The following is a 55,915-nucleotide window of genomic DNA, read 5'->3' as shown; positions in this document are numbered from 1 at the left end:
GGGTGCACCTCCCCGGGGCGGGGGCCCGGCACGGGGTGCGCCGGGGTGACGGCCACCAGGTCCGCGGTCTGGGCGGACTTCGCGTCCGGGACCGCGCGGAAGGCCCGCGTCCCCGGTTCCGCCTGCGGGAAGTCGGCCGTCACGAGCGTCACCAGCGGGCGGGGCATGGGGCGGCGCCCCTCCGAGTACGCCATCTCCACCTCCCGCACCGTGCCGCTGAACGCCTCGCCCGACAGCCGCCGCGCCGCCATCACCAGCGGATCGTCGAGCGCCTCCTGCGCGTACAGGCGGGCCTGGGCCGTCTCCCGCCCGGCGAGCTTCTGCGCCGCCGTCACCGCGTCGTCCCGCCGGGGCTGCGGCGGCTCCCCCGCGCGCAGCCGGTCGCGGTGGCCGGTGAAGGACCAGCGGTCCCGCTTCCACCGCTCCGCGACGTGCGCGCCCTCGGGAAGCGCCCGCAGCAGGTCCACACCGCGCCAGACGTCCTCCCACGTCGGCCGCAGCTGCGAGGCGACCAGCCGGCGCACGTCCGCCTCCGCGACCCGCATCGGGCCCGTCGCGCCCGCGGCGCGCGCCGCGTCGTAGCGCTCCAGGGCGGGCGCGAGGACGCGGTTGTCGAACACCGGGTCCGTCGCGGGGCCCGCGGGCGGGCTGAACAGCAGGCCGTCCGCGCCCCGCCCGGTCTGCGCGCGGGCCGCCGCGGCCGGGCCGTCCAGCCCCTCGGGCGGGTCGATCCAGCCGAGCAGCGCGCCCAGGTGCTGGTCCTCCATCGCGCTCTGGCCCGTTGCCCAGTGCCGGGTGAGCAGATCCGTCATCGCGACGAGCAGCGCGCTGCCGGGCGTACGGGCCCGCTCCGCGTAATGCGTCAGCCACCGCCCCAGCAGCGGCACCGGGACCGGCACCGGGTGCGGGGCGTCGGCGTCCTCGACGGTGCGCAGATAGCGGGTCGAGCGGCCCATCAGCCGCACGTACTCCAGGGCCGCGCCGTTCGGCACGATCACCTGCGGGGCGTCCGCGCACACCTCGGTCTCTTCCCGGTTGCGCGTCGCCGGCTCCGTCTCGACGTCGTCCGCGTACGCGTCCACCACCGGCAGGACCGCGGCGGCGAGCCCCGCGAAGAACGCGAACCGCTGCTCGCGGTCGAGCGGCTGCGGGACGACCAGGAGCGTCGGCTCGGCGCGGTCGGTGCCCACCATGGCGCCCAGCGGTGCGCCCGCCTCGCCGGCGGTCGTGAGCGGGACGAGGACGATGGGGCTTTGCGACAGGTGGCGGTGTCGTGCCGTTGCGGCGGGGACCGCCCGGCCACATCCCGCGGCTTCCGCCCGCGCCAGCACATTCATGAGGCTCACGCGGCCTCCCCGCGCCGGGGCTGCCACCTGCGGTGGGAGCGTGCCTGCGGGTGCGCGGGGGCTTGCCGCGCAGTTCCCCGCGCGGTCGCGTGTCCACTCTCCCCCGGTGGGGGCTGGTCGCGGGTGACACCGCACGAGGCAGGACGGGGCGCGGCGCAGCACAGCGTGCTCATGACGCCGCCTCGGTGAGGGCCTCCGCGCGGAGGGTGGCGGCGCGGCGGAGGGCGCGGACGGCGGGGTCGTCCGTGGGGGTGTCCGGCGGGGCGAGGGCGGCGGCGCGGACGGCCTCCAGCGTGGTGAGGGCTCCGAGGTCGGCGCGCAGGGCGCGGCCCAGCGCCTCGACGGAGTCCGCCGCGCGGGCCCGCTCCCGGCAGTGGAAGGCCAGTTCGCAACTGGACAGGCACTCGGGGGCGTACGCGGCGGGCACGGCTTCGACGGAGGCGGCGAGGTCGGGGCGGGGCGCGGCGGGGTCGAAGGTCGTGCCCTCGGGGAGCAGCGCCGCGATCTCCTCGATGCGGGTGAGGCGGGTCAGCTGCCGCCGGGTGACGGCGAGCTGCTTGCGGACGTCGACGCTGTCCGCGGTGGGGAGGTTGGAGAAGTCCTTGGGGCAGACGAGCAGGACGTCGCTGCGCGTGCGGCCGGGTTCGACCGCGTCGAGCGCGAGGACGTACACCGCGGCCTGCCGCGCGGCGGCGCCGACCTTCATCGCGTCGGCGGCGCCGTCCAGGATGGGGAAGGACTTGATCTCGACGACGGTCCAGACGCCGTCCGGGGCGACGGCCACCGCGTCGGGCTCCAGGAAGACCGTGGAGCCGGCGACGTCGAGGGCGAGCAGCGGGTGGTCCAGCAGCGTCCAGCGGCCGCGCGGGGCCTCGGCGAGGGCGATCCGGGTGCGGGCGGTGCGGCCCTCGGGTCCTGCCGCGGCGAGGTCGGGGACCTCCGCGCGTTCCCCGTCGGCGCCCAGCAGCCGCAGCAGTTCGGCGCAGCCGTCGGCCTTGACGCGGGCCTCGAAGGCGTGGCCGCGGGAGAAGGCGAAGCGGGACTGGCCGAAGCGGGCGGGCGCGCCCAGCGCTTCGGCGACGGCCCCCTTGTCGACCCCCGCGGCGTCCAGCAGGGAGCGGCGGCGGCAGCCGGGGTTGGCGGCGAGGGCGGCGAGCGCCCGCGCGTCGAGCGGCCGGGCGGCGGTGTCGGGGCCGCGCAGCACGGCCAGCCGCTCCCGCAGTGTGTGGTGCGTAGTGCTCACCCGCGCAAGTGTGGCACCCGGCTACGACAACCGGCCCCCGGCTCCGCCCGTCGCGCGGGTCGCGACACCGGCCGAACGCCCCGGCCACGGACGACCGCAGCCCGCCGAACGCCCCGGCCACGGACGACCGCAGCCCGCCGACGAGGTGGAACACGGCGCGGGGCCCGCCGGACGGTGTCGTCCGGCGGGCCCCGCGGCACGCTCTTCCTACGCTCTGCTGGGCTCGCTGCGCCCCTGCGCCTGCGTGCCGTCCGGATCGGCGGCCGGGTCCGGAATCGGACCCGGATCCGGATCCGGGTCGGCGGCTGCTTCCGCGGGCTCGGCCGGCGGCTGCGCGGGGGTGGCCGGGCGCGGGGCCGGGACCTTCGCCGACGCGGCGGGCTCGGCGGTGGCAGCCACAGGGGCGGGGGCCGCGGCCGCCGCCGGGCGGAGCTTCGCGTGGTAGTGGTCGAGCACCCGCAGCGCGGGCCTGGAGAGCAGGAAGCCGACGCCCATCGTGGCGACGCCTGCGGCCGCGTCCATGAGGTAGTGGTTGGCGGTGCCCATGACGACCATCGCGGTGGTCAGCGGGTAGAGCACGCCGAGGACGCGGACGAAGGTGTTGCGGCCGTAGCGGAAGAGCATGATGCCGCACCACAGCGACCAGCCGACGTGCAGGCTGGGCATGGCGGCGTACTCGTTGGTGAGGTGCCCGAGGCCGCGCGGGGCGCTCGCGTCGGTGCCCCACCAGCCGTAGCTGCCGTACTGGGCCATGGTGTCCATGAAGCCGTGCGCCCCGGGCAGCAGCCGGGGCGGCGCGGTGGGCATGGTCGTGAAGCCGACCAGGCCGATGAGCGTGGAGATCATCAGCCAGGTGCGGGCCTGCCGGTAGTGGGTGGGGCGGCGCAGCCAGAGCCAGACCAGGATCGTCGGGGTGACGATGTAGTGCATCGACGCGTACATGAAGTCCGCGGGGACGCCCAGGAAGGCGTGGTGCGTGAAGAGCCGGTTGAACCAGCGCTCGGGGTCGAGGTGGGTCAGCTGTTCGAAGTGCAGGATGTCCGCACCGTGCTCGACAGCGTCGTCCACGTCACCGCGCACCAGCAGACGCGCGCCGGAGTACAGCGCGTAGACCACGGCAATCAACGGCAGCTCGGTCCACCAGCGCAGCCTGCCGCGGTAGGCGGCAGCTCGCGGCGCGGCGGCGGTGATCGTCATTGCGGGCGTCTCTCCAGGTTCTCCGAAGGCCGCGGGCTGCGGTCATGGACTTGTGACGTACCCTCTACCGTACGACGTACGGTAAACCGTACGCACACCGCCCCGGCAAAAGCGATGAAACCCCGAGTTTATGCGGCGTTCAGCGCTCGTACGGTGTTCAACCACCCAGCGCGGGGGGTAAGCATGCACCGCGGAGGACGCGGTGAGGACGCTCCGGGTTGCCCTCCCCGCCCCGCGTGATCGCGAAGGACGTGAAACAGACAAGCCGATGTCCACCACCCAGCCGGTCCGCCCCCCACGGCGCCGTGCCCCACGCAACTCGCTCAACCCCGACCGTATCCTCGATGCCGCGCTGACCCTGCTGGACCGCGACGGCGCCGAGGCCTTCACCATGCGCGGCCTCGCCCAGCAGCTCGGTGTCGGCACGATGGCCGTCTACTCGCACTTCCGGGGCAAGGACGAGATCAGTGACGCCGTGGCCCAGCGGCTGCTGGACACGATAGAGCTTCCGCAGGGGCGTTCCGGCGATCCGCGCAGTGAATTGCGCGAGGTGTGCCTCGGGGTATATCGGCTGTTCACCGATCATCCGTCCGCGCTGGAACTGCTGGCCGGACGGCCGCTGCGCGGGGACGACGCGATCGGCCTGATCGACCGGATGCTCGCGCTGCTGCAGCAGGCCGGGCTCGGCCACGAGGACGCGGCCCACGCGCACGTGGCGCTCATGCAGTACACGGTCGGCTCCGCGCTGTGGAACACCCGGCGCTCGCGCGCACTGGGCAAGGAGGGCGTACGCGAGCGGGTGCTGTCCACGATCGCGGCGCTGGACCCGGACGCCTACCCGGCGCTGGTGGCCCTCGGGCCGGAGCTGCTGTGCGACCGCAACGAGGGCACCGCGCAGTACGAGTACGGGCTCGACGGCCTGCTCTGCGGCCTGCTCCCGCGCGCCCGGCGGGCCTGACCCCGTACCGGGGCGGTCCGGCCCCGCGGCCCCCGGCGGGCGCGCCGCGCGCGTCTGAGCGATGATGGGATTTTCCGTTCTTCGCACGACACGAGAGGCCGCACCGCATGGCTGCGCGCATCCTTCTGGTCCGCCACGGCCAGACGGAATGGTCCCTGTCCGGCCGCCACACCGGGCGTACCGACATCCCGCTGACCGACGAGGGGCGCCGCACCGCGCGGCTGCTCGGCGAGCGGCTCGCGGGCGCGCCCTGGCACGGCCTGCCCGGCACCGAGGTACGCACCAGCCCGCTGGTGCGGGCGTCCGAGACGTGCGAGCTGGCGGGCTTCGGCGACGAGGCCAAGGAGTGGGACGCGCTCCTGGAGTGGCACTACGGCGACTACGAGGGCCTCAAGCCCGCCGAGATCCAGGCGCTGCGCCCGGGGTGGCTCATCTGGCGCGACGGCGTGCCGAACGGCGAGTCGCCCGACGACGTGGCCGCGCGTGTGGACGAGGTGATCGACCGGGTCCGCTCCGGCCACCACGACGTGCTGGTCTTCGCGCACGGCCATGTGCTGCGGATGCTGGGCGCGCGCTGGCTCGGCCTGCCGCCGTCCTTCGGCGCCTCCCTGCGGCTGGAGCCGGCGTCGCTGTCGGTGCTGGGCTGGGCCTACGGGCAGCCGGCCGTCGAACGCTGGAACGACACCGGCCACTTGGGCTGAGAGCGCGCGGCCCCGGCGGATCGGTCCGGGCTGCCGGGGGAACAGCGGCGGGACCGGGTAGCGTTCACAGGGCGGCGCAGCCGCGACCGACGGTCCGTATCCGATGGAGGCTTGATCATGGCAACCACCCGCACCGCTACCACCCAGTGGCAGGGCCCGCTGATGGGCGGCGCAGGCACCGTCTCGCTCGACTCGTCGGGCGTCGGCAAGTACGAGGTCTCCTGGCCCTCGCGCGCCGAGGCGGCCAACGGCAAGACCAGCCCCGAGGAGCTGATCGCCGCGGCCCACTCCTCCTGCTACTCGATGGCGCTCTCGCACGGCCTGGCCGGTGCGGGCACCCCGCCGGAGAGCGTGGAGACGCAGGCGAACGTCACCTTCCAGCCCGGTGAGGGCATCACCGGCATCGTGCTGAAGGTGCAGGCCCGCGTGCCCGGTCTGTCCGCCGAGGACTTCGCGGCCGCCGCGCAGAACGCCAAGGAGAACTGCCCGGTCAGCAAGGCGCTCGCGGGTGTGAACATCACCCTTGAGGCGGAACTGCTCGGCTGAGCGGTGCACTTCAGCGGCGGGTGACGCGTATCGTCCAGTCGCCCGCCGCGTCGCGCCGCTGCACCCGGAAGGTCACGCCGGACGCCTTGTCGGTGTACGCCTGGCCCGCGGTGAAGGGCGCGTCGTTGAGGGAGTTGAAGGCGCCGCTGCTGAAGTCGCAGGCGGAGGTGCCGGGATGGCCGTCGAGGACGGTGACCGGGCCCTTGCCGGAGTCGACGTCGGTGCGTACGCGGTAGGCGAGTATCCCCTGCCGGCAGGCGTCGTTGTCGTCGCCGACCGCGGCCCGCGCCTCCAGCACGAGGACCCGGGTCGGGCCGTACGGGACGACGACGGCCTTGCGCCCGCCGGGCACTTCCACGGGGCTGAGCGTGTACGTGTCCGCGCCGCGCGCGGTGACGCAGGAGATCTGCCGGTCGGTGAGCCAGCCGAGCCGCCACTTGTGCCAGGCGAAGAGGTCGCCCTGCAGGCCCCAGTCCAGGGACATGGTGTCCCACTGCCCGGCGAGCCGGTCGGTGCGCGGGAAGTCGTCGGCGGAGTAGAGGTCGGGCAGTCCGAAGGCGTGGCCGTTCTCGTGGCTGAGGACGCGTGAGCCGGACTGGTCGTGACCGTATATCAGCGAGACCTTGTTCAGCTGGGCGCCGTCGTCGGTGGTCGCCACCGAGGCGCCGGTCCAGGTGACCGACAGCACCGCCTCGTCGGCGGGCGGGCCCGCGTTGGGTGTGACCAGGACGTTGACCAGGTCGTAGCCGCGGAAATCTATGCTCTTGTCGGCGGCCTTGAGCAGGTCGCGCATCATCGCGGTGTGCGCGTCCCACCCGTAGCCGCGGCCTATCCCGTACGCGCTGAAAGGCCGCGGCATGCGTATCCAGCGCAGCACCGGGGTGGACTCGTAGTCGAGCCGGCCGTACGAGGCGGTGGCGTACCACTGCCTGACCGCCGGGAAGAACTCGGCGTAGCGCTCGGCCGCGCTGTACGGGGCGTGCGCGTCGGGGAAGTCGATCAGCAGGGTCAGGGCGCGCACGGTGCCGGTGGACGGGGCGAACTCCGCGTCCGGGCCGCGGGCCGTGGAGTCCGGGAAGCCCTCGGACATCGCCACGCCGGGCACGGCCCGCAGAGCGCACGGCCGGGCGGCGGGCGGGGAGGCGGGCAGCGCGGGCGGGCCGCCGCCGGCCGACACCGAACTCCCGACGGCGAGCATCCCCGCGGCCCCCAGCGCCGCGAGCCGCACCCCGCGGCGCAGCCCCCGCACGGCGGCCCCCCGCCCTCCGCCGGAGGGGCCGGGGCCGCCGGGGAGGCCCGGGAGGCCGGGGGCGTCAGGCATCGCGGGCGGCCTCCCCGGCGCCGGTCGCACGCTGGGTGACCCTGACCGCCCAGTCGCCGTCCGGCTCGCGGCCGGTGACGGTCACCCGGACGCTGCCGTCGGGCAGCGCCCAGGACTCCCCCACCCCGAGCGGCGCGTCGGCCAGCGGCGGGTAGACGGAGGTGGCCGCGCACGCCGAGCTGCCCGGGTGGCCGTCGACCACGGTGACCGGCCCGTCGCCGGACTCGCGGTCCGCGCGCACCCGGTAGAGCAGCACGCCGGTGCGGCACGCGTCCGCGTCGTTTCCGGTACGCGTCCGGGCCTCGACCGCGAGCACGCTGTCCGGGCCGGTGCGCAGCACCAGCAGCCTGGTGCCGCCGCCGGGCGACTCGTCGGGGGCGAGGTCGTAGTAGGACGTGCCGGGGCCGGCGACGCAGCCGACCTGGCCGGGGCGCAGCCAGCCGAGCTTCCACTTGTGCCAGGCGAAGGGCTCGGGGGCCAGTCCGAACTGGCTGCCCATCAGGTCCCAGTCGCCCACCTGGGTGTCCCAGTCGGCGGTGCTGCCGGCCGGCGGGCGGTCGTAGAGGTCGGGCAGGTCGAAGACGTGGCCGGTCTCGTGGGCGAGCACGTTGCGGTCGGGCGGGTGGCGCTCGAAGACGGTCACCAGCCGGGCGAGCGGGTTGCCGTCGAGGGTCACGGGGCGGGCGAGGTTGACGACCTTGGTGGCGTCGGAGTCCACGCCGGGCGCGTCCGGGTCGGCGACGAGGTAGACGACGTCGTAGCCGCGGAAGTCGACCGCCGGGTCGGCGACGGTCAGCGCGTCGCGCAGGTAGGCCGTGCGGTCGGCGGCGCGCCAGTCGCGGTTGATGCGGTACGCGGTGGCCGAGCGCGGCATCGTCAGCCAGCGGTCCTCGGTGTGCAGGTGCAGCCGGAAGCGCCCGCCGGAGGCCGCGGACCAGAACCGCGCGGTCGCCGGGTAGTGGTCGGCGGCGACCTGCGCCGGGGTGAGCGCGGGCGGGGAGTCGGGGAAGGACAGGAAGACCATGAGCGCGTTCACGTCCCCCTGCGCCCGGGGGTAGCCCGCGGGCGGGGTGCCCGCCTGGACGGGGCCCGCCGCATCCACCAGGCCCTCGGAGTGGTGGGCCGCGGTGCGCGGCAGCAGGCACGCGGCCACGGGCGCGGCGTGCGCGGCGGGTCCGGTGCCGAGCGTCCAGGCGACGATCGCGCCCAGCACGCACGACCCGGCGGCCAGCGCACGCGCCCCGCGCGGGCGCCCCGGCGCGTCCGCCGCGGCACGCGCGGAGCGGACGACGCCGCCGCCCGGCGTGTCGCCTGCCGGAATGCCTGACCGCCGCACATGGACCTCCGGGGAGGGTTCGTGGGCCCGTTCGGGACACCTCGTCCACTCTGCGCGGTTTTGCGGTGACATGCGGCGTTCGGCTGCGCCGGCCGGGTGGCGCACGGGGCCGCGCACGGGCCTCCGGAGCCGAACACCCGCACGGCGGGCGGCATTACGTTCCGTGACGCTGACGGGGAATCGGTCAGGACCGTCACCGATTCGAGCAGAAACGGTCGGTGCGCCGGAGCGCGTGCGGAGAATCACCACGGCGACGCTGGATCGCCCGCTCCGCCAGCCCATATGATCGCGTGCGAGACGAGCGCGACACGGGGAGCAGGCCATGGGCGGACCCGCGGGCGGCCCCGGCGTCGACCCCGACAGCACAGCACAGGTCATCACACAGAGTCACACGTCTGCCCCACGCCCACGCGGCACCGCAGCTCGCGACGAGGCCGAGCTGCGCGACTACCGGGCCGCCTTCGCCGTGGCGAGGGCCGCGATGGCGCTGGTCTCCCCCGAGGGCGACGTGCTCGCCGCCAACCCGGCGCTCGCCACCCTGCTGGGCGCCGCACCCGAGCGCCTGGCCGCCGTCGGCGCGGGCCCGCTGCTCGGCCTGGCGGGCGACCCGCACGCCCGGGCCGCCTTCCACGACGTGCTGACCGGCCGCCGCGACAAACTGCGCTGCACCCGCCGCATCACCCGGCAGGACGACGGGGGCGCGCTGCTCGCCGAGATCACGCTGTCGCGCACCGGCGCCCGCCCGCTGCTGCTGACCGTCGAGGACATCGGCGAACGGGACGCGCTGCGCGAGCAGTTGCGGCATCTGCGGATGCACGACCCGGTCACCAAACTGCCCAACCGGGCACTGTTCTTCGAACGCCTCACCGACGCGTGCGACAGCGCGGCGGGCCGCGGCGCGGGACGTATCGGCCTGTGCTACCTGGACCTCGACGGCTTCAAGGCCGTCAACGACACCCTCGGCCACCGGGTCGGCGACGAGCTGCTCGCCGCCGTCGCCCGCCGGCTCCAGGCCTGCGCCGAGCCCGGCGGGCACCTCGTGGCCCGGCTCGGGGGCGACGAGTTCGCGCTGCTGGTGCGCGACTCCACCGGCACCGGGCAGGCGACCGCGCTCGCCGAATCCGTTCTCACCGCCCTCCAGCAGCCCTTCGACATCGCCGGGCAGCGGCTCGCGGTGTCCGCGAGCATCGGCGTCGTCGAACGCGAGGCGCCCGGCAGCTCCGCCACCGGGCTCATGCAGGCCGCCGACACCACGCTGTACTGGGCCAAGGCCGACGGCAAGGCCCGCTGGACGCTCTTCGACCCCGAGCGCAACGAACACCGGATGACCCGCCAGGCGCTCAGCCGCACCCTGCGGCAGGCCGTCGAGCGCGGCGAGTTCGTGCTCGACTACCAGCCGCTGATCGCCCTCGACACCGGCGAACTGCGCGGTGTCGAGGCACTGGTGCGGTGGGAGCACCCGCACTTCGGGCGGCTGTCGCCGAACCGCTTCATCGGCCTGGCCGAGGAGGACGGCTCGATCGTCCAGCTCGGCCGCTGGGTGCTCGCCGAGGGCTGCCGGCAGGCGCGCGCCTGGCAGCTCGCCCACCCCGACGCCCCGCCCGCGGTCAGCGTCAACGTGGCGGTGCGCCAGATGTGGGACTCCGACCTGGTCGCCGACGTCGCCGCGATCCTCGACGAGACCGGCCTGCCGCCGCGGCTGCTCCAGCTGGAGCTGACCGAGTCCGCGCTCATGGGCTCCGCCGGGCGCCCGCTCCAGGCGTTGCACGCGCTCCACGAGATGGGCGTGCGCATCGTCATCGACGACTTCGGCACGGGCTACTCCAACCTCGCCTACCTCAGCCGGCTGCCCGTCTCCGCCCTCAAGCTCGACGGTTCCTTCGTGCAGGGCTTCCGCTCCGCCGAGCACCCCAACCCCGCGGACGAGACGATCGTCGAGGCCCTCGTCCAGCTCGCCCACCGCCTCGGCCTGACGGTGACGGCGGAGTGCGTGGAGAACGCGGAGCAGGCGGAGCGGCTCCGCCGTATCGGCTGCGACACGGGTCAGGGGTGGCACTACTCCCGGCCTGTCGCGCCGGACGCGATCGCTCGGCTCATCCGCTAGCGGGGGCCGCTGCTGCGCAGGGCGGCAACCATCTGGGGCGCGTGGGGGTACCTCCCAGGCGAAGCTCTGGGGGAGAACTGCGCGACCGGCCACGACGGCGGGAAGGTCGCGCGCCGCCGCGAGTGGCACCCCCGTGCGCCGCCGGGCACCCCGAAGGGGCCCGCATCCTCGGGGGGAGGGAGGACGCGGGCCCCGGGGTGGGGCCGACCGATTTCCGGCCGGCCCCCGGAGGGATCAGCAGGAACCGAGGTCCTGCCAGACTCCCCATTCACCGGTCGTACCGGGCTCCTCGTTGGTGGTCCACCACTTGGCCTGCCACTTGTGGCTCTTCCACGAGACCTGGTTGCCGCCGACGTAGACGGCCGAGGCCGACCAGGAGGGCAGGGTGCAGGTGCCGCCCGGCGGAGTGGTCGGGGGCGTGGTCGGAGGAGTGGTGGGCGGCGTCGTCGGCGGGGTCGTCGGCGGCGTCGTGGGCGGAGTGGTCGGCGGGGTCGTCGGGGACGAGCAGCCCGAGGCCGAGCCCTTCGTGGCCGCCACGATCTTGTTGAAGAGGGTGGCCGCCGGGTCCAGGTCGAGCAGCGAGTACATCATCGAGCCGGCGAGCCCGTGGCAGTGCGCGTAGTCCGCCTTGGCCTGGATGGCCTGGGCGCCGAGGCCGGTCCAGAACTCGTTGCCGTTGTAGAACCAGTTGGACTGCGTGGCCGGGTCGTAGAAGGTGTCGGCGGGGTTGTCGACGACGCCGGTCAGCTCCTTGTAGTACGCGGTGCCCGCGACCTGGCTGATGCCGCGCGCCTGGGACGGCCCGGAGGCCGACGAGTAGAGGCCGTGGTTGCTGCCCGCGCTCACGCCGGTCCACCCGCGGTAGTACGTCGGGTAGCCCATGGTGATCTTGTTCGCGGGGAAGCCGCCGGGGATGCCGTACGCCGAGTTGCCGCTCGTCCAGGCCGTGATGGCGTGGTCGACGCTGTACTTCTCGGTGCCCGGGGCGACCGCGGTGGAGGGGTCGCTCGGCGACTGGTACAGCGGGTCCTGGAAGTTGGTGGGCCCGGTGGCGTCCCAGGCGCCGTGCATGTCGTACGTCATGATGTTCGCGTAGTCGAGATACTGGCCGATCTTGTCGGTCTCGATGTTCGCGATCTTGTCCTGGCCGGACGGCATCGCCGCGGTCAGCAGCATCTTCTTGCCGCCGTTGGCCGCGCCGTAGGCGTCCAGCTCGGTGCGGAACTCCTGGGCCAGCTTGGTGAAGTTGGCCTTGTCGTTCGGGCTGTAGTGGTTGCCGACGTGACCGTTGGGCGAGCCCGGGTACTCCCAGTCCAGGTCGAAGCCGTCGAAGATGTTCGCGGCCGCGCCGGTGCCGCCGTAGCCGCCCTGCACGGGGAGGTTGCCCTTGATGAACATGTCGATGCAGGAGCTGACCAGCTTCTTGCGGCTGGCGTCGGTCGCGGCGGCGTCCGAGAAGTACTTGGAGTAGGTCCAGCCGCCCAGCGAGATGACGATCTTCAGGTTCGGGTACTTCGCCTTGAGCTTCTTCAGCTGGTTGAAGTTGCCGACCAGCGGCTGGTTCCAGGTGTCGGCGACACCGTCGACGCTGATGTCCGACCCGAAGGACTTCTGGTAGTCGGCGAAGGCGTCGCCCGCGCCGTCACCGGCGTTGGGGTTGCTCTCGTTCGTGGAGTCGGACGCCTTCGTGGCCTCGAAACAGGTGAGGTTCGTCGGGTCGATGTTCTCGAACGAGTAGTTGAGGATGTCGAGCTTGCCGGCGATGCCCTCGGTGTCGAGGTTCTTGGGGTAGAAGGCGTTGCCGTAGATGCTCCACTGGTCGTAGTAGGCGATGTTGACACCGCCACTCGACGCTGCCGCCGCCGCGGCGGGCTGGGCCGCCGTCGAGGACGACTCCGCCTGGGCGGTGCCGAGTCCGCCGACGAGCGCGGTGAGCGCGCCGAGGGCGAGCGCGGCGCTCGTGGCCGCGGCCACGAACGCTCTCTTCCTGGACTGCACAAGAACCTCCGGGGGGAGAGGGAGGAACAACAGGGGGCTGCGGGGTATGGATAGTCCCCTGATCAAGTGCACGTCAATGGTCTGAACCAAAGCCAGGACTAGACCAATTTCCGGCCCGGCGCGGCCCGTTGTCAGTTCACGACATGAGCAAAGCCGCTCGTCAACCGGGTGACGAGCGGCTTTGACCCTGCGTGATGTTCAGCCCCGCGGTCGGTTCGGCGTTGGACCACCGGGTCGCGAGTTACCGGCAATTAACTCGCGGAGACGTCCTTGGGGAACCCGTACGCGTCCGCGATGAGGTCGTACGAACGCAGCCGGACGTCCGGTGTGTGCGCGTTCGCGGTGATCACCAGCTCGTCCGCACCGGTCCGCGCGACCAGCTCGTCGAGCCCGGTGCGCACCGTCTGCGGGTCGCCGTGGATGACGTTGCCGGTCCAGGACGACAGGAACTCCTCCTCCGCGGGGCTGAACGGATACGCCGCCGCCTCCTCCGGCGTCGGAGTCAGCCCCGGCCGGCCCATCCGGAGCCGCAGCATCCCCAGCGCGCCCGCCATCACCTGGCGGCGGGCCTCCTCCGGGTCCTCGGTCGCCAGCGCCGACACCCCGATCGAGGCGTACGGGCGGTCCAGCACCTCCGAGGGCCGGAAGGACTCGCGGTAGAGCGCGAGCGCCGGGATGGTGTTGTGCGCGGAGAAGTGGTGCGCGAAGGAGAACGGCAGCCCCAGCGCCCCGGCCAGCTGGGCGCTGAACCCGGACGAGCCCAGCAGCCAGATGCTCGGCCGGTCCGGCGACTGCACCCCGCCCTCCGCGCTGCCCTGCACCGGGCCGGGCACCGCGTGGATCCGGGAGAAGCGGTGACCGGGCGGGAAGTCGTCGTCCAGGAACCGGGTCAGCTCGGCGAGCTGCTGCGGGAAGTCGTCCGCACCCTCGTGCAGGCCCTCGGTACGGCGCAGCGCCGCCGCCGTCGCCCCGTCCGTGCCGGGCGCGCGGCCCAGGCCCAGGTCGATCCGCCCGGGGGCGAGCGCCTCCAGGGTGCCGAACTGCTCCGCGATCACCAGCGGCGCGTGGTTGGGCAGCATCACCCCGCCCGAGCCCAGCCGCAGCGTGCGGGTGTGGGCCGCCAGGTGGGCCAGGATGACCGCGGGCGAGGAACTGGCCACACCCGGCATCGAGTGGTGCTCGGCCACCCACATCCGGTGGTAGCCGCGCGTCTCCGCGGTCCTGGCGATCTCCACGCTGGTGCGCAGCGCGTCGCCCGCCGTGAGCCCGGCCCCGACCCCCAGGAGGTCCAGCACCGACAGCGGTACGGGCGCGCTGCCGCGGACCACCCCGCGGATCCCGTGCCCGGCGGGGCGCCGCTCCCGCTGCCCGCCACCACCCGTACGGCCGTCCGTCCCGCCGTTCCTACCGCCGTCCGTTCGGGCCTGCTCGTCACCCACGGCCGATGCCTCCTCGTTGCTCCTGCGTGCCGCTCGTGGCACTCGGCCCGCGCGCGCCGGGCGCGCGGAATGCTCCGGAAAAGGACAACCGGAGCGACCGCGGGGTTGTTCCCGGCCGGAAATCGCTGCATCCGGAAATCGGGCAATGCCGTCGGCATATGCCAGACAGGCCCCTTCCTGCATATACGGCCGCGGTCACGGGAAGAACGCGCCAACCTCCTCTTCCCATAACGGCTTTGGGGCTATCGTGGAAACCGGTCGGACTGCCGGCTCCACCCACATCCGGGCACGAGCCGTGACCAGCAGCGACGACCGGGACGCAAACGGTCACACCTGCAGGGGGCTACCGTGGCGCTTGAGCACCGACAGACCGCGCCGGTCTACGCGGTCCAGCACGCCTTGCGCGTACTGGAAGCCGTCGACTCGCACCGGCACGGCGTCACCGCCGACCAGCTCGCCAAGGAGATCGGGGTACCCGTCGCGTACCTCGGCCAGCTCCTCGCCATGCTGCGACGCGAGCGTTATCTCGGATTCCTGCCCGGCGGCGGCTACGTCGTCGGCGAGTCCCTGGTGCTGCTCGGCGCGGCCAACCACGACGACGCCCTCGCCGAAAAACTCCAGGCCATTCTCGTCGAGCTGCGCGACGAGGTCGGAGCGGCGGTCTATTTCAGCCGTTACGACGACGGCGAGGTCAACATCATCGACTTCGCGGCCGGTCCCGACGCCCCCAAGGTCAACGAGTGGGTCGACTTCCGCTCGGCCGCCCACGCCAGCGCCGTCGGCAAGTGCCTGCTCGCCCAGCTCGACCACAACGGGCGGCTGGAGCACCTCTCCCGGCACCGCCCCGCCCGCCTCACCTCCCGCACCGAGATCGACGACCGCGCCCTGCTCACCAAACTGGAGCGGCAGCCCGCGAGCGTCCCGACACTCGACCTCCAGGAGTACGCGGTCGGCACGGTGTGCGCGGCGATCCCGGTCACCATAGGCAAGACGGTGGCGTGCCTGGCCCTGTCGATGCCGCTCGCCAAGGCCCACCGGCTGCGCCCCGCCGTCGACACCCTCAACGAGCGGGCCGCGCCCGTCCTGCTCTCCATGAGCATCTGAGCCGCGCCCGCGGGTCCCCCGGAAGAGTGGTCATCGGCACCCCTCCGGAGGACGTATAGTTGTCCTCGTTGCGCCGCTAGCTCAGTTGGTTAGAGCAGCTGACTCTTAATCAGCGGGTCCGGGGTTCGAGTCCCTGGCGGCGCACCACCGAGGCCCGTACGCACTGCGTACGGGCCTCTTTCTCGTACCCGGCTCAGGCCCAGTGGGCGGGACGGCCCAGGCCGTCCGGAAGGCGGGTCGCCGCGTCACCGGCCGCCCCGCCGAGCTGGGTGGCGGTCACGAACAGCGCGCCGCGCAGATCCGCCGCCCGCAGATCCGCGCCCCGCACGTCCGCGCCGATCAGATCCGCGGACCGCAGGTCCGCACCCCGCAGATCCGCGCCCACCAGCAGGGCCCCGCGCAATTCCGCGCCACGCAGATCGGCGCGGCGCAGCCTCGCCCCCGCGAGGTCGGCGCCGCCCAGCGCGCGGGCCCGCGGAAAACGCGCGCGGGCCAGCGCGGAGGCCTCCCGCAGCACCGGCACGACCCGGGCCCGCTCGGCGGCGACGTCCAGCGCGAGCAGCTCGTCCGCGCCGCCCAGGCTCAGCGCCTCGACCCGCTCCGCCGCCGCCGCGGCCGCCGGGTGCAGCCTCTCGGCCGCGGGCAGCGCCCGCACATCCGCGAGGTAGCGCAGCAGCTCGTGCAGCTGCCGCACGACCGGCAGCACCGCGAACATCGCCCGGCCCCCGTCTGCCGCGTCGCGCCAGCCGCGCCCGCCGAAGGTGTGCCGGGAGATCTTCTGGCCCGCACCGAAGCAGTCGTACGCGGTGCAGCCCGCGTAGCCGCGGTCGCGCAGCCGGTCGTGGATGCCGCACCTGTGCGAGCCGTCGAGGTGTTCGCACGCCTCGCCGGGTGCCTTGTCCCGCGGGAAGTCCGCGGAGCGCGTGAAGGCGAGGGCGACGCAGCACAGCCCGAAGCACTTCGCGCAATCCGCTTGCAGCGCGCTCACCGTCTTGGGCTCCTTCCGTCGACCCCGGCCCCTATGGTGCCGCACCCCAGCCCCCCCGGCCTGCCCCGTCCCTCCCCGTGGGACCTTACGGCCGGTGGATGGTTGCTCGCGCAGTTCTCCCCCAGAGCTTCGCCTGGGGGTACCCCCACGCGCCCCTGGGTGATTGCCACTTGCGGTGGCACACCCCCTTCCGGCCGGTGGGGGCTGAGCGCGCAGTTCCTCGCGCCCCTAAAAACGCTCGCCCTCGTGCGCGAGGGGCCGCCCCCGCAGGGGCTCGCGCTTGCGGCGCGGGGCGACACACCAGGGGCGCGTGGGGGTACCCCCAGGCGAAGCTCTGGGGGAGAACTGCGCGGCCAGCCACAACGCACGGAAGATCGCGCGTGCCACCGCAAGGGGCAGCCCGGGGCGCTCCCCCGGTTACGCGCCCGGCAGGGCGCTGGGCTTCAGCGGCGTGTAGAGCCACGTCGTGAAGAAGGTGCCGAGGTCGCGGCCGGAGAGCCGCTCCGCGAGGGCGCGGAATTCGGCGATCGTCCCGTTGCCGTAGCGGTGCTGCGCGGGCCACGCGCGCAGGAGCGCGCGGAACGCGGGGTCGCCGATCGTCGTGCGGAGGGCCTGGATCGCGACGGCGCCGCGGTCGTACACCGCGTCGTCGAACTGCTTGTCCGGCCCCGGGTCGCCCGGCTTCACCGTCCAGAAGGGGTCGTCGGCCGGGTAGGAGTCGTACGTCTGGCGGGCGGCCTGCTGGGTCGTGGGGCCGCCCTGGTGCTCGGCCCACAGCCAGCTGCCGTACGTGGCGAAGCCCTCGTTGAGCCAGATGTCGGACCACCGCTCCAGCGAGACGTCGTCGCCCCACCACTGGTGGGACAGCTCGTGCGCGACCGTGCCGTTGCCGTCGGCGGTGGCGAAGACGGAGGGGCTGTAGAAGACGCGGGTCTGCGCTTCGAGGGAGAAGTGCGAGGGGACGTCGGGGACGTAGCCGCCGGCCGCGTCGAAGGGGTAGGGCCCGAACCAGGTGCTGAGGAAGTCGATGATGTCGGCGGTCTGCTCGACGCCCTTGCGGGCGTTCGCCGCGGTGGTGGCGGGCAGCGCGGTGCTGTACGCGTTGATGACGGGGACGCCGGTGCGGGTGCGGCTGTGGGTGATGTCGAAGTGGCCGACGGCGAGCGTGGCGAGGTAGGTGGCCTGGGGGGCGTCCTGCCGCCAGTGGTAGCCGGTCCAGCCGCCCGCGGTGTGCTGGGAGACGAGCAGGCCGTTGCTGATGGCCTGCTCGCCCTCGGGGACGCGCACGGTCACGTCGTAGGTGGCCTTGTCCAGCGGGTGGTCGTTGCTGGGGAACCACCACCAGGCCGATTCGGGTTCGTTGGCGGCGACCCCGCCGTCGGCGGTGCGCTGCCAGGACGTGAAGCCGTAGCGCTGCACGCCGGAGGGCACGCCGGTGTACGTGACGGTGACGGTGAAGGGGCGGCCGCGCGGCAGGGTGCGGTCGGGGGTGACGACGAGTTCCTGCTCGCCGCTGGTCGCGAAGTGCGCGGGGCGGCCGTCGACGGTGACCTTGCCGACGGTGAGGGCGAAGTCGAGGTCGAAGGAGGTGAGGCCCTGCGTGGCGGTGGCGCGGATGGTGGCGGTGCCGGACAGGGTGTCGGTCGCGGGCTGGTAGCGCAGGTCGAGGTCGTAGTGGGAGACGTCGTAGCCGCCGTTTCCGTACGTGGGGTAGTACGGGTCGCCGATGCCGGGGGCGCCGGGTCCGGCGGACGCGGCGGACGCGGGGATCACCAGCAGGTAGCCGAGTACGGCGGCGGTGGCGGTCGCGAGCAGACTCTTTCGCACCGAGTGTCCTCCCGTGCGGGACGTGATGGGCTGACAGGGACACGTCGACCGTAGGGAGCCGACCCCGCTCCCAGCCACCCCATCGCCCCCATCTGTCGCAGAAACTTCACCCGGCGCAACACATGACGGCCCGTCGGACCCGGATGGCATGCCGTCACCCACGCGGGCCGGGAACCCCGCCGCCGTCCGGGCCGTTCCGGGAGGGAGCGGTGTCGATCACCCGGGCGCAACGCGGGCGTCACGGGTACGGGCGGATAGGTTCACCATGTGAAGATTGTCTGGTTGAGGAAGGCCCTCCTGCGGGTGGAGGGCGAGTATCTGGCCCGCCTGGGTCTTTCGCTGCCGCTGGCCACCATCGGGCTGGTCGTCGTCGCGGACCTGATCGCCGGCCGGGACCACTTCCTCACCCCCGGCATCGTGGTCGCCCCGCCGCTCGCCGCGATCACCGTCAGCTGGCGCAAGACGGCCTTCGTCGGCGTGCTCGGCCTGTTCGTGCAGGCCGCGCTCGCCCCGTACGACGGCATCACCGACATCCCCGACCACGACGTCTTCTTCGGCCAGGCCTTCGCGTACGCGCTCGTCAGCCTCTTCAGCGTCTACATCGCGTGGCGGCGGGAGACGGGCGCGAAGGCCTTCACCGCGATCGCGTCCGTCGCCGAGGCCGCGCAGCACGCCCTGATGCGCCCGCCGGCCCCGCGGGTCGGCCCGGTGCGGCTCGCCGTGCGGTACGTGTCCGCCGCCGACGCGGCGCAGATCGGCGGCGACCTCTACGCGGTGCTGGAGACCCCGCACGGGGTGCGGGCGCTCATCGGGGACGTGCGCGGCAAGGGCCTGGCCGCGGTGCAGACCTCGGCGGTCGTGCTCGGCGCCTTCCGCGAGGCCGCGTTCGACGAGGGCGGGCTCGACACGGTCGCCCGCCGGGTGGACACCAGCGTCGGGCGGCACGTCAGCACCGGGGACTTCATCACCGCGCTCTTCGCCCAGTTCGACACCCCCGGCTCCGTCGAGCTGCTGCACTACGGGCACGTGGCGCCGCTGCGGGTCGCGCGCGACGGCGCGGTCGAGACACTCGACCCGCCCGAGCCGTGGGCCCCGCTCGGCCTCGCCGACCTCGTGCCCGGTGACGACGGGCCGGTCGCCTGGCGCGTGCCGCTCACCACGGGGGACGTCCTGGTGCTGTGCACGGACGGGGTGATCGAGGCGCGCAGCCCGCTCGACGGCACGTTCTACCCGCTGGCCGAGCGGGTCGGGCCGATCGTCGCCGCCGCCGAGCACGATCTCGACGCCGCGGTCGAGCGGGTCTTCGCCGACCTGCTGCGGCACGCGGGCGGCTCCCTGTCCGACGACGTCGTGCTGCTCCTGCTGGCCCCGCAGCCGCGCGCCCTCCCCGTCCACCCGCCGGACCCGCCGCTGCCGGGCTGAGCCGGTCCGCGGCGTCCGCCGCTCAGCGGGTCGCGCGTTCCAGGGCGAGGATCACCGACTCGTACGGCTCGCCCGTGGCGCGGGCCATGCCGACCTCGCACATGCGGTTCGCGCACAGGTAGGCGCCGTAGGAGCGGGCGGTGACCTCGTCGGCCTCGGGACGGGTCGCGGACGCGGTCAGTTCCTCGTGGAGCATGCCGCGGTCGCCCGCGAAGCCGCAGCAGCCCGCGTCGACCGGGGTGACGACCTCGCGGGCGAGGGCCGCGGCGACGGCGGCGAGGGCGGGGACGGGGGCGCCGAGGTGCTGGGCGGAGCACGTGGGGTGGAGCACCGCGGAGTCCAGCGAGGCGGTCACGGTCAGGCGGGGCAGGACGTGCTCGGCGGCCCACACCGTGGAGTCCAGGACGGTCAGTTCGCGGTGCAGCTCACGGTTGGCCTCGGTGAGGTACGGGACGACCTCGGCGGCCAGGCCCAGCGTGCAGGACGTCGCGTCCACGACGAGCGGGAGCCGCCCGCCGCCGGTCCACGCCCAGGCGTGCTCGACGACACGGTTGGCCATCAGCGCGTTGCCCGCCGCGTAGCCCTTGGAGTGCCAGATCGTCGCGCAGCAGGTGCCCGTGACGTCGGGCGGGATCCACACCGGCAGGCCCGCCCGCGCCGAGACGGTGACCAGGGCGCGCGGCAGCCAGCCCGCCCCCTCGTCGGCGGGGCCGAAGACCCGGTTGACGCACGCCGGGTAGTAGACGGCGGTGGCGCCGTCCTTCGCGGTACGGGGCAGGGCGGCGGGCGCGGCGCCCGGGATCTCCGGCAGCCACTCCGGTATCAGCTCGCGGCCCGCCGCCCGCCGGGCCAGCGAGGTGGCCGCGGCCAGCGGGCGGTCACCGACCCGGTTGCGTACCGCGTCGGCGGTGGCGACCGCGCCGCGGGCGGTGCGCTCGCCCGTGCGCCAGTGCCGCGCGGCGGACGCGGCGGCCCGCTCCTGGGCGCGGCCGTGCCGGGCGTGCCGGAAGTCCTTCATCATCGCGCCGGTGTCGATGCCGACCGGGCAGGCGAGCTTGCAGCTCGAATCCCCCGCGCAGGTGTCGACGGCGGCGTAGCCGTACGCGTCCAGCAGCGCGCCGAGGACGGCGGAGTCGGCGCCCTGGCGCAGCATCTCGCGGCGCAGCACGATGCGCTGGCGCGGGGTGGTCGTCAGGTCGCGGCTCGGGCAGACGGGTTCGCAGAAGCCGCACTCGATGCACGGGTCGGCGACCGGCTCGATCGCCGGGATGGTCTTCAGACCGCGCAGGTGGGCGCGCGGGTCGCGGTCCAGGATCACGTGCGGGGCGAGCACGCCCCCCGGGTCGAGCAGCGCCTTGATCCGCCACATCAGCGCGGTCGCCGCCGGGCCCCACTCCTGCTCCAGGAAGGGCGCGATGTTGCGGCCGGTGCCGTGCTCGGCCTTCAGGGAGCCGTCGAAACGCTCGGTGACGGTGCGGCAGAAGTCGGCCATGAAGGCGCCGTAGCGTTCGACGTCCTCCGGCCGGGCGGCGTCGAAGGTCAGCAGGAAGTGCAGGTTGCCGTGCGCGGCGTGACCCGCGACGGCCGCCTGGAAGCCGTGCCGCCGCTGGAGGGCGAGGAGTTCCTCGCAGGCCTCGGCCAGGCGGCCGGGCGGTACGGCGAAGTCCTCGGTGATCAGGGTGGTGCCGGACGGGCGCGCCCCGCCGACCGCCGTGACGAAAGCCGTCCGGGCCCGCCACAGCGCGGCGATCCGCTCCCGGTCGCGCGTGAAGCCGCCGTAGCCCTCCCCGGCCGGTACGGGCGCGACCAGGCCGAGGTCGGCGCACACATGCCCGGCGGCCCGCTCGTACGCGGCGAGCTGCGTGTCGTCCGCGGCCCGGAACTCCACGAGCAGCGCCGCGCAGTCCAGCGGCAGCCGCGCCCATTCCTTCGGCACGCCCTGCACCGCGGTCACCGCGCGCAGCACGTTGCCGTCCATCAGCTCCACCGCCTCCGCGCCCGCCTGCGCGAAGTGCGGCACGGCGGCGGCCGCTGCGGGCAGCGACGGGAAGAACAGCAGGCCCGCGGTGGCGGCGGGACGCAGCGGCAGCGTCCGGTAGACCGCCTCGGCGACGAAACCGAGGGTGCCCTCCGAGCCGATCATCAGCCCGCGCAGGATCTGCACGGGGCTGTCGGCGTCCAGGAAGGCGTCCAGCCGGTAGCCGTTGGTGTTCTTGACCGCGAACTTCTCCCGGATGCGGGCGGTCAGCGCCGCGTCCGCCTCGATCTCGTCACGCAGGTCCAGCAGGCCCTGGTAGATGTCCGGCTCGGCGGCGGCGAGCGCCGCGTCCGCCTCCGGGTCGGCGGTGTCGACGACCGTGCCGCTCGGCAGCACGACCGTCAGCGAGGCGACCGTCCGGTAGGAGTCGCGGGTGGTGCCCGCGGTCATCCCGGAGGCGTTGTTGGCGAGGACCCCGCCCACGGTCGCCGCGCTCGCGCTCGCCGGGTCCGGCCCCAGCACCCGCCCGTACCGGGCCAGCGCCGCGTTCGCACGGGCCAGCACCGTGCCGGGCAGGATGCGGGCGAGAGTGCCGTCGGCCTCGGCGTCCACACCGGTGAAGTGGCGGCGGACGTCCACCAGGATGTCCTCGCCCTGCGCCTGGCCGTTCAGGCTCGTGCCCGCCGCCCGGAAGACCAGGTGGCGGCGCTCGGACCGGGCGAAGCCCAGCAGCCGTACGACGTCCTGCACGCTCCGGGGCACCACCACCGCCTGCGGCACGAAACGGTAGGGGCTCGCGTCGGACGCGTACGCCACGAGGTCGCTGACGCCCGTCAGGACCCGGTCCTCGCCCAGCAGCCGGACGAGCCCGGTCCGCAGTTCGGCGGGCGTGCCGCCCGCGAGCGTCTCCGCCACCCGGTCCGGCGCGGCCTCCCCCACCGGGTACGGCCGCAGCGCGGCACCGCCCTTCGGTTCCAGCACGGGCATCGGGACCTCCTCGGCGGGCGGCCCCTCAGGGGCCGGACCAGGCGGAGAAACATTCCTTTCACACCTTCCGGCGAGGATATGCGCGCAGATCGCCCCCCGCGCGAGCTTCACCCCCTCCCCCCGCCGCCCCGGCCCCCCGGTCTCCGTCCTGCGACGGAGGCGGAAGCGCCGGTCAGCGGCAATACTCGAGCCCGGAGCCGGTCCGACGGGGGAAGGGGAACGGCGTGCACATACATCTGCCGGACGGGTGGGACTCGCCCACGGAGCGCCCCGACACGACGGCGCCTCCGGCGCCGCCCTCCCACCCACCGGAGCCGATCCGCCCACCGGGCGCGGAGGACACGGGCGCCCTGCCCGCGCCGGGCGGCTCGCGGGGGGACGCGGAGCCCCGCCCGACCGGTACGGAAGCCGCACGCGCCCTGCCGGACGCAGGCGGGACCGCTGCCGCAGCGGGCGGCTCGCGGGAAGACGCGAAGGCCCGGACCGGCCCGGCGACCGCGCGCTCCGCACCGGACGCGGCCGGGACCGGCACGAGCCGCCCGCACGGGCGGCCGGAGAGAGCGGCGATCCACGTGCCGGGCACGGAGGGCACGGGCGCCCTGCCGGACGCAGCGGGCGGCTCGCGAGGAGAGACGGAACCCCACCCGCCGAGCCCCGAGGCCGCGCACACCGCGCCGGGCGCCGCCGGGGGCGCCGTCGTGGCGGACGGCGCCGGGGGCGCTGCCGTGCGGGTGTGGGCGGGGGTGTTGGTCGGGCTGGGGGACGGGCTCGACGACGGGGACGAGGAGGACGTGGCTCTGCGGGAGCTCGCCGCGCGGTTGCCGCGGTTGGTGCGGGTCGCGGCGGCGGGTGTGCTGCTCGCCGGGGAGGACGGGGAGCTGCGGGTCGTGGGCGCTTCGTGCGAGCCCGCGCGGCTGCTCGCCGGGCAGGGGCCCGGGCCCGACAGCTTCCACGAGGGCGCGGAGTCGGCCGCCGCCGACCTGGACCGGGGGCCGGGCGGCCTCCCGCCGGAGTACGCACGGCGGGTGCTGCGCGCGGGTTACCGCGCGGTCCTCGCGCTGCCGCTGCGGCACGGCAAGGAGACGGTGGGGGCGCTCGTCCTCTTCCGGGCGGCGCCCGGACCGCTGGACGCGGACAGCGCGGAGGTCGCCCGTGCCCTCGCCGGGGCCGCCGCGCTCGGTGTCCTCCAGCGGCGGACCCGCCGCCACCAGGCCCGTCTGGCCGCCCAGTTGCAGACCGCGCTGGACACCCGGGTGCCGGTCGAGCAGGCCAAGGGGCTGCTCGCCGAGCGCTTCCACATCTCGGTGGACGCCGCCTTCGACCTGTTGCGCACCCACGCCCGCGCGCAGCGCCTGAGGGTGGCGGACCTGGCCCTCGCCCTCCTCGCCGGCACCGCGACCGTGCCCGGCCCCTCGTAGCGGCGCGCCGGGCTCAGATCCGGTCCGTGGGCACCGGGCGGTCGGTGAAGGTGAGGCGGCGGCGGCCGGCGGCGGGGCCGGAGGGTTCCAGGTCCTCGCGGAGGAGGGTGAGGCCGGCTCGTTCGGCGACGCGGCGCGAGGCGGTGTTCTCGACCAGCAGCCGGGCCACGACGGGGCGGGCGGGTGCCACGGCCGCCGCGCACACCAGGGCCTCGGCGGCGACCTCGCCCGCGAGGCCGTGTCCCCACGCGGCCGGGGTGAGCCGGTAGCCGAGGTTCCAGACGTCGCCGGCGGCGTGGGACACCCCGCCGGTGCCGATGATCTCGCCCGCCCGCACCGGGCAGCCGGGGATCTCCTCGGCGAGCGCGAGCGCCCAGTAGCCGAGTCCGTGGTCGCGCCAGCTCGCCTCGGCCCTGCCGATCATCTCGGCGGTCGTCCCGGCGTCGGCGTGGCGCCCCTCGGGCAGGTGCGCCCACGTCCCGGGATCGCCGTACACCGCGTACACCCCGGCGAGGTGTTCGCCGCCCAGTGCGCGCAGTTCCAGCCGTCGCGTCCGGTGCCGCCGGAAGTCCACCGCCACGCCGCCCACGCCGTTCCCCGATCCGCTCGACGATCCGCTCGACGTAATAGTCGCAAAGCCCTAGTGAGTATTACACACCCGGCCCGCCGACGGCGTTGCGCAGGCGGATCGCGCTGAAGCCGAGGGTCGTGGCCGTCACCGTCGACCAGAAGTCGTGGAGGGTGGGGAGGACGCGGAGCTGGATGCCCGCGTCCTCGTGGAGGCGCAAAAGGTCCCCGACGGGTTCGGCGGGGCCGAGAGGTACGACGGTGGTGGTGGCGACGTGGGCGTGCGGGGCGGGGCCGCCGAAGGGGCGGAAGGGGGCGGCGGGGAGCCGGTAGGCGAACAGCTCGGCGGTCAGCAGGCGCGGCAGCCAGCCGTACTCGACGGCGTGCACGCGCTCGCCCCCGCCGGGCCCGAGGACGAGGTCCCGGTCGGCGCGGGTGGTGCCGGGGACCGTCCAGGCCATCGCGCGCGGGCACTGCCGGGGGAACCAGTAGTCGGGGCATCTGGTGTCGTCGACGGCCCAGACGTACGCCTCGGGCTGCTGCGCGGTGGCCGCGACGTGCGGGCGGAACACGGTGATCGTGGGGTCTTCCGAGAAGTGCAGGACCTCTCCGGGGCGGGGGCGCATGGCACCGTTCTACCGCCGCTGCCCGTCCGGTTCACGCGGCCTTGTGGGAGCCGGTCAGGGCCGCGTAGACGACGACGTTCGCCGAGTAGGCCTGGGCCGTCTCGTCGAAGGCGCCGCCGCAGGTGATGAGGCGCAGTTCCGGGCGGCCCGCGGAGCCGTAGACGCGGTCGGCGTCGAAGTGGGCCTTCTCCTCGATCTCGACGGCCTCGACGGCGAAGTCGGCGACCGTGCCGTCGTCACGCGTCACGGAGACGATCGCGCCGCGCTTGATCGTGCTGAGGCCGTAGAAGACCGCGGGCTGGGTCTCGGTGTCGACGTGCCCGACGACGAGGGCCGCGCCGGCCGCGCCGGGGGCCGGGCCGCCGCGGTACCAGCCCGCGACGTCGGGGGTGGAGTACGGGGGCGGGTCGACGGCGCCGTCCTTGAGGCTGCGGGCGACGAGCCGCGCGTGGATGCCGACGGACGGGATGTCGACGCGGGTGGGCAGCGCGTCGGGCAGCGGCAGGTGCGGGGCGTAGACCTGCGGGGGGCGGTCGGCGGCCGCGGCGGCCAGGTTGCGGCCGGCGGGCGGCGCGGTGCCGCCGGGGAGGTGGCCGCCGTGACCGAGCAGCCAGGCCGCCAGCAGGACCAGGCCGACCACCGCGGCCGCCCAGGTCCTGCCGCTCCCGGCCGGGCCGGCGCCGTTCTCGTCCGCCCCCTCCGCCATGCCGCTCAGCCGCGGTCGGCGCTGCGGGCGGCGGTACGGCGGCGGTGCAGGACCAGCCCGGCGAACCCGGCCGCCGCCACCGCTCCGGTGACGAGCAGCGGGCCGGTGCTGGTGCCGGCGGCGGCCGGACCCGCGGCGAGCTGCGCCGGGCCGCCGTGGGTGACGACCTTCGCGGTGCCGCCGCCGCCCGCGGGGACGGGGTTGACGGGCGTCAGCGGGTTGTGTCCACCGCCGCCGCCCCCGCCGGTGGTGACCGTCACGGTCGCGGACGCGGAGCTGGTGGAGCCGTTGCACTCGACGGAGACGGCGTAGGAGCCCTCCGTCGCGTCGGACTTGATGAAGGCCGTACCGTCCCAGCCGTCACCGGCGGGCGCGAGCGTGACGGCGTCCACGAAGACCTCGGCACTGGCCTGCGCCTTCGCACCGGCCTTGCAGGAGGCCTTGAGGTGCAGGTTGACGACCCCGCCGGGCGCGACCGTCGCGGGCGAGACGTCCATCCCGGAGGCCGACGACGCGGCGGAGGACGAGGAGGACGACGAAGACGACGAGGACGAGGACGCCCCACCTCCCCCCTCGTCCGCGAGTGCCTGCTTCGGCAGCCCGGTCACACCGCCCAGGGCGAGCACGCCGAGAGCACCGGCGGCGGCGATGACGGGCATTTTCAGACCAAACATGGGGACCTCCGCTCGGCCGGGGCGGGGACTCGCACCCGGTGTCTTCGAAGATCCCCGCGGGCCCCCGGCTCCGCACGCTCGGGGGTCCATCAGGGTGACGCGAACGCTACGGAACGTGACGTGGTGGGGAGGGTCAGATCTCGGCGACCAGATCGGCGATCGAGTTCACGACGTACGACGGCTTGAACGGGTAGCGCTCGATGTCCGGCACCGCCGTGAGCCCGGTGAGCACCAGGAACGTCGTCATGCCGGACTCCAGCCCGGCGAGCACGTCGGTGTCCATACGGTCGCCGATCATCGCGCTGGCCTCGGAGTGCGCGCCGATCGCGTTGAGCCCGGCGCGCATCATCAGCGGGTTGGGCTTGCCGACGAAGTACGGGTCCTGGCCGGTGGCCTTGGTGATGAGCGCGGCCACCGAGCCGGTCGCGGGCAGCACGCCCTCGGGCGAGGGGCCGGTCTCGTCGGGGTTGGTGGCGATGAAGCGGGCGCCGCCGCGGATGAGCCGGATGGCCTTGGTGAGCGCCTCGAAGCTGTAGGTGCGGGTCTCGCCGAGGACGACGTAGTCGGGGTCCTGGTCGGTCAGGACGTAGCCGACGTCGTGCAGCGCGGTCGTCAGGCCCGCCTCGCCGATGACGTACGCGGTGCCGCCGGGGCGCTGGTCGTCCAGGAACTTCGCGGTGGCGAGCGCGGATGTCCAGATGTTGGCGACGGGCACGTCCAGGCCCATCCGGGAGAGCCGGGCGTGCAGGTCGCGCGGGGTGTAGATGGAGTTGTTGGTCAGCACCAGGAAGGGCTTGCCGGAGTCCTTGAGCCCCTTGAGGAAGGCGTCGGCGCCGGGGATCGGGGTGCCCTCGTGGATGAGCACGCCGTCCATGTCGGTGAGCCACGAGTCGATGGGCTTGCGGGTCGACACCGGTCGGTCTCCTGTCGTCATGGCCTGCGTGGTGCCCCAGCGTAACCGGGGCGGGATTGCCCCGCCCCGGCTGTCTCGGCTGCTGGGCGACCTGGCGGGGTGTCAGCTGCCGGTCGCGGACTGCCAGGCGTCGACGTAGGTGGTGAGGTTGCTGTCGATGTCGTTCCAGTCGGGGGTGAAGACGTCCACCCCGGACATGATCTTCTGGAGCTCGGTGGCGTTCCTGTCGGTCGCGTGGACGTCGCCGCGCGAGGAGAAGCCGCCGCCGACGGAGGAGACCTCCTGCTGGACCTCGGGGGTCAGGAAGTAGTCGAGGAGCTTCTTCGCCGCGTCCGCGTGCGGGGCGTTCTTCACCACACCGGCCGCGTACGGCAGCGCGAAGGTGGTGGGCTTGCCGGTGGCGGTGGCGGCGGGGAAGAAGATGCCCTGGTTGGGCATGGAGGCCATGTCGGCGTAGTTCATCTGGACGTCGCCGTTGGCGACGAGCAGCTCGCCCTTGTCGACCTTGGACGCGAGCTGGCCGGTGGAGGCGGACGGGCCGACGTTGTTGGCCTGGAGCTTCTTCAGGTAGTCCATCGCGGGCTGCTGTCCGCCGAAGTCGTGCACGGCCTTGATGACGACCGCGGTGCCGTCGCCCGCGACGCCGGGCGTGGAGTACTGGAGCTTGTTCTTGAACTTCGCGTCCAGCAGGTCGTCCCAGGTCTTCGGCGGCTGCGGCAGCTCCTTGGTGTTGTAGATGAAGCACAGGTAGTTGTTGACGATGGACACCCAGCGGTTGTCGGCGCCCTTGTCGGCCGCGGCGACCTGGTCGGCGCCCTTGGGGGTGTAGGTGTCGAGCAGGCCCTTGGTGTCGGCCTGCTGGATGAACGGCGGCAGGGTCACGATCAGGTCGGCCTTGGTGTTGGACTTCTCCCGCACCAGGCGCTGCACCATCTCGCCGGAGCCGCCCTCGACGTAGTTGACCTTGATGCCGGTGGCGGCGGTGAAGTCCTTGAAGACCTTGTCGTAGAAGCCGTCGCCCGCGTCGCTGTGCAGGCCGTCGGCGCTGTAGACGGTGACCTCGGTGGAGGCCTTGGCACCGTCCTTGCCGCCCTTGTCGGAGGCGGAGGACGAGCCCCCGCAGGCGGCCAGCGTCAGCCCGAGGGCGAGCGCGCCGGCGACGGCGGCGAGCGGAGTGAGGGTACGGGGACGGGGGTGTGCGCGCATGGCAGGTCGAACTCCTTGCCGGAACGTGGTGAACAAGAGGGAGGGAGGAGGGGTGACGGGAGGGGTCAGCGGTGGTCGGCGCGCGAGCGCACCCTGCCCAGGGCGAGCAGCACGACGAGGGTGGTGAGCATCAGGGCGACGGCCAGGGCGGCACCCGTGAACAGGGAGCCGCGGTTGGTGGCCGCGTAGACCCGGACCGGGAGCGTCGTCCAGTCCGGCGGGTAGAGCATCATCGTCGCGCTCAGCTCGCCCATCGACAGGGCGAAGCACAAGGCGGCGGCCGAGCTCAGCGAGGGCAGCAGCAGCGGCAGCCTGACCTGGAGCAGCACCCGCAGCGGGCCGGCGCCCAGTCCCGCGGCGGCCTGCTCGTAGGCGGGGTCCAGTCGGGCCAGCGCGGCGGTCACCGACTGGTAGGCGAAGGCCGTCACGAGCACCGCGTGCGCCAGGATCACGATCCGCCGGGTGCCGTTGAGCAGCAGCGGCGGCTGCGAGAAGGCGACCAGCAGCGCGAGTCCGACCACGACCGAGGGCACCGCGACGGGCAGCATGAACAGCCCGTCCAGCACCCGCCGCCCCCGCCCGCGCAGCCGCTCGGCGGCCAGCGCCGCCCAGCCGCCGGTCAGCAGCGCGAGCACGCTCGCGGCCAGCGCCGTCCACAGGCTCGTGGTGAGGGCGTCCAGCGAGTCGCCGCCGGTCAGGTCGCGGTAGTGGTCCAGTGTGGGGTGCGAGGGCAGGGCGCCGCTCCAGTTGCCCGCGAAGGACGCCGCGAGGACGACGGCGAAGGGCAGCGCGAACAGCGGCAGGAACAGGACGAAGAACAGGACACGGGCGGCGGTGCGCCCGGCGCGGCTATGCACCAGCACGGCGGGCTCCTCCGGTGGCACGGGCGAGGGCCGCCCGGTAGAGGGCGTACAGGGTGACCGACAGCACGACGCACACCATCGCGACCGCGCACGCGCCCGGGTAGTCGCCGTCGAGGATGGCCTTGCTGTAGACCATCAGCGGCAGAGTCGTCACGCCCTTGGCGCCGGTGAAGAGGACGATGCCGAACTCGTTGAGGCACAGCACCAGCGCCAGGCTGCCGCCCGCCGCGAGCGCGGGCACCGCCTCGGGCAGCACGATCCGCCGCACGATCCGCGGCGCCCGCGCGCCCAGCGACGACGCCGCCTCGATCTGCGCGGTGTCCAGCCGGGTGAAGGCCGCGAGCAGCGGGCGCATCACGAACGGTGTGAAGTACGTGATCTCGGCCAGCAGCACGCCCCACGGGGTGCGCAGGAAGTCCACCGGCCCGGTGGCCGCGCCGGTGACGTCCGTCCACAGGCCGTTCGCCATGCCGACGGTGCCGTAGACGAACAGCAGCGCCAGGGTGATCAGGAAGGACGGGAAGGCGAGGAAGACGTCGATGAAGCGGCTCAGCGCCCGGCTGCCGGGAAAGGGCACGAAGGCGATGACCAGCGCCAGGAAGAAGCCCAGCAGCAGGCACCCGGCGGTGGAGGCGCACGCGATCCACACCGTGTTCCACAGTGCCTTGCGGAAGGACTCCTGCGCGAACAGGTGCCGGTAGACGCCGAGGGAGTGGCCGCCGGTGTCGGGCGAGAAGGACTGCTTGGCGACGAGGTAGAGCGGATAGCCGAAGAAGAGCGCGAGCGCGGCGAGCGGGGGCAGCGCCCACGCCCACGGCCTGAGCGCGGCGGCGCGCTCCCACCGTGCCCTGCCCGCTCTCCCCACCTTCCCCGCCGGGGCCGCCGTCTCCCGCACCCGGGTGCTAGCCATGGTCGGCGCCGCCTTCCGCGGTCATGCCCGCGGGCAGCAGCACCGCGTCCTGCGGGTCGAAGGCCAAGGTGACCTCGGCGCCGGGCCGCGGCGGCTCGCGCAGATCGCCGACGTCGGCGTGCAGCGCGGTGCCGTACGCCTCGACCAGCAGCCGGTGGGTGTGGCCGCGCCACTGGACGGCGGTGACGGTGCCGCGCAGCACGTTCGGGCCGCCCGCCTCCGCGAGCCGCAGCGCGTGCGGCCGTACGCACACGGTCGCCTGCGCGCCGGGCGCGGGACCGGCGACGGGGGCCGGGTCCACGCGCAGCGCCGCCGGACCCAGCCGGTACGTGCCGTCCGCAGCCGCCGTGACGGGCAGCAGGTTGGCGTTGCCGACGAACGTCGCGGTGAAGGCGGTGCGCGGGGTGCGGTAGAGGGCGTCGGGGGTGTCGCAGTCCTGCAGTCGGGCACGGTCCAGGACGGCGATACGGTCGGCGAGGGTGAGCGCCTCGATCTGGTCGTGGGTGACGTAGAGCATCGAGACGTCCGGCAACTCGCGGTGCAGCCGCGCGAGTTCCGCGAGCATCCCGGAACGCAGCGCGGCGTCCAGCGCGGACAGCGGCTCGTCGAGCAGCAGCACGCCGGGCCGGATCGCGAGCGCGCGGGCCAGCGCGACCCGCTGCTGCTGGCCGCCCGACAGCTCACGCGGGTAGCGGCGGGCATAGCCGCTCATCCCCGTCATCTCCAGCGCCTCGCCGACCCGCGCGGCCGTCTCGGCCCGCGAGGTGCGGCGGGCCCGCAGCCCGAAGGCGACGTTCTGGTCGACCCGCAGATGCGGGAAGAGCGCGTAGCTCTGCACGACCATCCCGATCCCCCGCCGGTGCGGCGGCAGCCCGGTGACGTCCCGCCCCCCGATCAGCACCCGCCCGGCGCTGGGCCTCACGAACCCGGCGACCGCCCGCAGCGCGGTGGTCTTCCCCGACCCGGACGGCCCGAGCAGCGCCATCACCTCCCCGGGCTCGACCGTCAGCTCCAGCCCGTCCAGCACGGTGTTCCCGCCGTACGTGACACTGACCCCCTCGAACCGGATCCCGGACCCGCCCCCGGCCGAAGGCAAGCCGGCCTTCCGGGCGCCGGCCGTCGCCCCTCCGGGCGCGGGCTTCGCCCCCTCGGGGCCGGCGGCGTTCTCCGCCGACACCTCGCCGGAGGCGGTGACTGCGGCCACGGTCGCCGCAGCAGCGTCGGCCGCGGGCTCCCCGGCCGCCAGGGCGGGGGCGTTCTCCGCCGCGGGGCCGGGCACGGCCGGGGCGGCCTTCTCCGCCGGAAGGCCGGACCCGGCCGGGGCGGACACCGGCGTGGTCTCCCCCGCCGCCAAGCCGGACCCGGCCGGGGCGGACGCCGGCGTGCTCTCTCCCGCCGTGAGGCCGGGCCCGGCCGGGGCGGACGCCGGCGTGCTCTCTCCCGCCGTGAGGCCGGGCCCGGCCGGGGCGGACGCCGAAGACCCGGACGCGGAGTCCACCGCCGAGGCCTCGCCGGAGGCGAGGGTGGACGTCGGGTGCGCGGGTGGGGTGCTGTTCGTGGGCATGTCAGCGCTCCCGCAGCAGGGCGGGGAGGTCGGCGACGGAGGCGAGGACGTGGGTCGCGCCTGCCGCGTGCAGCTGGTCGGCGGTGTGGGCGCCGGTCGTGACGCCCGCGGCCACCGCCGCGCCCGCGCGCAGGGCGCTGCGGATGTCGGAGGCGGTGTCGCCCGCGGCCGCGACCTGCCGTACGGCCCCGGTGCCGGTGCGCAGCAGCGCGGTCAGCACCATGTCGGGGTGCGGGCGGCCGCGGCCCGCGTCGGCGGGGCAGAGGGTGAGGTCGGCGAGGTCCTGCCAGCCGAGGGCGGCGAGGATCGCGTCCTGCGTGGTGCGGGCGAAGCCGGTGGTCAGGACGACCTTGCGGCCGTCGGCGCGCAGCTCGCGGACAGCGTCCTCGGCGCCGGGCAGCGGCGCGCACAGCCCGCTGTCGACGAGTTCGGCGTAGGCCTCCTCGAAGGCGGAGTTGGCCGCGCGGGCTCGGTCCTCGGCGCCGAAGAGCGCGCGGAAGACGGTGATCTTCGACTCGCCCATCGTGGCCCGCACGTAGTCGAGCTGCCGCTCGTACACCTCGCTGCCGGGCTCGACGCCGAGCCGCCGGACGGCCCGGGAGAAGGCCTCCTCCACGAGGCCGCCGTCGGCGACCGTCGTACCGGCCATGTCGAGGACGACGAGCGTGACGGGCGGCCGCGCCAGATCGGCGGCCTCGCCGTCGTACGGGGCGGTGCCGGGCGCGGTCGCCGCCGGGTGCGGGGCGCCCGGGGCCGCCGGGCTCTCAGGAATCTCGGAGGTCATCTGGCTCACCAGCCCATCTCGTCCGCGCTCGCCTCGCCGATCGCCGGCGAGCAGGTCATGCCGCGCCCGCCCGGTCCGGTCACCAGCCAGACCCCGTCGCGCACCTGCTCGCGGTGCACCACCCGGGTGGTGTCGACGCACTGCGCGTACACCCCGGCCCAGCGGCGGCGGATGCGCGGCAGCGGGCGGCCGAGGAGGGCGGCGGCGCGCTCCAGCAGGTGGTCGTAGGGGTCCTCGGTGACGTCGAAGCCGAACGGCTCGTCGTATTCGTGGGTGTCGCCGATGGTCAGCGAGCCGTCGAGGCGCTGGACCAGCAGCAGTTGCATGCGGTGCTCGGCCGCGACCGGCGGTTGCGGGGAGCCGTCGCGCAGCGCGTCGAGGGCGCCGCCCTCGTACGCCGGGTAGTAGCGGAAGCTGTCGGCGTCGGCGACCGACGTGGTCAGCTCCTCGCCGAGCGGGTCGGTCTGCGCCATCTGGAGCCGGACCCGGCGCACGGGGAGTCCGGGGGCGAGTTCGCGGGCGAGGCCGGAGAGCCATGCGCCGGTGGCGAGCACGGTGTGGTCGGCGCGGTGGGTGTCGCCGTGGTCGTCGCGTACGGCGCCGTCCGCGACCTCGCGGACCTCGCGCCCGGCGAGGAAGGTGTAGCGGCCGCTGTCGGCGAGGCGGGCGCGCAGCGCGGGGAGGGCGACACGGGATTCGACGGCGGCGTCCTTCGCGCACAGCAGCGCGCCGCGGATCTCGCCGCGCACCGCGGGGTTGCGCTCGCGGACCTGCTCCGCGGTGAGCCAGGCGAAGCCGCGGTCGGCGGCGTCGGGCCGGGCCAGCACCTCGTCGGCGACGGCCTGCTCGGCCTCGTCGCGGACGAGCGTCAGCGAGCCGTTGGCGCGGAAGCCGACGCCGGGGACCTCGGCGCCGATCTCCTCCCACAGCTCACGGGCGCGCAGCGCGGTGGCCAGCTCGGGCCCGGCGGCCCGGCCGCCGATCCACACGAGGCCGAAGTTGCGGACGGAAGCGCCGCGGGCCTCGCGCTCGCGCTCCAGGTGGACGACTTCATGGCCGCGCGCGACGGCGTGCCATGCGTGCATGGTGCCGAGCACCCCGGCTCCTACGACAGTGACTCTCACGCGGTCGAGATTCGGCGGGCAGGGTGTCGCGTACGCGACGGTACGGCGGCCGGGGGGTGAACAAGCCCACAAGCTTGGACTAGACCCGTTATCTTTCCGTGATCTTACGGGAGGGGTCCGCGCCCGACGGTCCGTCAGGCCTTCTTGTCCAGACGGACGGTGAAGCTGAAGCGGTCACCGCGGTAGAGCGACCGCACCCGCTCCAACGGCTCCCCCGCCGAATCCCGGCTGGAACGGTGCAGCAGCAGCATCGGCAGCGCGGGCGGCGTACCGATCAGCAGCGCCTCGCGCGGGGTCGCCAGCACCGTCTCGATCCGCTCGTCCACGGACACCGGCTCGACGCCGAGCCGCTCGCGCAGGTAGGCGTAGAACGACGTGTCCGGCGCGAAGTCCCGCTCCAGGTCCGGGATACGGGCCACCGCGAGGTACGTGCTCTCCAGGCCCACCCGCTCCTCGTCGGCGAGCAGCACGCGCTCCATGTGCCAGACCGGCGCGCCCGGCTCGATCCGCAGCTCGCGGGCCAGCACCGGGTCGGCCTCCAGCTGCTCCAGGTCGATCAGCCGCCGCCCCGGGGTACGGCCCTGGCGGCGTACGCCCTCGGTGTAGCTCGCCGTCGACAGCGGCTGCACCAGCTTCGGGCCCGCCACCACCGTGCCGCGGCCCTTGCGCCGCACCCGGCCCTGGATCAGCAGCTCCCGCAGCGCCTGCCGCACGGTCTCGCGGGCCACCGCGAAGCGCGCCGCCAGCTCCCGCTCGGTCGGCAGCAGCCCGCCCTCGCCCAGTTCGTCGAGCATCGCCTCAAGACGCGTCTTGACGGCGAAATACTTCGGCACCCGGCCGTGCTCCGGGATGCCGGCCCTGATCGGGGCATGGGGATCGGCGGCGTCACTCACGCCCCGATCTTCCCAGACGCGCACGGCACGCCCGCGGGGGATGGATGATGGCGGCATGCTGAGGCGCCTGCCGTGGGGGGACGAGCTGCGAGCCGCGCTGGGTGTGCCCCGCCGCGTCCGGCGGCTGGGCAGCAGCCCGCGCTCACGCGTCTGGCACGCGCACCTTCCGCCGGGCACACCGGTCGTGGTCAAGCACCTCGTCGCGGGCCCCGGCGCGGACGCGGGCTACGCCCGCGAGGTCGCCGCCCTCCGCCTCGCCGCCCGCGCCGACCCGCCCGTCGCGCCCCGCCTGCTCGCCACCGACCCGCTCCGGCGCGTCCTCGTCCTCGAACACCTGGAGGAGCTCCGCCCGTCCGCCGACTGGCACGTCCCCTGGGCGACCGCACTAGCCCGCCTCCACGCGGCGCCACTGCCCGGCGCCCCCGCCGCGCCGGGGGCTCCCCCGCACGAACGCAGCTCCGAAAGGCCCGGGGCGCACGGGCAGGGCCGGCCCTCCGCCGCCGGGCCCGGGGCGGCAGCGCGCGGCGGAGGGGCGGGGGACGCGGGTCCCGGGGTCGCGGGCGGGCTGCCCGCCTGGCAGGGGCCGGCGTCCCGGGACGTCGAGGCCTTCCTCCGGCTCGCGCGGGCGCTGGGCGCAGACGTGCCGAAGGGGGCCGCGGACGCGATGGAGCAGCTGGTGGAGCGGCTCGCCCGGCTCGGCGGAAGCGCGCTGCTGCACGGCGACCCGTGCCCCGGCAACGACCTGCACACCGCCGCCGGAGTGCGCTTCGTCGACTTCGAACAGGCCTCGCTGGGCAACGGGCTGACGGAACTGGCCTATCTGCGCGTCGGCTTCCCCACCTGCTGGTGCGTCACCGCGCCGCCCGCGGCGACGCTCGGCGCGGCGGAGGCCGCGTACCGCACGGCGTGGCGGGAGGCGACCGGCGGCGAGCCCGAGGGCGACCTCGCCGACGCGTGCGCCGGGTGGCTGCTGCGCGGTGACGCGCTGGTCGAGCGCGCCCGGCGGGACGGCACCGACCACCTGCGCGAGGTCGTCCGCCGCGACTGGACGTGGGGAACGGCGAGCGCGCGCGGCCGCCTGGCCCACCGCCTGGCCGTGGTCGCCGCCCTCGGCCCCGCCTCCCCCCGCCTGCGCCCCTTCGCCGACCTCGCCGCCTCCGTCCATGCGGTCCTCCCCGCCTCCTGGCCGCCCCCGCCGCCGCTCCCCGAGGACCGCCCGTAGGACGGGCAGGCCGTCGCGGGGCGGAAGCGGGGCAGGAGCCGTGGCACGTGCCCGGCCGTCAGGTCGAGCGCAGGGGCGGGACCCGCCGGGTGAGGGCGGCGGCCGGGAGCGGGTTGTCCGGCTCGGCGCCGGGGTCGTCGGCGACGACGACCCCGGCCGCTGCGGCGTCGAAGCCGGGCGGCCAGACCGTCAGGTCGCTCGCCAGCGCCCCCTCCAGCCGCGCCCGGCGCAGGTCGGCGCCGCCGAGGTCGCTGCCCCGCAGGTCGGCCAGCCGCAGGTCCGCGCGCAACAGGACGGCCCCGGCGGCGCGGGCCTTGCGCAGGTTGGCCTCCCGCAGGTCCGCGCCGGTGAGGTCCGCCTCCCGCAGGTCGGCCCTGACCAGGCGGGCACCGCGCAGATCGGCTTCCGTGCAGCGGGCCCGGCGCAGCACCGCCGTACCGCATTCGGCGTGCCGCAGGTCGGCCGCTATCAGGGACGTCCCGGTCAGGTTGGCCCGGTAGAGGCTCGCCGCCTCCAGGCACGCGCCGTCGGCGTTGAGGCCGTCCAGCCACAGTCCGTCGCCGTCGGCCCGGCGCAGATCGGTGAAGCTGACGTTGAGCCAGCCGGGACGGCGGTCCTGGCACAGGACCCCGAGGCAGGTGAGCGCCGTCTGCGCGTCCGCGGCACGGGTCTCCAGCGGGCGCACCTCGTTCACGGACACCTCCGCCGCCGGGACGCCCGGCGCGTGCGGCGGCGGCCACGGCAGATGCGTGCGCAGGTAGGCCGCCATGAGGGCGACGACCGCCTCGTGGTCGCGGGCGGAGTGGTCCGCGATCCGCCACAGCGCGTGGATGCCGCCGATCCGCACGTCCAGCTTGTCGCTGCCCAGGTGCTCCACGGCCCGGCTGAACCGGTCGGTGACCTGGCCCTCCCGGGTGGCGCTCAGCCCCTCCTGGCTGACCCGCACCTGCCGCCAGGTGGCGAAGGCGCCGAACAGCACGACTGCCCCGCCCAGCGCCTGGAGCAGCGTGGTGCGCACGTCGTTGACCGCGCTCAGCCGCTCCGCCGCCGGGACCCGGCCGCCGGCCAGGTCGTGGTCGACCACGAGGCCGGGAAGGACCAGCAGGGCGAGGAGCAGTCCGCCCAGGACGGCCACCACCGCCGACGCGACGGCGGCCACCCGGACCACCCGCCGCCGGCCACGCACGGATACCCCCATGGCCAATGGATCCTAGGGCACTCCCGCCCCGGGCGGCCGGGCCGGACGGTGCCTGGTGCGTGCGATCGCACGGCGGAGGGCCGTCCTCGTAGCGGACCCGCCCGGACGAGCCCGGCAACGCAGCTGGCGTGCGTGCCGGGCGCCGCCCGCCAGGCGGGACTTCGCGGACATGCCGCGGGTCAATACGCCTGGGGCACTCCCGCCCCCGGCGGCCGGGCCGGACGCCCCCGACCGCCCGCGCCGGGTGCCGTCAGGACAGCGCGGTCGTGGCGAAGAGCGGGGCCAGGGCGAGGAGGGCGGCGCCCTCGGGGGTGGCGCGGGGGCCGGCGGCGGGGAGGGTGACGGGGGCGGGGGCGACGGCGGCGGACACGCCCGCGCGGAAGGCGTCCGGCGCGGCCAGCACCGTACGGCCGCCGAGGACCACACGGTCGACGTCCAGCAGCGCCACCAGGTTCGCCGCCCCCACACCGAGCAGGTACGCGGCCCGGTCCGTGTCGCCGCGGGCCACCGCCGCCAGGCACAGGGCCTCCAGGCAGCCGCGCCGCCCGCACTTGCACGGCGGCCCGTCCAGCTGCACGACCTGGTGCCCGAACTCCCCCGCGCCCGCGGCCCCGCCGCGGTGCAGCGTGCCGTCGAGGACGAGCGCGGCGCCGAGCCCCGTCCCGAGGTGGAGGTAGGCGAACGAGCCGCCGTCCGGACCGGGTTCGGCCAGCACGGACAGGGCCGCGGCGTTCGTGTTCTTGTCGACGGCGACGGGCAGGCGAAGCCGCCGCGCCAGCTCCTCGCGCAGCGCGCAGCCCGACCAGTGCGGGAAGCCGGTCACGGCGCGCAGCGTGCCGGTGCGGTGGTCGAGCGGGCCGCGGATCCCGACACCCACGCCCAGGACCCGTCCGGGCGCGAGCGCGGCGGCGGCGCGCAGCTCGCGCTCCATCGCCGCCAGGCCCTCCGGTACGGGCCGCCCGAGGTCGAGCGGCGCGGCGTGCTCGGCGACCGTGCGCCCCGCGAGGTCGGTGACGACCGCGGTGAGCGCCTCCCCGTCCAGATGCGCCCCGACCGCGAAGGCGGCCCCGGCCGCGAGCCGCAGCTCGGTGCGCGGCTTGCCCCCGGTCGAGGCGAGCCGTCCGGCCTCCTCGACCAGGCCGTCCGCCCGCAGCCGGGCGGTGATCTTGCTGACCGCCTGCGGGGTGAGCCCCGTGCGCTCGGCCAGTTCCAGCCGGCTGAGCCCGCCCGCGGCGTCCCGCAGCAGCCCGAGCACGACGGCGGCGTTGTGGCTGCGCAGCCCGGGGAGGTTGAGCCCGCCCCGGTCCGCGCCGCCGGCGGGCGGGGGCGGCGGGGCGGCGCGGTCCGGGGACGGGGGCGTGGTCACCCCTTCATTGTCGCGCGCGCTTGCACTTTGGCAACACTGTTGCCAAAGTGAGGTGCATGACCACCGCCGCTCCCCTCCGCGTCGCCCTGGTCGGCTACGGCCCGGCCGGCTCGTTCTTCCACGCCCCGCTGATCGCCGCCGCACCCGGGCTGCACCTCGACACCATCGTCACCGGCAACCGCGAGCGGCGCGCGCAGGCGCGCGCCGAGCATCCGGGGGTCGTCTTCGCCGGCACCGCCGACGAACTGTGGCCGCGCGCCGCCGAACTCGACCTCGTCGTCCTCGCCTCGCCCAACCGCACCCACGTGCCCCTCGCCACCGCCGCCCTCGAAGCGGGACTGCCGGTCGTCGTCGACAAGCCGCTCGCCGCGACCGCCGCCGAGGCCCGCACCCTCGCCGCCCTCGCCGAGGAGCACCGGCTGCTGCTCACCGTCTTCCAGAACCGCCGCTGGGACAGCGACTTCCTCACCCTGCGCGAACTCCTGGCCCACCGCGAACTCGGCGAGGTCCACCGCTTCGAATCCCGCTTCGAGCGGTGGCGCCCCCAGCCCAAGGGCGGCTGGCGCGAATCCGGCGACCCCGCCGAGATCGGCGGCCTCCTCTACGACCTCGGCAGCCACCTCGTCGACCAGGCCCTCACCCTCTTCGGCCCCGTCCGCACCGTCTACGCCGAATCGGACGTACGACGCCCCGGCGCCGCCGCCGACGACGACGACTTCATCGCCCTCACCCACACGGGCGGCGTCCGCTCCCACCTGTGGATGAGCGCCACCGCCTCCCGCCTCGGCCCCCGCTTCCGCGTCCTCGGCAGCATCGGCGGCTACGTCACGTACGGCCTCGACCCCCAGGAAGCCGCCCTCCGCGAAGGCCTGCGCCCCGGCGAAGGCACCGACTGGGGCACCGAACCCGAGGACGCGTGGGGCACCGCCGGCACCGACGAGACGGCCTGGGCCGTACCCTCCGCCCCCGGCGACTACCCGGCCTTCTACGCCGCCGTCGAAACCGCCCTCCGCGAGGGCACACCCCCACCCGTCACCGCGTGGGAAGCCGCCGCCGCCATCGAGGTCATCGAAGCCGCCCGCGAATCCGCCCTCACCGGCCAGGCGGTGACCCTGTGACCACCCCGCACCTCGTCGACCCCGCGGAACTCGCCGAGCAGGAACGCACCCTCGTCCTCCCCCGCTTCACCCACGACGACGCCTGGCGCCTCGGATGCCTCCTCGTCGACCTCGCGCGCGAGCAGGGCGCCCCCGTCGTCATCGGCATCCGCCGCGGGGAGCAGCGCCTCTTCCACTACGCCCTGGAGGGCACGGCCCCCGACAACGACCAATGGCTCGAACGCAAGACGCGGGTCGCGCTGCGGTTCGGGACGTCGTCGCTCGCGGTCGGCGAGCGGTTCCGGGCGAAGGGCACGACCTTCGAGGCGTCCTCACACCTCGACCTCGCGCTCTACGCCGCGCACGGCGGCGCGTTCCCGCTGCGCGTCGCCGGCGTCGGCATCATCGGCGTCGTCGCCGTCTCCGGCCTCCCCCAAACGGAAGACCACGCCCTCATCGTGCAGGCCCTCACGCAATTCCTGGCCTGACGCCTGTCGCCTCGTGAGCGACCGTCTCCCCAGAGCTTCGCGTGGGGCTACCCCCACGCGCCCCTGGGTGGTTGCCACTTGCGGTGACAGTTCGCCGTCCGCCCGGTGGGGGCTTGTCGCGCAGTTCCCCGCGCCCCTGAAAAACGCGAACTCTCCCCCGCAGCCCCGCCCTGCACACACTCACCCCCACCGGCAGGCAGCCGCTCAACCGGCCGGAGGGGGACGGTGCGGGGTGCCCCCGCAGGAATGCGCTCCCAGTCCCTCACCAACCAGGTAAGAGGCCGAACGCGCATTCCGAGGAGGTGCCCCGTGGCGGCCCCCGACCCACCCACCGGCGCGCCGCGCATGGGGCGCGTGGGGGCACCTCCCAGGCGAAGCTCTGGGGGAGAACGGCGCGACAACCCCCCACCGGGGGAAGGTCGCGCGGCGAACCGCACCACGCAGAACGGAGCGCCCCCCCTACGCCGAAGCAAGCACCTGCTTCTGCCGCCCCAGCCCCTCGATCGTGAGCTCCACCGTGTCGCCCGCCCGCAGGTACGGGCGGGGCTCGGGCTGGCCGAGGGCGACGCCCGCCGGCGTCCCCGTGTTGATGACGTCACCCGGGTAGAGCGTCATGAAGTGGCTGAGGTAGCGGACGACCTCCGCGACCGGGAAGATCTGGTCGCGCGTCGAACCGTCCTGCCGCAGCGTGCCGTTGACCCACAGCCGCAGCGAGAGCGCCTGCGGGTCGGGAACCTCGTCCGCGGTGACGAGCCAGGGGCCGAGCGGGTTGAAGGTCTCGCAGTTCTTGCCCTTGTCCCACTGGCCGCCGCGCTCGATCTGGAACTCGCGCTCGGAGACGTCGTGCGCGACGGCGTACCCGGCGACGGCGGCGAGCGCCTCCTCGTGGTCGGCGGCGTACCGCAGCTCGCGGCCGATGACGACGGCGAGTTCGACCTCCCAGTCGGTCTTGGTGCTGCCGCGCGGCACGAGCACGGTGTCGTCGGGGCCGACGACGGTGTCGGGGGCCTTCATGAAGACGACCGGCTCGGCGGGCGCCTGCGCGCCCGTCTCGGCGGCGTGGTCGTGGTAGTTGAGGCCGATGCAGACGATCTTGCCGATGCGGGCGAGCGGCGGCCCGACCCGCAGGTCCGCGTCGAGCGCGGGCAGCGCGGCGGTGTCGGCGGCCGCGACACGGGCGAGGGCGTCGGCGTCGGCGAGCAGCGCGCCGTCGATGTCGGGGACGAGTCCGGAGAGGTCGCGCACGACTCCGTCCTGGTCGAGCAGAGCGGGGCGCTCCGCCCCGGCGGGTCCGACTCGCAGCAGCTTCACAGGGGTACTCCGTTGTGCCTAGGGTGTCCGCGGCGGAGCACGGCGCGGACGGCGCACGTCCTCCGGCAGGGCGGAGATGTCATCGGATGTCTTTCCGATCCTGCGACCGGCAGCGGATCCACGCAAGCCCTGTTCACGGGCTGGACGTCACGTCAGGTCCGCCACTGCGGCCTGCGCAGACGTCGGAGGGGGCTCAACCGCCCACCAGCCGCGACACGGTGTAGATGAGCAGGCCCACGAGTGCGCCGACGACCGTGCCGTTGATGCGGATGAACTGCAGGTCGCGCCCGACGTGCGCCTCGATCTTGCGGGAGGTCTGCTCCGCGTCCCAGCCGGCGACGGTCTCGCTGATGAGCGCGGTGATCTGGTCGCGGTAGGTGGTGACGAGGTAGACCGCCGCGTCCTCCAGCCAGCCGTCGGCCTTCTCCCGCAGCCGCGGGTCCGCGGACATCCGGCGGCCGAGGGTGAGCAGCGAGGCGCGCGTGCGGGTGCGCAGCTGGCTGTGCTCGTCCTCGGCGGCGGCGACCGTCATGGCGCGTACCGAGCCCCACACGGAGGCGATCAGCTCCTGCACCTCGGGGCGGGCGAGCAGGTCGTTCTTCAGGCGCTCGACGCGCTCGCGGGTGTCGGGGTCGGTCTGCAGCTCGGTGGCGAAGTCGCGCAGGAAGCGGTCGACGGCGCCGCGCGCGGGGTGCTCGGGCGACTCGTTCATCTCGGTGACGAAGCGCAGCAGTTCCTTGTAGACGCGCTCGCCGACCTTGCGGTCCACGAAGCGCGGGGTCCAGCCGGGCGCGCCGCCCTGCACGGCGGCCATGACGGAGTCGGAGTGCTGGACCAGCCAGTCGCGGGCGCGCACGCACACCAGGTCGACGAGGCGGCGGTGGCCGCCGTCGGCGACCGTGCGCTCCAGCAGCTTGCCGAGCGCCGGGGCGACCTCCTGGGCGGCGGCCCGCCGGGTGATCGCCTCGCTCACGACGGCCTGCACGTCGGAGTCGCGCAGCACCGTCAGCACACCGCGCAGCGCGGCGGCGGCCTGCTCGGTGACACGCTCGGCGTGGGCCGGTTCCGACACCCACGCGGCGAGCCGGGAGCCGACACCGACGGCCCGCAGCCGGGTGCGGACGACCTCGCCGGACAGGAAGTTCTCCCCCACGAAGTCGCCGAGGCTCGCGCCGAGCGCGTCCTTCTTGGTGGGGATGATCGCGGTGTGCGGGATGGGCAGGCCCAGCGGATGCCGGAACAGGGCGGTGACGGCGAACCAGTCCGCCATCGCACCGACCATGCCCGCCTCGGCCGCGGCCGCCACATACCCGGCCCACGCGCCGGAACCGCTCGCGTCCGCCCATTTGGCCAGGGCGTAGACGGCGGTCGCGACCGCGAGAAAGCCGGTCGCGATGAGCTTCATCCGGCGCACTCCACGCCGCCGGGCCGCGTCCGGATCGGCCGCGCCCGCCGGTACGACACTCCCCGGCACCTGGTCCACCTGCTTCGCCCGCATATCCACCTGCGTATTGTCGCCAGCGCTGACGGAAGTGGAACGAACGGCGGGTTCCCGGCGCCTCCCGCGCCGCCCCGCGGACAGGAGAGCGACCCTGATGGACGACGCGACGCACGACGCGACGGGCACCGGCGGCGCGCTCGCCGGGTACGCCGAACTCTTCGACGCCCCCGCCGGCTACCTGGACTTCGCCCGCTACGGGCCGCCCTCGCGCGCGGTGCTCGACGCCACCGCCGAGGCGCTCGGCCGCTCGGCGCGCGCCGACCACACCACCGTCAACGAGCTGATGCGGGCCGACCTGCGGGCCCGCGAGTCCGCCGCGCGGCTGGCCGGCACGGACGCCGCGCACACGGTGCTGCTGCCCAACACCACCACGGGGCTCTTCCAGGCCGCCTTCGGCATCCCCTCCGGCACGGTGCTCGTGCCCGAGGGCGACTTCCCCGCCAACCACTACCCGTGGCGCCGCACCGCCGCCGCGGGCCTGGCCGAACCACGCTGGCTGCGCGGGCGGCCCACCCCGGAGGCGGTACGGGACGCGCTCACCGCGGACGTCGTCGCCGTCTCCCTCAGCGCGGTCGACTTCCGCACCGGCCACCGCGCGGACCTCGCCGCGATCCGCGACGTCATCGGGCCCGACCGGCTGCTCGTCGTCGACGCGATCCAGGGCTTCGGGGTCGTCGAGATGCCCTGGCAGGCGGCGGACGTCGTCGTCACGGGCGGCCAGAAATGGCTGCGGGCCGGCTGGTCGACGGGCTTCGCCGCGCTGTCCGACCGCGCGCTCGAACGGCTCGCGCCGACGCTCACCGGGTGGACGGGCGTGGAGGACGTCGCCCTCTTCGACGGCGCCGAGCACCCGCCGGCCGCGGACGCGGGACGGCTGAGCCTGACGAACCTCAGCCCGGTCGCGGCCGCCGCGTTCGCCGCGGCGCTGCGGGTGGTGGAGGAGGCGGGGGTCGCGGCGATCGAGTCCGCGGTCGCCGCGCGGGTCGACGAACTGCTCGACGCGGTGCGGTCCGCCGGGGCGGAGGTTCTTTCCGAGACGGCGCGCCCCCGCCGGGCCGGGATCGTCTCCTTCCGCCTCCCGGGCGTCCCCGCGCCCACGGTGGCCGCCGCCCTCCACGAGCAGGGCCTGACCCCCACGGTCCGCCCCGACTCCCTGCGGCTGTCCCCGCACGCCTCCACCCCGTCCTGGGTGGCCCCGCAGGTGACGAAGGCGCTCTCATCCTTGCGGTGAGCCCCGCGCCCCGGGGTGCCTCGTGCGGTGGCGTCCGCGACCTTCTGCCGGTGACGGGCTGATCGCGCAGTTCCCCGCGCCCCTGAAAACGCGCACCCCGCGCGCAGAGGGCACCCCCAGGGGCGCGTGGGGGCACCTCCCGGGCGAAGCCTGGGGGAGAACTGCGCGCGCAACCCACCACCGGCGGACGATCGCGATGCCTACCGCAAGAGGCAGCCCGGGGCGCCCGCAGGCCCAAAAAGGGCTAGCCCCCTTCCGAGCCGCCGCCGGGGCGGGCCGTGCCGCCCGAGTCGCCGCCGGCGCCGCCGCCGGTGAGGCCGCCGAGCGGGTCGAGCGTGGGCTGCGTCGGGGGCGGCTCCGACGTGGGAGGCGGCTCCGAGGTGGGCTCGTCGGTCGGCCCGCCCGAATCGCTGGGCGGCGGCTGCGAGGTGTGGGGCGGCGTGGTGTGGGAGGGCGGCGCGGACGTCTCGCCCGTCCCGGAGGTCGGCTCGTCGGACGGCTCGTCCGTGACCGGCGGCAGCGTCGGCACGTCCCCGTTCGTGTCGAGGTCGAAGTCGGCGACGGGCACCCCGTCGAGCGCGGCGGCGGTGTAGTCGGCCCAGACCGCGCCGGGCGGGCCGCCGCCGTTGATGCGGTCGGTGTGCATCGCGTCGTACATCGGCTTCTGCTTGCCGTTGGCGGGGTCCATGCCGAGCAGTGCGACGACGGTGGCGAGCTTGGGGGTGTAGCCGGCGAACCACGCGGCCGTGTCGTTCTCCGCGGTGCCGGTCTTGGCCGCGGAGGGCCATCCGGAGTCCTGCGCGACGGTCGCGGTGCCGCCGGAGCTCTCCACGACGCTGCGCAGCACCTGCGTGACGGTGTCGGCGACGTCCCGCGGCACGGTCTGGTGCGCCTGCCGGTCGGGCAGCGGCAGGTCGTTGCCGTCCCTGCTGACCTTCTTCACCAGCGTGTAGGGGATCTCCTTGCCGTGGTTGGCGAGGGTCGCGTAGACCTGCGCCATGTCCAGCGGGCTGGCACCGAAGGATCCGAGCGCCATCGCGGGCGTCGTCGGGATCTTCACCGAGTCGGGCATCCCGAGGTCGTGCGCGGTGTCGATGACCTTGTCCGTGCCGACGTCCTGCGCCATCTGGGCGTAGACGGAGTTGACGGACTTGTCCATGGCCCGGGTGACGTCTATGCGCCCGTAGCTGTGCCCGTCCTCGTTCTCCGGGGCGTAGCCGACGGGCCCGTCCGGGCCGACGACGGGCCGCTTGTTCTCGCCGTCGTAGACCGTCTTCGGCGTGATCCGCTTGCCGTTCTGCGTCCGGGAGTCGTGCTGGAGCGCGGCCGTGAGGATGACCGGCTTGAAGGTCGAGCCGGGGGTGTACGTGGCGTTGGTGGCGCTGCTCACGTACTGCTTGGTGTAGTCGATGCCGCCGTAGAGGGCGACGACCTCGCCGGTGGCGGGGTCGATGGACACCCCGCCGGCCCGCACGTACGAGTCGGCCTTCTTCTTGCCGAGCTTGTCGTAGACCTGGGCCTGGGCGGCCTTGACGAAGTCGTCCTCCTTGCCCTTCTGGATGCTGGTGACGATGCGGTAGCCGCCGCGGCGCAGCGAGTCGGCGTCGACGATGTGGTTGGCGTCGAGGTAGTCGTTGACGGCCTCGATGATGTAGCCGCGCTGGCCCGCCTTGCTCGCCACCGGGGTGGGCGCGCCGATGGTCGGGAATTTCGTCGCGGCCCGCTGCGACGCGCTGAGCCAGTGCTCCTTGACCATGCCGTCCAGGACGTAGTTCCAGCGCGCCTGGGCCGCGTGCGCGTTCTCCGGGTGGGCGGCGAGGTCGAATTCGCTGGGCGCGTTGAGCAGCGTCGCGATGTACGCGCCCTCCGCCGTCGTCAGGTCGGACGCGTTCTTGTGGAAATAGGCCTGCGAGGCGGCCTGGATCCCGTACGCGTTCCGCCCGTAGTAGCTGGTGTTGAGATAGCCCTCGAGGATCTCGTCCTTGGTCACGTTCCGGTCGAGTTTGATCGCGATGAAGAATTCCTTGATCTTCCGCGACGCCGTCTGGTTCTGGTTCAGGTAGTAGTTCTTCACGTACTGCTGGGTGATCGTCGAACCCGACTGCCGGCCCTTGCCGGTCGCGGTGTTCCACGCCGCCCGCACCATCGCCTTCGGGCTGACCGCCGACTCGTGGTAGAAGCTGCGGTCCTCCGCGGAGAGCACCGCGTACTGCGCGGTCTTCGCGACCTCCGACAGCGACACGTTCTGCCGGTTGACCGCGCCGTCGCGGGACAGCTCGGTCTTGCCGTCGGAGTAGTAGTAGACGTTGCTCTGGGCGACCGCCGCGGCGTTCGCGTCCGGGATGGACACCAGCGCGTAGCCCAGGAAGAAGCCGCCCAGCAGCAGTACCAGGATGCCGAGGAAAGTGCCCAGGACGACCCGCCACGTCGGCACCAGCCGCCGCCATCCCGTACGGCCGGACCGGCCCGAACCGCCGGCGGCGCCACCCGCCGCCCCGAAGTGCGCGTCGCTCATATCAGTAGGGACTCCTCATCCGCCGCCGGGGTTGTCCGCGGCGGAAAACCGAGAGAACACCGAGAATTCCGCCCCGAACCGGCACGGACCTGCACGTAATCGTACGTACGCCCCAGGGCGCACACTCCTCCCACACTGGCGCATCCCCCGTCCGCCCGGGCATCCGGCCGCCCATCCGTGACAGGCCTGTGACAGGACGGTCAAACCCCGGCAGGCGCCACCCGGCGGGAAACAGCCCGGGAAACGGCGCGGAACCCCGGGAAACTCCGGCGAAAAGCAGTGGAAGCCGCACCGCGCGGCCGACTAGGCTCCTGCGCTTGTGTGTCCCGCGGGGATGTGGCCCATCTCACGGCGCCACGACGGGGGCCGAGCCCTGGGAAAGCGGGAACGGGAGAAAGGCGGAAGGTATGGGCGGCTTCTACGCTGCCGTCATGGTCCGCGGCTTCCGGCGCTATGCGACGTACCGCATCGCCACGGCGGCCGGAGTCATCACCAACACGGTCTTCGGACTCATCATCTCCTACAGCTACATCGCCCTGTGGGACCAGCGCCCGCACCTCGGCGGCTACACCGAGGCGCAGGCCCTGGCCTACGTGTGGATCGGCCAGGGACTGCTCGCGCCCATGGCCCAGATGGGCGGCGGCTTCGAACGCGAGATGATCGGCCGGATCAGCTCCGGCGCCATCGCGATCGACCTCTACCGCCCCGCCGACCTGCAGGGCTGGTGGCTCGCCTCCGACCTCGGCCGGGCCGGTTTCCAGCTGCTCGGCCGCGGGATCCTGCCGGCCGTCGCGGGCGCCCTGGTCTTCACCCTGGCGCTGCCCGGCACGGCGCTGCCCTGGGTGCTCTTCGCGGTGTCCCTCGCACTCGGCCTGCTGGTGAGCTTCGCGATCCGCTACCTCATCGCGCTCAGCGCCTTCTGGCTCATGGACGGGGCCGGGGTCATGCAGATCGCCGGGATCGTCGCGCTGTTCTTCTCCGGCATGCTGCTGCCGCTCAACGCCTTCCCCGGCGCACTGGCCGGCCTCGCCCAGGCACTGCCCTGGGCGGCGATGCTGCAGACCCCCGCCGACCTGCTGCTCGGCCGCCGGCACGGAACGGGCGCCGCCCAGGCCCTCGCCGTCCAGGCCGGCTGGGCCGCCGCACTGCTGACCGCCGGACGGCTGATCCAGGGCGCCGCGACCCGCCGGGTGGTGGTCCAGGGTGGCTGACACCGCCGACACCACCGGCGCCGCCGACACCACCGGCGCCGCCGACCCCACGGACCCTGCCGGCACCGGCACCACCGGGAGCGCCGGCCCCGCCGCCACGGTCCCACCGGCCGGGTCCGCCACCGGGACCGGCCCCCACCCCGGGCCCGTCCGCGCGGGCGTCCGCGCCTACGGGCTGATCGTGCGGATGTGGATGCGCTCCACCATGGCCTACCGCACGTCCTTCGCCCTCACGACCCTCGGCAACCTCGCCGCGACCGCGCTCGACTTCGTCACCATCGCCCTGATGTTCTCCCACATCGACACCCTCGGCGGCTTCGGCCTGCCCGAGATCGCCCTGCTCTACGGCACCACCAGCGTCTCCTTCGGCCTGTCCGACCTGCTGGCCGGAAACGCCGGCTCGCTCGGCGACCGGGTCCGCGACGGCACCTTCGACGTCCTGCTGCTGCGCCCCGCCCCGCTCGTCGCCCAGGTCGCCGCCGACCGCTTCGCACTGCGCCGCCTCGGCCGCGTCACCCAGGGCGTCGCCGTCCTCGGCTGGGGCGTGCTGCGGACGGACGTCGACTGGACGGCGGGCCGGGCCGCGCTGCTGGCCGTCACCCTGCTCGCCGGGACGGCGATCTTCTGCGCCGTCTTCGTCGCCGGGGCCGCCTTCCAGTTCTGGGCCGGCGACGCCTCCGAGGTGCAGAACTCCGTCACCTACGGCGGCAACACCCTGCTCCAGTACCCGCCCGGCATCTTCGGCCGGGAACTCGTGCGCGGGGTCACCTTCGTCGTCCCCCTCGCCTTCGTCAACTGGATGCCCGTGCTGCACATCCTGGGCCGCCCCGACCCGCTCGGCCTGCCCGGCTGGGCCGACTACCTCGGCGCGCCCGTCGCCGCCCTGTGCTGCGCGCTGGCCGGGCTCGCCTGGCGCGCCGGCGTCCGTTCCTACCGCAGTACCGGGAGCTGAGATCCGTTGACCGACACCCCCACCCCGGGCGCCGACCCCATGATCGCCGTCGAGGACCTGGAGAAGGTCTTCGACGTCCGCCGCAAGGCCGCCGGCCGCACCCTGCGCAGGGAACGCCACCAGGTCGCAGCCGTCGACGGCCTGTCCTTCACCGTGCCGCGCGGCGAGATGGTCGGCTACATCGGCCCCAACGGCGCCGGAAAGTCCACCACCATCAAGATGCTCACCGGCATCCTCACCCCCAGCGGCGGCACCGTCCGCGTCGCCGGCATCGACCCCTCCCGCGACCGCACCCGGCTCGCCCGCCGCATCGGCGTCGTCTTCGGCCAGCGCACCACCTTGTGGTGGGACCTGCCGCTGCGCGACTCCTACGAGCTGGTCCGCCGCATGTACCGCATCGAGCCCTCCCGCTACACCCGCAACCTCGACTCCTGCGTCGACCTCCTCGACCTCGGCCCGCTGCTCGACGTCCCCGTCCGCCAGCTGTCGCTCGGCCAGCGCATGCGCGGCGACATCGCCGCCGCCCTGCTGCACGACCCCGACGTGCTCTACCTCGACGAACCCACCATCGGCCTCGACGTCGTCAGCAAGGCCAAGGTCCGCGAGTTCCTCGCCGCCGTCAACGCCGACCGCGGCACCACCGTGCTGCTCACCACCCACGACCTCACCGACATCGAGACCCTGTGCAGCCGCGTCATGGTCATCGACCACGGCCGGCTCATGTACGACGGCGACCTCGACGGGCTGCACGCCGCCGGGGAGTCCGAACGCACCCTCGTCGTCGACTTCGCCCGCGAGCTGCCCGCCGTGCACATCCCCGGCGCCCGCTGGATCCGCAGCGACGGCCCGCGCCAGTGGCTCGCCTTCCCCGCCGGGCACAGCGCCGCCCCGCTCGTCGCCGCCCTCGCCGCCGACCACCCCCTCGTCGACCTGTCCGTCCGCGAACCCGCCATCGAAGATGTCATCGCCCGGATGTACGGGGCGGCGTAACATCCCCGGAACCGTCCGTGCGGGCCGGGACCACAGAACAAGGGAGTTCATGTGCGGGAGGACTTCACCGTCGCCGAGGCGACGGCCGCCGACTGGGACGAGATCATCACATGGTGCGCCGCCGAGGGCTGGAACCCCGGCCTCGGCGACGCGGCCTGCTTCCGCCCCACCGACCCGGCCGGCTTCCTGGTCGGGCGGCTCGGCGGCCGCGTCGTCTCCGCCGTCTCCGTCGTGACCTATTCGCCCGATTTCGCCTTCCTCGGCTTCTACCTCGTCCACCCCGACCACCGCGGCACCGGCCTCGGCATCGCCACCTGGAAAGCCGCGATGCCGCACGCCGAAGGCCGCCTCGTCGGCCTCGACGCCGTACCCCAGCAGCGCGCCACCTACGAACGCTCCGGCTTCACCGCCGCCCACGACCAGATCCGCCACACCGGCCGCCCCCACCGCAGCACCCCGTCCGCCGCCGTCCGCGCCGTCACGCCCTACCACCTCGACGCCATCAGCGCCTACGACACCAGGTGCTTCCCCGCCGAACGCCACGCCTTCCTCAGCCGCTGGCTCACCGCCGACGGACACACCGCCCGCGTCCTGCTCGACGACGCCGGACACGTCACCGGCTACGGCGTCATCCGCGCCGCCCACGAAGGCCTGCGCGTCGGCCCCCTCTTCGCCGACACCCCAACCGGCGCCGCCGACCTGCTCGACGCCCTCACCGACGGACTCCCGCCGGACGCCGAGATCTGCGTGGACGTACCCGACCACAACACCGCGGCACTCGATCTGGTGACATCCCGCGGCCTCACCCCGACCGCCCGCTTCACCCGCATGTACACCGGCCCCGCGCCCTACTCGCGCCACGAGGCCACCTACGCCACGACCACGCTCGAACTCGGCTGAACACAGCGGTGCCCCGGGCCGCACCCTGCGGCCCGGGGCACCGGGAGACGGTCGGTCAGCGGATCACGGTCACAGGTACAGCCCGGTGGAGTCGTCGGTGCCCTTCAGGCGCTCCGCGGCCACCGCGTGCAGATCGCGCTCACGCATCAGCACGTACGCCACGCTCCGCACCTCCACCTCGGCCCGGTCCTCCGGGTCGTACAGCACCCGGTCGCCGACCTCCACCGTCCGTACGTTCTGCCCCACCGCGACGACCTCGGCCCACGCCAGCCGCCGGCCCACCGCCGCCGTCGCCGGAATCAGGATGCCGCCGCCGCTGCGGCGCTCGCCCTCGCCGGCCTCGTGCCGCACCAGGACGCGGTCGTGCAGCATCCGGATGGGCAGCTTGTCGTGCTCACTGTTCGAACTCACCCGCACGACGTTACCGGCGGCGCCGCCACGACGAGAGACCGCCCACCACCGCGATCAGCGCCACACCCGCCACCGCCGCCGGAACGATCCGCTCCAGCCGCGGCGCGCCGTCCGCCCCCACGAAGGGCGCGGCCACCCGCCCCACCGCCTGATTGATCTTCGTGTACGCCCGCCCCGCCGTGCGGTCCACCGCCGACACCGCCTTGGCCTTCGTGTCCGCCGCGATCGTCGCCGGATGCACCCGCACCGCGAGCTCGTCCAGCGTCTCCGCGAGGTCCTGCCGCCTGCGGGCGATGTCCGCCTCGATCTGAGCGGGCGTCCTGACGTCGTCCGACACCGCGTATCCTCCATCGGCTGATTAGGTACCGTTCGGACAGTCTGTCAGTTCGACGCGGCCCGCGCCTCGTCGGCACCCCCGTTTGAGGAGCTTCCCCATGGCCGAGCGCCTGTCCCCCGGCGACCCCGCCCCCGACTTCACCCTCCAGGACGCCGACGGCAAGCCCGTCTCCCTCGCCGACCACCGCGGCCGCAAGGTCATCGTCTACTTCTACCCCGCCGCCATGACCCCCGGCTGCACCAAGCAGGCCTGCGACTTCACCGACAACCTCGACCAGCTCGCCGCCGCCGGCTACGACGTCCTCGGCATCTCCCCCGACACCCCCGAGAAGCTCGCGAAATTCCGCACCAAGGAATCCCTCCGCGTCACTCTTCTGTCCGACCCCGACCGCGCCACCCTCACCGCCTACGGCGCCTTCGGCGAGAAGATGAACTACGGCAAGAAGATCATGGGCGTCATCCGCTCCACCTTCGTCGTCGACGAGTCCGGCACGATCGCCCACGCCTTCCACAACGTCCGCGCGACCGGCCACGTCGCCAAACTCCTCCGCGACCTGGACGTCTGAACAGCCGTAACCGGCGGCGGCGCGGAGCGTTAGTCCGTACGAGGGACGAACACACGTCCTGGTTGCGGGGGTGCGGGATGACGGCCAGATACACCCGGGAGGCGCTGGCGGAGGCGGTCGCGTCGGCGCGGACGCTGTCCGAGGCGCTCACCGCGCTCGGCGTCGATCCGCGGGACGCGCCGCGGCGCAAATACCTGCGGGAACGCGTCAGGACCCTGGGAATAGGCACCGCGCACTTTGAACGGGAGGGCACCCGCTGGAGCCGGGAGGCTCTGGAGGCGGCCGTCTCGGCGGCCACCTCCCTCGCGGGCACCCTGCGCCACCTGGGCCTCGACGTGACCGGCGGCCACCACACCCACATCACCCGCCGGGTGCGCGCGCTGGGCATCAGCACGGCCCACTTCACCGCCCCCGCGCCCGCACGGGGCCCCCGCCGGAGGACGCCCGCCGACGTCCTGGTGAAACTGCCCCCCGACCACCCCAGGCGCCTGCCCGGCGCCCAGCTCAAACGCGCCCTGCGCGCGTCCGGCGTCCCCGAGCGCTGCGCCCTGTGCGGCACGCAGCCGCACTGGCAGGGGCGCCCGCTCCCCCTGGAGGTCGACCACACGGACGGCGACTGGCGCAACAACCGCCGCGACAACCTGCGGCTGTTGTGCCCCAACTGCCACTCCACGACCGACACCTACCGCGGGCGGCGCCGGTGAGGCCCGACGGCGCGCAGGTGCGTGCGGCCGTCGCCGCTTCCGTCTCGATCGCCGGAACGCTGCGGCGGCTCGGGCGACCGGACAACGGTCGCGAGCGGGCGTGGCTGCGCGAGCAGATCGCGGCGGCGTGCATCGACGACTCGCACTTCCTCGGGCAGGCCCACCAGCGCGGCAGGCCGGGGCCCAAGCGGGTACGGCCCGCGGCGGAGGTGCTTGTGAAGCGCGAAGGCGGCGGCCGGACGGGGGCGGTCGCGCTCCGGCGCGCCATGGCACAGATGGGCGTCTCGGAGCTGTGCGCCCAGTGCGGTACGGGGCCCGTGTGGCGCGGGAAGCCGATGACGCTGGAGGTGGACCACGTCAACGGCGACCGGAGCGACGACCGGCTGGAGAACCTGCGGCTGCTGTGTCCCAACTGCCATGCGGTCACCGGCACGTGGTGCCGCGGCGGAAGGACGGGCGAGCGGATGGCGGCGGAGGAGCACCGCTAGAATGGCCGGGCCAACCGGCGGCGGTGGCGCAACGGCGACGCAGCAGATTTAGGTTCTGTGGCCCTTGACCGGGCTTGAGGGTTCGAATCCCTTCCGCCGCACCGTAAACGGCCTGCGATTCGCATGTGCGAGGCGCAGGCCGTTCGTATGCCCGGCAGGCCTCAGCCCAGCAGTTCCGCCACCATCGGCGCCAGCGCGCGGAAGGCCTTGCCGCGGTGGCTGATGGCGTTCTTCTCGTCGGGGGTCAGCTCCGCGCAGGTGCGGGTCTCGCCGTCGGGCTGGAGAACGGGGTCGTAGCCGAAGCCGCCGGTGCCGGCGGGGGTGTGGCGGAGGGTGCCGGTGAGGCGGCCCTCGGCGACGCGGGTGGTGCCGTAGGGGAGGGCGAGGGCGGCGGCGCAGGCGAAGTGCGCGGCGCGGTGCTCGTCGGCGATGTCGGAGAGCTGGGCGAGGAGCAGGTCGAGGTTGGCGGTGTCGTCGCCGTGGCGGCCGGCCCAGCGGGCGGAGAAGATGCCGGGGGCGCCGCCGAGGACGTCCACGCACAGGCCGGAGTCGTCGGCGACGGCGGGCAGGCCGGTGCCCTGGGCGAGGGCGTGCGCCTTGAGGAGCGCGTTCTCGGCGAAGGTGACGCCGGTCTCCTTGACGTCGGGGATCTCGGGGTAGGCGTCGGCGCCGACGAGGTCGACGTCGAGTCCGGTGCCGGCGAGGATGGCCCGCAGTTCGATGACCTTGTGGGCGTTGCGGGTGGCGAGTACGAGGCGGCGCGTCATGGGTCCGATTATCCCGGGGCCGCCGGGCGCGTACCGCGTACGGGGGCGTACGCGGTACGCGCGCGCGTCGGGTCAGGCCTCGGTGACGGCTTCGAGGGCCGCTTTCTGGGCCGCGGTCAGTTCGGCGCAGCCGTTCACGGCGAGGGCGAGCAGCGCGTCGAGTTCGGCGCGGTCGAAGGGCTGGCCCTCGGCGGTGCCCTGGACCTCGACGAAGCGGCCGTCGCCGGTGCAGACGACGTTCATGTCGGTCTCGGCGCGGACGTCCTCGGTGTAGGCGAGGTCGAGCATCGGCACGCTGTCGACGATGCCGACGCTGACGGCGGCGACGGTGCCGGTCAGCGGGCGGGACTTGGCCTTGATGAAGTGGTTCTGCTGCATCCAGGTGACCGCGTCGGCGAGGGCGACGTAGGCGCCGGTGATGGCGGCGGTGCGGGTGCCGCCGTCGGCCTGGAGGACGTCGCAGTCGAGGACGACGGTGTTCTCGCCGAGGGCCTTGTAGTCGACGACGGCGCGCAGCGAGCGGCCGATGAGGCGGGAGATCTCGTGGGTGCGGCCGCCGATCTTGCCGCGGACGGACTCGCGGTCGCCGCGGGTGTTCGTGGCGCGGGGCAGCATGGCGTACTCGGCGGTGACCCAGCCTTCGCCGCTGCCCTTGCGCCAGCGGGGGACGCCCTGGGTGGCGCTCGCCGTGCAGAGGACGCGGGTGTCGCCGAAGGACACGAGGACGGAGCCTTCGGCGTGCTTGCTCCAGCTTCGTTCGATGGTGACGGTTCGAAGCTCATCCGGCCTGCGGCCGTCGTTACGTGACATCCCCGCACCCTATCCGGGTGCGCCCGGCGCCTTTCCCGGGTCCACCCGGGCCCGCGGGACCCGCGCCCCGCCGGGTGCTTGCCCCGGGCCGGGGGCGATCTTTTTCCGCGCCCCGCCGGGGAGCCTTCGTGAGGCGGCGCGCGGCGGTGCGCCGGGCGGCCCGGCGATCCTCCGCGCGCCAGCCCCTGCCGCCTCCCCGGCGGGGCGCGGAAAAAATCTCTTGCCCGGCAAGGAGGCGCGGCCGCCCCCGAGGGTCCCGGCAGGGCTACATCATGTCTTCGATGTCCGCGGCGATCGGGTCGGCGTCGGTGCCGATGACGACCTGGATGGCGGAGCCCATCTTCACGACGCCGTGTGCGCCCGCGGCCTTGAGGGCGGCCTCGTCGACGAGCGCGGGGTCGCGGACCTCGGTGCGGAGCCGCGTGATGCAGCCCTCGACCTCTTCGATGTTGTCGATTCCGCCGAGCCCGGCGACGATCTTCTCTGCCTTGGTGGCCATTGGTGTCTCCCTGTTTCCCTGACCCACCGCGGGTCCGTAATGTCACGGTAACGCACGGTTGGCCCAACTTCACGGGCGGTGGGCCGCCCCATGGACCACCATGTCGATCATGGATGCCGGTCACCCGCACCCCCAAGTGGTCTACACCACTGTACGCGAGCAGCGCCCCCGCGGAGCCACCCGGTGAGCGCCGCGGACGCCGCCGCGAGCGGGCCGGTACGGCGCGGCTGGGGCAGCAGGTTCTTCCAGGGTCTGCAGAAGATGGGCCGCAGCCTCCAGCTGCCGATCGCCGTCCTCCCGGCCGCGGGCATCATCAACCGGCTCGGCCAGGACGACGTCTTCGGCCCCGACGGTCTCGGCTGGGACCGGGTCGCGAAGGTCTTCGTGGGCGCGGGCGGCGCGCTGCTGGACGGCAACTTCGGCCTGCCCCTGCTCTTCTGCGTGGGCGTGGCGATCGGCATGGCCAAGCGCTCGGACGGCTCTACGGCGCTGGCCGCGGTCGCCGGCTACCTGGTCTTCTTCGGCATCCTCACCCGCTTCCCGAAGGACTGCCCGCCGGGTGCGACGTACACCCAGCTCGGGCAGCTCGCGGGGGCGTGCACGCTCAAG

General features: G+C 74.3%; 51 protein-coding genes, 2 tRNA genes and 1 pseudogene (2 of these 54 running past the window's edge). 22 read left to right on the top strand and 32 right to left on the bottom strand.

Annotated elements, in window-relative coordinates; all coding sequences use genetic code 11:
• The 3 genes from ACH4PY_RS15030 to ACH4PY_RS15020 form a co-directional block, all read right to left on the bottom strand.
• Nucleotides 1–1,346, bottom strand: partial view of a hypothetical protein gene (locus tag ACH4PY_RS15030; RefSeq protein ID WP_398181265.1) — the 5' portion only. 271 nt of this gene lie to the left of the window's left edge; the window shows 1,346 of its 1,617 coding nt (coding positions 1–1,346); its start codon is at nt 1,344–1,346; its stop codon lies beyond the left edge, outside the window.
• Nucleotides 1,347–1,515: 169 nt separating this feature from the next.
• Nucleotides 1,516–2,589, bottom strand: coding sequence for a hypothetical protein (locus ACH4PY_RS15025; protein ID WP_398181262.1), 1,074 nt, complete (start codon nt 2,587–2,589; stop codon nt 1,516–1,518).
• 207 nt (nt 2,590–2,796) lie between these two features.
• On the bottom strand, nt 2,797–3,786 hold the full coding sequence (locus ACH4PY_RS15020; protein ID WP_398181259.1) for a phosphatase PAP2 family protein: 990 nt from the start codon (nt 3,784–3,786) through the stop codon (nt 2,797–2,799).
• Nucleotides 3,787–4,054: 268 nt separating this feature from the next.
• On the opposite strand from ACH4PY_RS15020, the gene ACH4PY_RS15015 reads away from it, so the two are divergent.
• From ACH4PY_RS15015 to ACH4PY_RS15005, 3 genes are all read left to right on the top strand, one after another.
• Nucleotides 4,055–4,744, top strand: a complete 690-nt coding sequence (locus tag ACH4PY_RS15015; protein WP_398181256.1) for a TetR/AcrR family transcriptional regulator — start codon at nt 4,055–4,057, stop codon at nt 4,742–4,744.
• A 107-nt stretch (nt 4,745–4,851) separates the two neighbouring features.
• Nucleotides 4,852–5,445: a histidine phosphatase family protein gene (locus ACH4PY_RS15010; protein WP_398181253.1), complete on the top strand. Its 594-nt coding sequence runs from the start codon at nt 4,852–4,854 to the stop codon at nt 5,443–5,445.
• Between the two features lie 117 nt (nt 5,446–5,562).
• Nucleotides 5,563–5,991: an OsmC family protein gene (locus ACH4PY_RS15005; protein ID WP_398181250.1), complete on the top strand. Its 429-nt coding sequence runs from the start codon at nt 5,563–5,565 to the stop codon at nt 5,989–5,991.
• A gap of 10 nt (nt 5,992–6,001) precedes the next feature.
• Here ACH4PY_RS15005 and ACH4PY_RS15000 read toward each other — a convergent pair whose 3' ends face one another.
• Nucleotides 6,002–7,312, bottom strand: coding sequence for a M6 family metalloprotease domain-containing protein (locus ACH4PY_RS15000; protein ID WP_398181246.1), 1,311 nt, complete (start codon nt 7,310–7,312; stop codon nt 6,002–6,004).
• A complete protein-coding gene (locus ACH4PY_RS14995) occupies nt 7,305–8,633 on the bottom strand; it encodes a M6 family metalloprotease domain-containing protein (protein WP_398182116.1) in 1,329 nt (442 codons plus the stop codon). The genes ACH4PY_RS15000 and ACH4PY_RS14995 overlap by 8 nt, the downstream gene beginning before the upstream one ends.
• A gap of 337 nt (nt 8,634–8,970) precedes the next feature.
• Here ACH4PY_RS14995 and ACH4PY_RS14990 point away from each other — a divergent pair, with 337 nt between their 5' ends.
• On the top strand, nt 8,971–10,752 hold the full coding sequence (locus tag ACH4PY_RS14990) for a putative bifunctional diguanylate cyclase/phosphodiesterase (protein WP_398181243.1): 1,782 nt from the start codon (nt 8,971–8,973) through the stop codon (nt 10,750–10,752).
• A gap of 385 nt (nt 10,753–11,137) precedes the next feature.
• Entirely contained in the window at nt 11,138–11,374 is a 237-nt protein-coding gene (locus ACH4PY_RS14985) for a glycine zipper domain-containing protein (protein ID WP_398182113.1), read from the top strand.
• Here ACH4PY_RS14985 and ACH4PY_RS14980 read toward each other — a convergent pair.
• Together ACH4PY_RS14980 and ACH4PY_RS14975 are read right to left on the bottom strand one after the other, a co-directional pair.
• Nucleotides 11,341–12,726: pseudogene (locus tag ACH4PY_RS14980) on the bottom strand (glycoside hydrolase family 18 protein); the annotation flags it as partial. The gene ACH4PY_RS14985 and the pseudogene ACH4PY_RS14980 sit on opposite strands and share 34 nt — an antisense overlap.
• Before the next feature lie 275 nt (nt 12,727–13,001).
• On the bottom strand, nt 13,002–14,189 hold the full coding sequence (locus ACH4PY_RS14975) for an LLM class flavin-dependent oxidoreductase (protein ID WP_398181240.1): 1,188 nt from the start codon (nt 14,187–14,189) through the stop codon (nt 13,002–13,004).
• Between the two features lie 348 nt (nt 14,190–14,537).
• Between ACH4PY_RS14975 and ACH4PY_RS14970 the strand changes: the two genes are divergently transcribed.
• Both ACH4PY_RS14970 and ACH4PY_RS14965 read left to right on the top strand, forming a co-directional pair.
• Complete coding sequence (locus ACH4PY_RS14970) at nt 14,538–15,293, top strand: IclR family transcriptional regulator (RefSeq protein WP_398181237.1); 756 nt, start codon at nt 14,538–14,540, stop codon at nt 15,291–15,293.
• 70 nt (nt 15,294–15,363) lie between these two features.
• Nucleotides 15,364–15,440 (top strand) — tRNA-Lys (locus tag ACH4PY_RS14965).
• A 46-nt stretch (nt 15,441–15,486) separates the two neighbouring features.
• Here the strand turns inward: ACH4PY_RS14965 and ACH4PY_RS14960 are convergent.
• Together ACH4PY_RS14960 and ACH4PY_RS14955 are read right to left on the bottom strand one after the other, a co-directional pair.
• Complete coding sequence (locus ACH4PY_RS14960) at nt 15,487–16,281, bottom strand: pentapeptide repeat-containing protein (RefSeq protein ID WP_398181234.1); 795 nt, start codon at nt 16,279–16,281, stop codon at nt 15,487–15,489.
• A gap of 417 nt (nt 16,282–16,698) precedes the next feature.
• Nucleotides 16,699–18,108 carry a M1 family metallopeptidase gene (locus tag ACH4PY_RS14955; RefSeq protein ID WP_398181231.1) on the bottom strand — a complete coding sequence of 470 codons (1,410 nt, stop codon included), beginning with the start codon at nt 18,106–18,108 and terminating at the stop codon, nt 16,699–16,701.
• 282 nt (nt 18,109–18,390) lie between these two features.
• Here ACH4PY_RS14955 and ACH4PY_RS14950 point away from each other — a divergent pair, with 282 nt between their 5' ends.
• Nucleotides 18,391–19,530, top strand: coding sequence for a PP2C family protein-serine/threonine phosphatase (locus ACH4PY_RS14950; RefSeq protein ID WP_398181229.1), 1,140 nt, complete (start codon nt 18,391–18,393; stop codon nt 19,528–19,530).
• Nucleotides 19,531–19,552: 22 nt separating this feature from the next.
• Here the strand turns inward: ACH4PY_RS14950 and ACH4PY_RS14945 are convergent, their stop codons facing one another.
• On the bottom strand, nt 19,553–22,495 hold the full coding sequence (locus ACH4PY_RS14945; protein ID WP_398181226.1) for an FAD-binding and (Fe-S)-binding domain-containing protein: 2,943 nt from the start codon (nt 22,493–22,495) through the stop codon (nt 19,553–19,555).
• A gap of 572 nt (nt 22,496–23,067) precedes the next feature.
• Between ACH4PY_RS14945 and ACH4PY_RS14940 the strand changes: the two genes are divergently transcribed.
• Nucleotides 23,068–23,913 (top strand): GAF and ANTAR domain-containing protein, encoded by an 846-nt coding sequence (locus tag ACH4PY_RS14940; protein WP_398181223.1) that lies wholly within the window; start codon nt 23,068–23,070, stop codon nt 23,911–23,913.
• A 13-nt stretch (nt 23,914–23,926) separates the two neighbouring features.
• Here the strand turns inward: ACH4PY_RS14940 and ACH4PY_RS14935 are convergent, their stop codons facing one another.
• The 12 genes from ACH4PY_RS14935 to ACH4PY_RS14880 form a co-directional block, all read right to left on the bottom strand.
• Complete coding sequence (locus ACH4PY_RS14935; protein ID WP_398181220.1) at nt 23,927–24,502, bottom strand: GNAT family N-acetyltransferase; 576 nt, start codon at nt 24,500–24,502, stop codon at nt 23,927–23,929.
• 61 nt (nt 24,503–24,563) lie between these two features.
• The gene (locus ACH4PY_RS14930; protein ID WP_398181217.1) at nt 24,564–25,106 is read right to left on the bottom strand and encodes a DUF6886 family protein; all 543 of its coding nucleotides are present in this window, start codon (nt 25,104–25,106) and stop codon (nt 24,564–24,566) included.
• A 31-nt stretch (nt 25,107–25,137) separates the two neighbouring features.
• Nucleotides 25,138–25,812 carry a class F sortase gene (locus tag ACH4PY_RS14925; RefSeq protein ID WP_398181214.1) on the bottom strand — a complete coding sequence of 225 codons (675 nt, stop codon included), beginning with the start codon at nt 25,810–25,812 and terminating at the stop codon, nt 25,138–25,140.
• Between the two features lie 5 nt (nt 25,813–25,817).
• On the bottom strand, nt 25,818–26,486 hold the full coding sequence (locus ACH4PY_RS14920; protein WP_398181211.1) for a hypothetical protein: 669 nt from the start codon (nt 26,484–26,486) through the stop codon (nt 25,818–25,820).
• A 133-nt stretch (nt 26,487–26,619) separates the two neighbouring features.
• The gene (locus ACH4PY_RS14915; RefSeq protein WP_398181208.1) at nt 26,620–27,399 is read right to left on the bottom strand and encodes an HAD-IIA family hydrolase; all 780 of its coding nucleotides are present in this window, start codon (nt 27,397–27,399) and stop codon (nt 26,620–26,622) included.
• A gap of 102 nt (nt 27,400–27,501) precedes the next feature.
• Nucleotides 27,502–28,605: a 2-aminoethylphosphonate ABC transporter substrate-binding protein gene (locus tag ACH4PY_RS14910; RefSeq protein ID WP_398181205.1), complete on the bottom strand. Its 1,104-nt coding sequence runs from the start codon at nt 28,603–28,605 to the stop codon at nt 27,502–27,504.
• A 65-nt stretch (nt 28,606–28,670) separates the two neighbouring features.
• Entirely contained in the window at nt 28,671–29,468 is a 798-nt protein-coding gene (locus tag ACH4PY_RS14905; protein ID WP_398181202.1) for an ABC transporter permease, read from the bottom strand.
• Complete coding sequence (locus ACH4PY_RS14900) at nt 29,455–30,378, bottom strand: 2-aminoethylphosphonate ABC transporter permease subunit (protein ID WP_398181199.1); 924 nt, start codon at nt 30,376–30,378, stop codon at nt 29,455–29,457. Before ACH4PY_RS14900 ends, ACH4PY_RS14905 begins: the two co-directional genes overlap by 14 nt.
• On the bottom strand, nt 30,371–31,474 hold the full coding sequence (locus ACH4PY_RS14895; RefSeq protein WP_398182110.1) for an ABC transporter ATP-binding protein: 1,104 nt from the start codon (nt 31,472–31,474) through the stop codon (nt 30,371–30,373). Before ACH4PY_RS14895 ends, ACH4PY_RS14900 begins: the two co-directional genes overlap by 8 nt.
• Before the next feature lie 469 nt (nt 31,475–31,943).
• Nucleotides 31,944–32,726 (bottom strand): phosphonatase-like hydrolase, encoded by a 783-nt coding sequence (locus tag ACH4PY_RS14890; RefSeq protein ID WP_398182108.1) that lies wholly within the window; start codon nt 32,724–32,726, stop codon nt 31,944–31,946.
• A gap of 5 nt (nt 32,727–32,731) precedes the next feature.
• On the bottom strand, nt 32,732–33,850 hold the full coding sequence (locus ACH4PY_RS14885; protein WP_398181196.1) for a TIGR03364 family FAD-dependent oxidoreductase: 1,119 nt from the start codon (nt 33,848–33,850) through the stop codon (nt 32,732–32,734).
• Between the two features lie 134 nt (nt 33,851–33,984).
• The gene (locus ACH4PY_RS14880) at nt 33,985–34,743 is read right to left on the bottom strand and encodes a GntR family transcriptional regulator (RefSeq protein ID WP_398181193.1); all 759 of its coding nucleotides are present in this window, start codon (nt 34,741–34,743) and stop codon (nt 33,985–33,987) included.
• A gap of 55 nt (nt 34,744–34,798) precedes the next feature.
• On the opposite strand from ACH4PY_RS14880, the gene ACH4PY_RS14875 reads away from it, so the two are divergent.
• Nucleotides 34,799–35,965 carry an aminoglycoside phosphotransferase family protein gene (locus tag ACH4PY_RS14875; protein WP_398181191.1) on the top strand — a complete coding sequence of 389 codons (1,167 nt, stop codon included), beginning with the start codon at nt 34,799–34,801 and terminating at the stop codon, nt 35,963–35,965.
• A 58-nt stretch (nt 35,966–36,023) separates the two neighbouring features.
• Here the strand turns inward: ACH4PY_RS14875 and ACH4PY_RS14870 are convergent, their stop codons facing one another.
• Entirely contained in the window at nt 36,024–37,163 is a 1,140-nt protein-coding gene (locus ACH4PY_RS14870; RefSeq protein WP_398181188.1) for a pentapeptide repeat-containing protein, read from the bottom strand.
• A gap of 250 nt (nt 37,164–37,413) precedes the next feature.
• Nucleotides 37,414–38,529, bottom strand: coding sequence for an ROK family transcriptional regulator (locus ACH4PY_RS14865; RefSeq protein ID WP_398181185.1), 1,116 nt, complete (start codon nt 38,527–38,529; stop codon nt 37,414–37,416).
• Nucleotides 38,530–38,585: 56 nt separating this feature from the next.
• Here ACH4PY_RS14865 and ACH4PY_RS14860 point away from each other — a divergent pair, with 56 nt between their 5' ends.
• Nucleotides 38,586–39,647: a Gfo/Idh/MocA family oxidoreductase gene (locus tag ACH4PY_RS14860; RefSeq protein WP_398181182.1), complete on the top strand. Its 1,062-nt coding sequence runs from the start codon at nt 38,586–38,588 to the stop codon at nt 39,645–39,647.
• The gene (locus ACH4PY_RS14855) at nt 39,644–40,114 is read left to right on the top strand and encodes a heme-degrading domain-containing protein (protein WP_398181179.1); all 471 of its coding nucleotides are present in this window, start codon (nt 39,644–39,646) and stop codon (nt 40,112–40,114) included. The genes ACH4PY_RS14860 and ACH4PY_RS14855 overlap by 4 nt, the downstream gene beginning before the upstream one ends.
• 459 nt (nt 40,115–40,573) lie before the next feature.
• On the opposite strand, the gene ACH4PY_RS14850 is transcribed toward ACH4PY_RS14855, so the two are convergent.
• A complete protein-coding gene (locus ACH4PY_RS14850; protein WP_398181176.1) occupies nt 40,574–41,425 on the bottom strand; it encodes a fumarylacetoacetate hydrolase family protein in 852 nt (283 codons plus the stop codon).
• A 193-nt stretch (nt 41,426–41,618) separates the two neighbouring features.
• Nucleotides 41,619–42,923 (bottom strand): DUF445 domain-containing protein, encoded by a 1,305-nt coding sequence (locus ACH4PY_RS14845; protein WP_398181173.1) that lies wholly within the window; start codon nt 42,921–42,923, stop codon nt 41,619–41,621.
• A 97-nt stretch (nt 42,924–43,020) separates the two neighbouring features.
• Between ACH4PY_RS14845 and ACH4PY_RS14840 the strand changes: the two genes are divergently transcribed.
• Nucleotides 43,021–44,157, top strand: a complete 1,137-nt coding sequence (locus ACH4PY_RS14840) for an aminotransferase class V-fold PLP-dependent enzyme (protein WP_398181171.1) — start codon at nt 43,021–43,023, stop codon at nt 44,155–44,157.
• A gap of 244 nt (nt 44,158–44,401) precedes the next feature.
• Here the strand turns inward: ACH4PY_RS14840 and ACH4PY_RS14835 are convergent, their stop codons facing one another.
• Nucleotides 44,402–46,672: a transglycosylase domain-containing protein gene (locus ACH4PY_RS14835; protein WP_398181168.1), complete on the bottom strand. Its 2,271-nt coding sequence runs from the start codon at nt 46,670–46,672 to the stop codon at nt 44,402–44,404.
• 407 nt (nt 46,673–47,079) lie between these two features.
• Between ACH4PY_RS14835 and ACH4PY_RS14830 the strand changes: the two genes are divergently transcribed.
• The 4 genes from ACH4PY_RS14830 to ACH4PY_RS14815 are packed head-to-tail and all read left to right on the top strand — an operon-like array spanning nt 47,080 to nt 50,725.
• Nucleotides 47,080–47,883 carry an ABC transporter permease gene (locus ACH4PY_RS14830; protein ID WP_398181165.1) on the top strand — a complete coding sequence of 268 codons (804 nt, stop codon included), beginning with the start codon at nt 47,080–47,082 and terminating at the stop codon, nt 47,881–47,883.
• Complete coding sequence (locus ACH4PY_RS14825; protein ID WP_398181162.1) at nt 47,876–48,835, top strand: ABC-2 family transporter protein; 960 nt, start codon at nt 47,876–47,878, stop codon at nt 48,833–48,835. Before ACH4PY_RS14830 ends, ACH4PY_RS14825 begins: the two co-directional genes overlap by 8 nt.
• A 39-nt stretch (nt 48,836–48,874) precedes the next feature.
• Nucleotides 48,875–49,825: an ATP-binding cassette domain-containing protein gene (locus ACH4PY_RS14820; RefSeq protein WP_398182105.1), complete on the top strand. Its 951-nt coding sequence runs from the start codon at nt 48,875–48,877 to the stop codon at nt 49,823–49,825.
• A gap of 51 nt (nt 49,826–49,876) precedes the next feature.
• Nucleotides 49,877–50,725, top strand: coding sequence for a GNAT family N-acetyltransferase (locus ACH4PY_RS14815; protein ID WP_398181160.1), 849 nt, complete (start codon nt 49,877–49,879; stop codon nt 50,723–50,725).
• A 69-nt stretch (nt 50,726–50,794) separates the two neighbouring features.
• Here ACH4PY_RS14815 and ACH4PY_RS14810 read toward each other — a convergent pair whose 3' ends face one another.
• Both ACH4PY_RS14810 and ACH4PY_RS14805 read right to left on the bottom strand, forming a co-directional pair.
• A complete protein-coding gene (locus ACH4PY_RS14810; RefSeq protein WP_398182103.1) occupies nt 50,795–51,097 on the bottom strand; it encodes a GroES family chaperonin in 303 nt (100 codons plus the stop codon).
• Between the two features lie 49 nt (nt 51,098–51,146).
• Entirely contained in the window at nt 51,147–51,473 is a 327-nt protein-coding gene (locus ACH4PY_RS14805; protein ID WP_398181157.1) for a DUF3618 domain-containing protein, read from the bottom strand.
• 97 nt (nt 51,474–51,570) lie between these two features.
• On the opposite strand from ACH4PY_RS14805, the gene bcp reads away from it, so the two are divergent.
• The 4 genes from bcp to ACH4PY_RS14785 all read left to right on the top strand — a co-directional run bounded on the left by bcp (nt 51,571) and on the right by ACH4PY_RS14785 (nt 53,331).
• Nucleotides 51,571–52,038, top strand: coding sequence for a thioredoxin-dependent thiol peroxidase (gene bcp, locus ACH4PY_RS14800; protein WP_398181154.1), 468 nt, complete (start codon nt 51,571–51,573; stop codon nt 52,036–52,038).
• A gap of 77 nt (nt 52,039–52,115) precedes the next feature.
• Nucleotides 52,116–52,742: an HNH endonuclease gene (locus tag ACH4PY_RS14795; RefSeq protein WP_398181151.1), complete on the top strand. Its 627-nt coding sequence runs from the start codon at nt 52,116–52,118 to the stop codon at nt 52,740–52,742.
• Nucleotides 52,739–53,230, top strand: a complete 492-nt coding sequence (locus ACH4PY_RS14790) for an HNH endonuclease signature motif containing protein (protein ID WP_398181148.1) — start codon at nt 52,739–52,741, stop codon at nt 53,228–53,230. The genes ACH4PY_RS14795 and ACH4PY_RS14790 overlap by 4 nt, the downstream gene beginning before the upstream one ends.
• A 17-nt stretch (nt 53,231–53,247) precedes the next feature.
• Nucleotides 53,248–53,331, top strand: a tRNA-Leu gene (locus ACH4PY_RS14785).
• A 60-nt stretch (nt 53,332–53,391) separates the two neighbouring features.
• Here ACH4PY_RS14785 and rdgB read toward each other — a convergent pair.
• The 3 genes from rdgB to ACH4PY_RS14770 form a co-directional block, all read right to left on the bottom strand.
• Nucleotides 53,392–53,997, bottom strand: coding sequence for an RdgB/HAM1 family non-canonical purine NTP pyrophosphatase (rdgB, locus tag ACH4PY_RS14780; protein WP_398181144.1), 606 nt, complete (start codon nt 53,995–53,997; stop codon nt 53,392–53,394).
• 72 nt (nt 53,998–54,069) lie between these two features.
• Nucleotides 54,070–54,807, bottom strand: a complete 738-nt coding sequence (gene rph / locus ACH4PY_RS14775; protein WP_398181141.1) for a ribonuclease PH — start codon at nt 54,805–54,807, stop codon at nt 54,070–54,072.
• A gap of 265 nt (nt 54,808–55,072) precedes the next feature.
• Nucleotides 55,073–55,306, bottom strand: coding sequence for a glucose PTS transporter subunit EIIB (locus ACH4PY_RS14770; RefSeq protein WP_031524681.1), 234 nt, complete (start codon nt 55,304–55,306; stop codon nt 55,073–55,075).
• A gap of 183 nt (nt 55,307–55,489) precedes the next feature.
• Here ACH4PY_RS14770 and ACH4PY_RS14765 point away from each other — a divergent pair, with 183 nt between their 5' ends.
• On the top strand, nt 55,490–55,915 hold the beginning of the coding sequence (locus ACH4PY_RS14765; protein ID WP_398181138.1) for a PTS transporter subunit EIIC. The gene runs 894 nt beyond the window's last position; only the first 426 of its 1,320 coding nucleotides appear in the window; it begins with the start codon at nt 55,490–55,492; the stop codon falls past the right edge of the window.

Source organism: Streptomyces sp. NPDC021224 (assembly GCF_044332905.1).
Classification (GTDB): domain Bacteria; phylum Actinomycetota; class Actinomycetes; order Streptomycetales; family Streptomycetaceae; genus Actinacidiphila.
Note: the sequence above shows the minus strand (reverse complement) of the source record. Positions and strands in the feature narration are given on the sequence as shown.

Coding starts and splice junctions, on each gene's coding strand:
- ACH4PY_RS14835 (WP_398181168.1), bottom strand. CDS start 46,672: ATGAGCGACGCGCACTTCGGGGCGGCGGGTGGCGCCGCCGGCGGTTCG.
- ACH4PY_RS14930 (WP_398181217.1), bottom strand. CDS start 25,106: ATGCGCCCCCGCCCCGGAGAGGTCCTGCACTTCTCGGAAGACCCCACG.
- ACH4PY_RS14945 (WP_398181226.1), bottom strand. CDS start 22,495: ATGCCCGTGCTGGAACCGAAGGGCGGTGCCGCGCTGCGGCCGTACCCG.
- ACH4PY_RS14925 (WP_398181214.1), bottom strand. CDS start 25,812: ATGGCGGAGGGGGCGGACGAGAACGGCGCCGGCCCGGCCGGGAGCGGC.
- ACH4PY_RS14910 (WP_398181205.1), bottom strand. CDS start 28,605: ATGCGCGCACACCCCCGTCCCCGTACCCTCACTCCGCTCGCCGCCGTC.
- ACH4PY_RS15005 (WP_398181250.1), top strand. CDS start 5,563: ATGGCAACCACCCGCACCGCTACCACCCAGTGGCAGGGCCCGCTGATG.
- ACH4PY_RS14860 (WP_398181182.1), top strand. CDS start 38,586: ATGACCACCGCCGCTCCCCTCCGCGTCGCCCTGGTCGGCTACGGCCCG.
- ACH4PY_RS14875 (WP_398181191.1), top strand. CDS start 34,799: ATGCTGAGGCGCCTGCCGTGGGGGGACGAGCTGCGAGCCGCGCTGGGT.
- ACH4PY_RS14770 (WP_031524681.1), bottom strand. CDS start 55,306: ATGGCCACCAAGGCAGAGAAGATCGTCGCCGGGCTCGGCGGAATCGAC.
- ACH4PY_RS14920 (WP_398181211.1), bottom strand. CDS start 26,486: ATGTTTGGTCTGAAAATGCCCGTCATCGCCGCCGCCGGTGCTCTCGGC.
- ACH4PY_RS14990 (WP_398181243.1), top strand. CDS start 8,971: ATGGGCGGACCCGCGGGCGGCCCCGGCGTCGACCCCGACAGCACAGCA.
- ACH4PY_RS14810 (WP_398182103.1), bottom strand. CDS start 51,097: ATGCTGCACGACCGCGTCCTGGTGCGGCACGAGGCCGGCGAGGGCGAG.
- ACH4PY_RS15020 (WP_398181259.1), bottom strand. CDS start 3,786: ATGACGATCACCGCCGCCGCGCCGCGAGCTGCCGCCTACCGCGGCAGG.
- ACH4PY_RS14845 (WP_398181173.1), bottom strand. CDS start 42,923: ATGCGGGCGAAGCAGGTGGACCAGGTGCCGGGGAGTGTCGTACCGGCG.
- ACH4PY_RS14820 (WP_398182105.1), top strand. CDS start 48,875: ATGATCGCCGTCGAGGACCTGGAGAAGGTCTTCGACGTCCGCCGCAAG.
- ACH4PY_RS14840 (WP_398181171.1), top strand. CDS start 43,021: ATGGACGACGCGACGCACGACGCGACGGGCACCGGCGGCGCGCTCGCC.
- ACH4PY_RS15010 (WP_398181253.1), top strand. CDS start 4,852: ATGGCTGCGCGCATCCTTCTGGTCCGCCACGGCCAGACGGAATGGTCC.
- ACH4PY_RS14830 (WP_398181165.1), top strand. CDS start 47,080: ATGGGCGGCTTCTACGCTGCCGTCATGGTCCGCGGCTTCCGGCGCTAT.
- bcp (WP_398181154.1), top strand. CDS start 51,571: ATGGCCGAGCGCCTGTCCCCCGGCGACCCCGCCCCCGACTTCACCCTC.
- ACH4PY_RS14900 (WP_398181199.1), bottom strand. CDS start 30,378: ATGGCTAGCACCCGGGTGCGGGAGACGGCGGCCCCGGCGGGGAAGGTG.
- ACH4PY_RS14870 (WP_398181188.1), bottom strand. CDS start 37,163: ATGGGGGTATCCGTGCGTGGCCGGCGGCGGGTGGTCCGGGTGGCCGCC.
- rdgB (WP_398181144.1), bottom strand. CDS start 53,997: ATGACGCGCCGCCTCGTACTCGCCACCCGCAACGCCCACAAGGTCATC.
- rph (WP_398181141.1), bottom strand. CDS start 54,807: ATGTCACGTAACGACGGCCGCAGGCCGGATGAGCTTCGAACCGTCACC.
- ACH4PY_RS14795 (WP_398181151.1), top strand. CDS start 52,116: ATGACGGCCAGATACACCCGGGAGGCGCTGGCGGAGGCGGTCGCGTCG.
- ACH4PY_RS15015 (WP_398181256.1), top strand. CDS start 4,055: ATGTCCACCACCCAGCCGGTCCGCCCCCCACGGCGCCGTGCCCCACGC.
- ACH4PY_RS15000 (WP_398181246.1), bottom strand. CDS start 7,312: ATGCCTGACGCCCCCGGCCTCCCGGGCCTCCCCGGCGGCCCCGGCCCC.
- ACH4PY_RS14890 (WP_398182108.1), bottom strand. CDS start 32,726: ATGACCTCCGAGATTCCTGAGAGCCCGGCGGCCCCGGGCGCCCCGCAC.